The 49,070-nt window shown below is 61.7% G+C and carries 37 protein-coding genes (1 of these 37 only partly in view); 28 read left to right on the top strand and 9 right to left on the bottom strand.

Going from position 1 to position 49,070, the window contains the following annotated elements; translation table 11 throughout:
• Positions 1–4,458: S-layer family protein (locus FGE05_RS18885; protein ID WP_139647306.1), on the top strand; the 4,458-nt coding region annotated here is incomplete at its 5' end.
• A 202-nt stretch (positions 4,459–4,660) separates the two neighbouring features.
• Here the strand turns inward: FGE05_RS18885 and FGE05_RS18880 are convergent.
• Together FGE05_RS18880 and FGE05_RS18875 are read right to left on the bottom strand one after the other, a co-directional pair.
• On the bottom strand, positions 4,661–5,056 hold the full coding sequence (locus FGE05_RS18880) for a YbaN family protein (RefSeq protein ID WP_139647304.1): 396 nt from the start codon (positions 5,054–5,056) through the stop codon (positions 4,661–4,663).
• A 10-nt stretch (positions 5,057–5,066) separates the two neighbouring features.
• Positions 5,067–5,654 carry a YecA family protein gene (locus FGE05_RS18875; protein ID WP_139647302.1) on the bottom strand — a complete coding sequence of 196 codons (588 nt, stop codon included), beginning with the start codon at positions 5,652–5,654 and terminating at the stop codon, positions 5,067–5,069.
• A 287-nt stretch (positions 5,655–5,941) separates the two neighbouring features.
• On the opposite strand from FGE05_RS18875, the gene recQ reads away from it, so the two are divergent.
• From recQ to FGE05_RS18855, 4 genes are all read left to right on the top strand, one after another.
• On the top strand, positions 5,942–8,068 hold the full coding sequence (gene recQ / locus FGE05_RS18870) for a DNA helicase RecQ (protein ID WP_139647300.1): 2,127 nt from the start codon (positions 5,942–5,944) through the stop codon (positions 8,066–8,068).
• 118 nt (positions 8,069–8,186) lie between these two features.
• A complete protein-coding gene (locus FGE05_RS18865; RefSeq protein WP_041023344.1) occupies positions 8,187–8,621 on the top strand; it encodes a MarR family transcriptional regulator in 435 nt (144 codons plus the stop codon).
• A gap of 101 nt (positions 8,622–8,722) precedes the next feature.
• Positions 8,723–10,720 carry a FimV/HubP family polar landmark protein gene (locus FGE05_RS18860; protein ID WP_139647299.1) on the top strand — a complete coding sequence of 666 codons (1,998 nt, stop codon included), beginning with the start codon at positions 8,723–8,725 and terminating at the stop codon, positions 10,718–10,720.
• A gap of 189 nt (positions 10,721–10,909) precedes the next feature.
• The gene (locus FGE05_RS18855) at positions 10,910–11,197 is read left to right on the top strand and encodes a SelT/SelW/SelH family protein (protein ID WP_024778616.1); all 288 of its coding nucleotides are present in this window, start codon (positions 10,910–10,912) and stop codon (positions 11,195–11,197) included.
• Here the strand turns inward: FGE05_RS18855 and FGE05_RS18850 are convergent.
• Complete coding sequence (locus FGE05_RS18850; protein ID WP_024778617.1) at positions 11,191–12,081, bottom strand: DMT family transporter; 891 nt, start codon at positions 12,079–12,081, stop codon at positions 11,191–11,193. The two genes, FGE05_RS18855 and FGE05_RS18850, sit on opposite strands and share 7 nt — an antisense overlap.
• A gap of 189 nt (positions 12,082–12,270) precedes the next feature.
• Positions 12,271–13,020 (bottom strand): AraC family transcriptional regulator, encoded by a 750-nt coding sequence (locus FGE05_RS18845; protein ID WP_139647297.1) that lies wholly within the window; start codon positions 13,018–13,020, stop codon positions 12,271–12,273.
• Between the two features lie 134 nt (positions 13,021–13,154).
• On the opposite strand from FGE05_RS18845, the gene FGE05_RS18840 reads away from it, so the two are divergent.
• Positions 13,155–13,970: a UDP-2,3-diacylglucosamine diphosphatase gene (locus FGE05_RS18840; protein WP_139647295.1), complete on the top strand. Its 816-nt coding sequence runs from the start codon at positions 13,155–13,157 to the stop codon at positions 13,968–13,970.
• Positions 13,971–14,019: 49 nt separating this feature from the next.
• Here FGE05_RS18840 and FGE05_RS18835 read toward each other — a convergent pair whose 3' ends face one another.
• Complete coding sequence (locus FGE05_RS18835; RefSeq protein ID WP_139647293.1) at positions 14,020–14,331, bottom strand: DUF962 domain-containing protein; 312 nt, start codon at positions 14,329–14,331, stop codon at positions 14,020–14,022.
• A 137-nt stretch (positions 14,332–14,468) separates the two neighbouring features.
• Between FGE05_RS18835 and FGE05_RS18830 the strand changes: the two genes are divergently transcribed.
• Positions 14,469–15,524 carry an AraC family transcriptional regulator gene (locus tag FGE05_RS18830; protein ID WP_139647291.1) on the top strand — a complete coding sequence of 352 codons (1,056 nt, stop codon included), beginning with the start codon at positions 14,469–14,471 and terminating at the stop codon, positions 15,522–15,524.
• On the opposite strand, the gene FGE05_RS18825 is transcribed toward FGE05_RS18830, so the two are convergent.
• Positions 15,481–16,935 carry a TrkH family potassium uptake protein gene (locus FGE05_RS18825; protein ID WP_139647289.1) on the bottom strand — a complete coding sequence of 485 codons (1,455 nt, stop codon included), beginning with the start codon at positions 16,933–16,935 and terminating at the stop codon, positions 15,481–15,483. The two genes, FGE05_RS18830 and FGE05_RS18825, sit on opposite strands and share 44 nt — an antisense overlap.
• Positions 16,936–17,100: 165 nt before the next feature.
• Here FGE05_RS18825 and FGE05_RS18820 point away from each other — a divergent pair, with 165 nt between their 5' ends.
• On the top strand, positions 17,101–17,667 hold the full coding sequence (locus tag FGE05_RS18820) for an NAD(P)H nitroreductase (RefSeq protein WP_139647287.1): 567 nt from the start codon (positions 17,101–17,103) through the stop codon (positions 17,665–17,667).
• A gap of 190 nt (positions 17,668–17,857) precedes the next feature.
• Here the strand turns inward: FGE05_RS18820 and FGE05_RS18815 are convergent, their stop codons facing one another.
• The 3 genes from FGE05_RS18815 to phhA all read right to left on the bottom strand — a co-directional run bounded on the left by FGE05_RS18815 (position 17,858) and on the right by phhA (position 20,291).
• Positions 17,858–19,051, bottom strand: coding sequence for an amino acid aminotransferase (locus FGE05_RS18815; protein WP_139647285.1), 1,194 nt, complete (start codon positions 19,049–19,051; stop codon positions 17,858–17,860).
• Positions 19,051–19,407 carry a 4a-hydroxytetrahydrobiopterin dehydratase gene (locus FGE05_RS18810; protein WP_003184087.1) on the bottom strand — a complete coding sequence of 119 codons (357 nt, stop codon included), beginning with the start codon at positions 19,405–19,407 and terminating at the stop codon, positions 19,051–19,053. Before FGE05_RS18810 ends, FGE05_RS18815 begins: the two co-directional genes overlap by 1 nt.
• 98 nt (positions 19,408–19,505) lie before the next feature.
• A complete protein-coding gene (gene phhA, locus FGE05_RS18805) occupies positions 19,506–20,291 on the bottom strand; it encodes a phenylalanine 4-monooxygenase (RefSeq protein WP_139647283.1) in 786 nt (261 codons plus the stop codon).
• A gap of 279 nt (positions 20,292–20,570) precedes the next feature.
• Between phhA and FGE05_RS18800 the strand changes: the two genes are divergently transcribed.
• From FGE05_RS18800 to FGE05_RS18705, 20 genes are all read left to right on the top strand, one after another.
• A complete protein-coding gene (locus FGE05_RS18800; RefSeq protein WP_139647281.1) occupies positions 20,571–22,133 on the top strand; it encodes a sigma-54-dependent transcriptional regulator in 1,563 nt (520 codons plus the stop codon).
• 362 nt (positions 22,134–22,495) lie between these two features.
• Positions 22,496–23,233, top strand: a complete 738-nt coding sequence (locus FGE05_RS18795) for a flagellar basal body rod protein FlgF (protein WP_041023356.1) — start codon at positions 22,496–22,498, stop codon at positions 23,231–23,233.
• 49 nt (positions 23,234–23,282) lie between these two features.
• Positions 23,283–24,068, top strand: a complete 786-nt coding sequence (flgG, locus tag FGE05_RS18790) for a flagellar basal-body rod protein FlgG (RefSeq protein ID WP_041023357.1) — start codon at positions 23,283–23,285, stop codon at positions 24,066–24,068.
• Between the two features lie 52 nt (positions 24,069–24,120).
• Positions 24,121–24,816 (top strand): flagellar basal body L-ring protein FlgH, encoded by a 696-nt coding sequence (flgH, locus tag FGE05_RS18785; protein WP_139647279.1) that lies wholly within the window; start codon positions 24,121–24,123, stop codon positions 24,814–24,816.
• Between the two features lie 45 nt (positions 24,817–24,861).
• Positions 24,862–25,947, top strand: coding sequence for a flagellar basal body P-ring protein FlgI (locus tag FGE05_RS18780; protein WP_175362517.1), 1,086 nt, complete (start codon positions 24,862–24,864; stop codon positions 25,945–25,947).
• A 10-nt stretch (positions 25,948–25,957) separates the two neighbouring features.
• Positions 25,958–27,265, top strand: a complete 1,308-nt coding sequence (gene flgJ / locus FGE05_RS18775) for a flagellar assembly peptidoglycan hydrolase FlgJ (RefSeq protein ID WP_139647277.1) — start codon at positions 25,958–25,960, stop codon at positions 27,263–27,265.
• Positions 27,266–27,275: 10 nt separating this feature from the next.
• Positions 27,276–29,342, top strand: a complete 2,067-nt coding sequence (flgK, locus tag FGE05_RS18770) for a flagellar hook-associated protein FlgK (protein WP_139647275.1) — start codon at positions 27,276–27,278, stop codon at positions 29,340–29,342.
• A 13-nt stretch (positions 29,343–29,355) separates the two neighbouring features.
• Positions 29,356–30,921, top strand: coding sequence for a flagellar hook-associated protein 3 (locus FGE05_RS18765; RefSeq protein WP_139647273.1), 1,566 nt, complete (start codon positions 29,356–29,358; stop codon positions 30,919–30,921).
• A 182-nt stretch (positions 30,922–31,103) separates the two neighbouring features.
• The gene (locus FGE05_RS18760) at positions 31,104–34,682 is read left to right on the top strand and encodes a glycosyltransferase (RefSeq protein WP_139647271.1); all 3,579 of its coding nucleotides are present in this window, start codon (positions 31,104–31,106) and stop codon (positions 34,680–34,682) included.
• Positions 34,683–34,756: 74 nt separating this feature from the next.
• Positions 34,757–37,678: a TIGR00180 family glycosyltransferase gene (locus FGE05_RS18755; RefSeq protein WP_139647269.1), complete on the top strand. Its 2,922-nt coding sequence runs from the start codon at positions 34,757–34,759 to the stop codon at positions 37,676–37,678.
• Positions 37,679–37,972: 294 nt separating this feature from the next.
• A complete protein-coding gene (gene rfbF / locus FGE05_RS18750; protein WP_139647267.1) occupies positions 37,973–38,743 on the top strand; it encodes a glucose-1-phosphate cytidylyltransferase in 771 nt (256 codons plus the stop codon).
• Positions 38,725–39,798, top strand: coding sequence for a CDP-glucose 4,6-dehydratase (rfbG, locus tag FGE05_RS18745; RefSeq protein ID WP_139647265.1), 1,074 nt, complete (start codon positions 38,725–38,727; stop codon positions 39,796–39,798). Before rfbF ends, rfbG begins: the two co-directional genes overlap by 19 nt.
• Positions 39,791–41,110 (top strand): lipopolysaccharide biosynthesis protein RfbH, encoded by a 1,320-nt coding sequence (gene rfbH / locus FGE05_RS18740; RefSeq protein WP_041023366.1) that lies wholly within the window; start codon positions 39,791–39,793, stop codon positions 41,108–41,110. Before rfbG ends, rfbH begins: the two co-directional genes overlap by 8 nt.
• Positions 41,110–41,805, top strand: a complete 696-nt coding sequence (locus FGE05_RS18735; protein ID WP_139647264.1) for a sugar phosphate nucleotidyltransferase — start codon at positions 41,110–41,112, stop codon at positions 41,803–41,805. The genes rfbH and FGE05_RS18735 overlap by 1 nt, the downstream gene beginning before the upstream one ends.
• Positions 41,802–43,169, top strand: a complete 1,368-nt coding sequence (locus FGE05_RS18730; protein WP_139647261.1) for a CBS domain-containing protein — start codon at positions 41,802–41,804, stop codon at positions 43,167–43,169. Before FGE05_RS18735 ends, FGE05_RS18730 begins: the two co-directional genes overlap by 4 nt.
• Positions 43,166–45,067 (top strand): N-acetylneuraminate synthase family protein, encoded by a 1,902-nt coding sequence (locus tag FGE05_RS18725; protein ID WP_139647259.1) that lies wholly within the window; start codon positions 43,166–43,168, stop codon positions 45,065–45,067. The genes FGE05_RS18730 and FGE05_RS18725 overlap by 4 nt, the downstream gene beginning before the upstream one ends.
• 44 nt (positions 45,068–45,111) lie before the next feature.
• Positions 45,112–46,899, top strand: a complete 1,788-nt coding sequence (locus tag FGE05_RS18720) for a thiamine pyrophosphate-binding protein (protein ID WP_139647257.1) — start codon at positions 45,112–45,114, stop codon at positions 46,897–46,899.
• Between the two features lies 1 nt (position 46,900).
• A complete protein-coding gene (locus FGE05_RS18715; protein WP_139647255.1) occupies positions 46,901–47,662 on the top strand; it encodes a TylF/MycF/NovP-related O-methyltransferase in 762 nt (253 codons plus the stop codon).
• Positions 47,655–48,719 carry an FkbM family methyltransferase gene (locus FGE05_RS18710; RefSeq protein ID WP_139647253.1) on the top strand — a complete coding sequence of 355 codons (1,065 nt, stop codon included), beginning with the start codon at positions 47,655–47,657 and terminating at the stop codon, positions 48,717–48,719. The genes FGE05_RS18715 and FGE05_RS18710 overlap by 8 nt, the downstream gene beginning before the upstream one ends.
• Positions 48,716–49,070 carry the 5' portion of a class I SAM-dependent methyltransferase gene (locus tag FGE05_RS18705; protein WP_139647251.1) on the top strand. Its footprint extends 278 nt past the window's final position, so only the first 355 of its 633 coding nucleotides appear in the window; the start codon lies at positions 48,716–48,718; the stop codon falls past the right edge of the window. Before FGE05_RS18710 ends, FGE05_RS18705 begins: the two co-directional genes overlap by 4 nt.

The raw sequence follows: 49,070 nt of genomic DNA, 5'->3' as shown, positions 1-49,070 counted from the left end.
GCCGACACGGATTTCAAAGGTCTGCACGGTGGCGGCAACGGCACTGAAACCTTCACCTACACCCTGACCGATGCGGATGGCGATACCAGCACTGCGAACCTGGTGCTGCAAGTGCACAACAACGACGATCCGGTGATCATCAGCGGCCTGGACACCGACGGCGGCGAGTTGACGGTGCAGGAGAAAAACCTCAGCGATGGCAGCAGTCCAGATGCGCCGGCCCTGACCCAAAGCGGCACCTTCACCGTGACTGCGCTGGATGGCGTGCAGACCTTGAGCGTCGGCGGCATCACTGTCGTCAGCGGCGGGGTGGCGGCAGGTTTTCCACAGTCCATCACCACGGCGCTGGGCAACACCCTGACCATCACCGGCTTCAACGCGGCCACCGGGGTGGTCAGCTACAGCTACACCTTGCTGGACAACGAAGCCCACCCGAACGCCAACGGCGCCAACAGCCTCAGCGAGCAATTCAACGTCGTGGTCACCGATGACAACGGCACTACGGCAACCGGCAACCTCGATGTGAACATCGTCGACGACCTGCCCACCGCCCACGCCGATTCCGCCTCGGTGAATGAAGGCGGGACGGTCAGCGGCAATGTCCTGGACAACGACGTGGGCGGTGCCGATGGGCCTGCTGCCAGTGGCGCGGTGATCGGCGTACGCGCCGGTGATGACACCTCGACCCCGGCGATTGGCGGCCTCAACACTCAGATCAACGGTACCTACGGTTACCTGACCCTGGATGCCAATGGCAATGCGGTCTACCACAGCAATCCGGACACCGTCAGCGCACCCGGCGCCACGGATGTGTTCACCTACACCGTGCGCGATTCCGACGGTGACGAAAGCACCACCACCATCACCATCGACGTACACGACGTCTGCCTTGTCGCCACGCCTGATCAGGACATCAGCGTCCATGAAAAAGCTCTCGACCTGAATCAGGATGGCCAGGACCTGGCCCCTGGCACGGTCACCGGCAGCGACCCGAGCGCCACCGGCGAAACCGCCACTGGCAGTCTCGTGGGGGCGGTGACCGGTGCCGTAGGCGCAGTGACCTTCACCCTGGTGAGCGACGCCACCGGCACCCACGGGCAGTTGTTGCTAAACCCGGACGGTTCCTACACCTACACGCTGACTTCGCCCGCCACGACAGCGCCCAATGCCAACGACGGTCCGAACGTGACGAGTGAAAGTTTCACCTATCAGGCCACGGACTCCCTGGGCAACACTGTCACCAGCACCATCGTCATCAACATCGTCGACGATGTGCCCAAGGCTTATTGCGACACCGCCGCAGTAGTGGAGGGCGGGACGGTCAGCGGCAACGTGCTGGACAATGACGTGCTCGGCGCCGACGGCGGTACTGTCATCGGTGTACGGGGTGGCAGCGACACATCCACGCCGGCGGTTGGCGGTCTCAACACCCAGATCAACGGCACCTACGGCTACCTGACTCTGGATGCCAATGGCAACGCGGTCTACCACAGCAACCCGGACAGCGTCGGCGCAGCGGGCGCCACGGACGTGTTCACCTACACCGTGCGCGATGGTGATGGTGATGAAAGCACCACCACCATCACCATCGATGTGCACAACAGCTGCCTTGTCGCCGAAACCGACCACGACGTGACCGTCTACGAAAAAGCCCTCGACCTGAACCAGGATGGCCAGGACCTGGCCCCCGGCGCTGTCACCGGCAGCGACCCGAGCGGCACCGGCGAAACGGCCAGCGGCAGCCTTGTCGGTTCGGTGTCGGGTGCCACTGGCGCGGTGACCTTCACCTTGGTGGGCAACGCCACGGGGGCTTATGGTCAACTGCTGCTCCATCCTGACGGCTCCTACACCTACACGCTGACCTCGCCCGCCACGACGACACCCCACGCCAATGACGGCCCGAACGTCTTTAGCGAAAGCTTCACCTATCAGGCCACGGACTCCTTGGGCAACCACGTTACCGGCAGCCTGGTGGTGAGCATCGTCGACGATGTGCCCACCGCTGTCGCATCCGAACGTTCAGTGACGGCGGTGGAGATCGATTCGAACCTGCTGATCGTGCTCGATGTGTCCGGCAGCATGGCCGATGACTCCGGCGTACCGGGGCTGTCGCGGCTGGACCTGGCGAAGCAGGCCATCAGCGCCTTGCTCGATAAATACGATGACCTGGGAGACGTGAAGGTCCAGCTGGTGACCTTCAGTAGCAATGCCACCGACCAGACTTCAGTGTGGGTCGATGTGGCCACCGCCAAGACACTGCTCACCAGCCTGACGGCTGGCGGAGGGACCAACTACGATGCGGCAGTGGCGGCGGCCAAGACCGCGTTCGTCACCTCCGGACAACTGACCGGGGCGCAGAACATCGGTTATTTCTTTTCCGACGGCAAGCCGACGTCGGGGCAGGAAACCGGTGCGGCCGATGAAGCCGCCTGGAAGGCCTTCCTCGACGCCAACGGCATCAAGAACTACGCCATCGGTCTGGGCAGCGGCGTCAGCAATGCCAACCTCGACCCGCTGGCCTACGACGGCAGCACCCATACCAACACCGACGCCGTGGTGGTGACCGATCTCAACCAGCTCAATTCGGTCCTTTCCGGCACTGTGCAAGGTGTGCCGGTCACCGGCAGCCTGTTGGGCGAGGGCGGTACATTCGGTGCCGACGGCGGGTATGTCAAAAGCCTGGTGGTCGACGGCACCACGTACAGCTATGACCCGGCCGCCAACGGTGGCCAGGGTGCATTGACGGCCAGTGGCGGGGCCGACCATGGCACGTTCAACAGCCTGAACAACACCGTGAGCATCGCCACTGCCCACAACGGTACGCTGGTGATCAACCTCGACAGCGGCGAGTACAGCTACACCTCCCAGACCACCACCAGCACGGTGATCAGCGAAAACATCGTCTACACCGTCAGCGACAATGATGGTGACCTGGCAAGCTCCAGCCTGGTGATCAACGTCATGCCCAACAGTCCACCCGTGGCGATGGACGACAACGTCATCACCAACGTGCTGTCGGGCAATATCGTGGTACCGGGGGAACTGTTGCTGGGCAATGACAGCGACGCCAATGGCGATCCGCTGACCGCGTCACCCACCAGCTTCAACACCGGTTGGGTCGGCAAAGGCGCGGACTTTACCGGCAGCACCGGCACGGTCAGCTTCACTGGCAACAACGTGCAGTCGATCAACCTCGACCGCAGTACCTTTGTCGCCAACGCTGCCGCCATGACCGCGGTGCTGGTGGTCAGCGGTGCACTGGGGATGGTTTCCAACAACAATACCAACGATGAGGACCGCCTCAACATCAGTCTCAAACAGGGCGAAACCCTGACGCTGGACCATAATCTGTCGGCCGGCCATATCGCCATGGAATACTCCCTCAATGGCGGACCGTTCATTGCGATCAACGATGGGGCTTCGTTCACCGCAGCGGCGGACGGCAACTACCAGATCCACGTCACCAACATCCCCAACCCTGGTGGCGGCAACGCCAACGCCGCGGAAAACTACCAATTGACCCTGACAGTCAACTATGCCGGCGCCCAGGACAGCACGCCGGATTACCACGGCAGCTACACCGCCAGCGATAACCACGGTGGCAGCGACAGCGCGGCGGTGAGCATCAGCTACCAGTCCGGCCATACCCTGACCGGCACTACGGGAGACGACGTGTTGTTGGCCGGCAATGGCGACAACCTCCTCAACGGCGGAGACGGCAACGACATCCTCAGTGCCGGCTCGGGTAACAACACCTTGCACGGCGGAGCGGGCAATGACTTGCTCTACAGCGGCGCCGGCAATGACCTGCTCGATGGCGGCACCGGCAACGACACCGCCAGCTACGCCCATGCCACTGCCGGTGTCACGGTGAACCTGGGCCTGCTCGCCGCGCAAAACACGCTAGGCGCCGGTACCGACACCCTGGGCGGTATCGAAAACCTCGTCGGTTCGAACTTCAACGACACCCTCACCGGCGACGGGGCCAACAACCGCATCGACGGCGGACTGGGTCATGACGTGCTCAATGGCGGTGGCGGCGATGACATCCTGATCGGCGGCTTGGGCAACAACACCCTCACTGGCGGCAGCGGCGCCGATACCTTCCAGTGGATGGCAGGTAATAGCGGCCATGACGTGATCACCGACTTCACCCCCGGCCTCGACAAACTTGATCTGTCACAGCTGCTGCTGGGAGAGAACGGCACCAGCGCCTCCCTGGACGACTACCTGCACTTCACCGTCACCGGCAGCGGCGCATCGGTCATCACCAGCATCGACGTCAGCGCCACCGCCGGGGCGACGCCGAACCAGACCATCGACCTGGCCGGCGTCGATCTCGCCAACCACTACGGCGTGACACCGGGCGCAGGGGGGATGATTGCGGGAGGGGCGGACACGGCGACCATCATCAACGGGATGTTGAATGATCATTCGTTGAAGGTGGATACGGTGTGAGCTGAGTTGAAACGGCAAACCCCGTCGTTTCCGGGTTTCGATCGTTCCCACGCTCCGCGTGGGAATGCAGCCTGGGACGCTCTGCGTCTCCAAGAGCCGAACGCAGAGCGTCCGTTGAGGCATTCCCACGCAGAGCGTGGGAACGATCAAGGGCGGAGTGGCTAGCGATGTTCGACGTTGTCCAGTGCCCGACCCGCTGCCTTCAGGGCTTGCGCAGTGTTTTCTGCCTGAGGATATAAACCGTCACCAACACCGCACTCGTCAACATGAACCCCCGTGCCCACGGCAAGGGCACCAGGTAGCACGACAGCAGAATGCTCGCCCACATCAACCCGATGGCGTAGACCTTGCCCTTGAGCGGGATGCCGTTGCCGCTGAGGTAATCCTTGATCCACGGCCCGAGTCGCGGGTGCTCCACCAGCCATTGGTAGAAACGCGGCGAGCTGCGGGCGAAGCAGGCCGCCGCCAGCAGCAGGAAGGGGGTGGTGGGCAGTACCGGCAGGAAAATTCCGATCACCCCCAATGCAACGCTCAGCCAGCCGATGGCCAGCAGCACGTAGCGCAACATCAGGGGGCGGTTGCCTATGGGGTTGTCCATAGGCCGCGTCTTAGTGGTGACGAGGCTTGAGGATCGCCGGCTTCTCGTCCGGAGCGTTGCACAGCAGGTACAACGCGGTGAGGGCTTCCGGGATCTGTACGATCATGTCGTCCATCAGGTTGGCATCGGCGGCGATGTCGGAGAACTCCGGTTGTTCGTCGAACAGGCCGGAACCGACCATGATCGGCAGCAGCATTTCGCTGACTTCCTCTTCGGCGGTTTCGAACCAGGCCGCTTCGCGCAGGAACACCCCTTCCATGAAACCGATGCACCAGCCGCGCAGTTCCGAGTCGTCCGGGTCATCGCCCAGGTCCAGCTCGCAGGGCAGCTCGAATTCTTCGTCGGAGGCCAGCTGACGGGCAATGTGCGCCTTGAGGCCGACCAGCGTGGCTTCGATTTCGATGCGTTGGGCTTCGTCGGTGTAATGCGGCTCTTCGGCGAAGAGGGCGTCGATCCACTCGCGGTCCGGCACCTGCTCGGAGCAGATCGACAGGGCGGTCAGGTAGCCGTGAGCGGCCACGTAGTCCAGTGCTTCGTCGTGCAGCTCATCGGCGTCGAGGAAGACTTGCAGGCGGGTCAGTTGCTCAGCGAAGGACATTACGGGCTACCTTGGGGGAATAAACAATGCGGGAATTCTAGGCCTTCTTGAGCGCCCAGGCCAGCCGCTTGGCTGATTTGCCACAGAGTGCAATGTCAGGCCTTACAGATCTTGAACACCTCCTGTCAGCAACACCCTCTGCACAGAAGGCCTCGGGTATACTGCGGCGCTTTGTGATGCCCTGCGGTGTCCCACCGGTTCGAAACGCGCACTTACGATTTGCCGGTGCAGCATGTTCGGTTCTGAACCAGCCTTGCAGGGATGTTTCGATGATTTTTGGAGTTTCTATGCTCGAACAGGCTCAACGCGTCCTCAAGGACATCTTCGGCTACGACAGTTTTCGTGGCCGTCAGGGTGCCATTATTGAGCGCGTGGCCAGCGGTGGCGATGCCCTGGTATTGATGCCCACCGGCGGCGGCAAGTCCTTGTGCTTCCAGGTCCCGGCGTTGTTGCGTAACGGTCTGGCGGTGGTGGTTTCGCCGCTGATCGCCTTGATGGACGATCAGGTCGCGACGCTCGAGGAACTGGGCGTCGCCGCGGCTTCGCTGAACTCCACCCTGAGTGCCGAGCAGCAGCGGGACTTGGCGGCGCGGATCCGGCGCGGTGAGCTGAAAATGCTCTACCTCGCCCCGGAGCGCCTGGTACAGCCGCGCATGCTGGCTTTCCTGCAGAGCCTGGAAATCGCCCTGTTTGCCATTGACGAAGCTCACTGTGTGTCCCAGTGGGGTCACGATTTCCGTCGCGAATACCTGCAACTGGGGCAACTGGCGGAGCTGTTCCCCGATGTACCGCGCATCGCCCTGACCGCCACCGCCGACAAACGGACCCGGGAAGAAATCGTCGAGCGCCTGCATTTGCAAGACGCCGAGCGGTTCCTTTCCAGCTTTGACCGCCCCAACATCTTCTACCGCATCGTGCCCAAGGAGCAGCCACGCAAGCAGTTGCTGGCGTTCCTCGCCGAACGGCGCAGCGATGCGGGCATCGTCTATTGCCTGTCACGGAAAAAAGTCGACGAAGTCTCGGCGTTTCTCTGTGAACAGGGGTTTCCGGCGTTGCCCTATCACGCAGGGCTGCCCAACGAACTGCGGGCCTATCACCAGAAGCGCTTTCTCAACGAGGAAGGCTTGATCATGGTGGCCACCGTGGCGTTCGGCATGGGCATCGACAAGCCCAACGTGCGTTTCGTGGCGCACCTGGACCTGCCTAAGTCCCTTGAGGCCTATTACCAGGAAACCGGTCGTGCCGGCCGGGATGGCTTGCCGGCCGACGCCTGGATGGCCTACGGCCTGCAAGACGTGGTGATGCTCAAGCAGATGTTGCAGAACTCCGAAGGTGACGAACGCCACAAGCGCCTGGAGCAGCACAAGCTCGATGCCATGCTCTCACTGTGCGAAGAAACCCGCTGCCGCCGGCAGACCTTGCTGGCCTATTTCGACGAAGACATGCCCCAGCCGTGCGGGCACTGCGACAACTGTGTCGACGGCGTCGAGACTTGGGACGCCACCGAACCGGCGCGCCAGGCGTTGTCGACCATTTTTCGAACCGGCCAGCGCTATGGCGTGGGGCATCTGGTGGATGTCTTGCTGGGCAAGGACAACGAGAAGGTCCGCAGTTTCGGCCATCAGCACCTATCGGTTTACGGTGTCGGCAAGGCCCGCTCCGAAAGTGAATGGCGTTCCCTGTTCCGGCAGCTCGTGGCCCGTGGCCTGGTGGACATCGACCTGGAGGGCTACGGCGGCCTGCGGCTGAGCGAAACCTGCCGGCCGTTGCTCAAAGGCGAGGTGAGTCTCGAACTGCGCCGTGATCTCAAGCCGGCGACTGCGGTCAAGAGCAGCAAGAGCCAGGCCAGCCAACTGGTCCGTGGCGAAGAGCGCGATCAGTGGGAAGCCTTGCGTGCCTTGCGGCGCAAGCTGGCCGAGGAACATGCCGTACCGCCGTACGTTATCTTTCCCGACTCGACGCTACTGGAAATGCTGCGCAGCCAACCCACCTCCCTGGCGGAGATGGCCCGGGTCAGCGGCGTCGGCGCGCGTAAGCTGGAGCGCTATGGCGAGGCCTTCCTCCAGGTGCTGGGTGGCGAGGCCGAGGCGCCGAAGGCGGTGGCCGATGTACGCCATGAGCTCATCACCCTGGCCCGGGCCGGCATGACACCGTTGCAGATCGCCGCACAGCTCCAGTGCTCGGAAAAAAACGTCTACACGATGCTTGCCGAAGCCATTGGCCAGCAGCAATTGTCGCTGGAACAGGCCTTGGATCTGCCCGAGGACCTGATGGGCGAGGTCCAGGATGCGTTTCTGGATGGCGAAGGCGAGTTGCCAGCGGTGGCGGAAGTGGCAGCGCTGTTCGCCGGTCGGGTGCCGGAAGGTGTCTTGTATTGCGTCAGGGCTGCGTTGCAGTCGGAATTTGAAGTCTGATCAGTAAGTTGCATGCCTTTAACGATTCAGTACGGGGCGGACCTTGCTTGAATCCAAAGTGCATGCTTAGCTGACTAATAATTAGTATTTCTCCTATTTCAGATCTGATGAGTTTTTTATGTCGTTAACCGATCAACACCGTTTTGGCATGCAACTGGCGCAGATGTCCCGGGGCTGGCGTGCCGAACTGGACCGGCGCCTGGCCGGGCTGGGCCTGTCCCAGGCGCGCTGGCTGGTGCTGTTGCACCTGGCCCGCTTCGAACACGCACCGACCCAGCGTGAACTGGCCCAGAGCGTTGCCGTCGAAGGGCCGACCCTGGCCCGTTTACTCGACAGCCTGGAAACCCAGGGGCTGGTGCAGCGCCAAGCCGTGGCCGAGGACCGCAGGGCCAAGAAAATCGTGCTTTGCGCACCGGCCCGGCCGTTGATCGAACAAATTGAAACCATTGCCACGCAGCTGCGCCGGGAGCTGTTCGAAGGCATCGACGAAGAGGACATGCGGGTGTGCATGCGGGTCCACGGCAGGATCCTGGCCAATCTGGAAAAATCCTGAGGTATATGGGCGATACCCCGACTTTTGAGATTCGGCGATTAGCGAACTATAACCAGTACTAGGTGATCGTATTGGAAGCGCTCGAATCGAAAGGGATACCCATGCTTGAAAGTTTGCAGTCCACGTTGCGCAGTTGGGTCAACGTGTCAGTTGTCTTGGGTGCATTGGGGTATCCGGTTTTGGCGTCTGCGCTGGGACTGGGAGAGATCACGCTTCATTCCGCCCTGAACCAGCCGTTGCGCGCCGATATCGCCCTAGTCGATGCGGCCGGGCTCAGCGAGGGTGACCTGTCGGCCAGCCTGGCAAGCCCGGACGACTTCAATCGTGCCGGCGTGGAGCGGGTGTTCTTCCTCACTAACCTGCGCTTTACCCCGGTGATGCGCGGCGAGCGCAGTTTCATTCGGGTCACGTCCAGCAAACCGGTGGAAGAACCCTTTCTCAATTTCTTGGTGCAACTCAATCAGCCCAACGGGCGTCTCTTGCACGAATACACCGTGCTGATCGATCCGCCGGGTACACCGGGTGTCGTGCCCGCTTCCGACGAGCCTGCCGCCGTTTCCCGGCCTTCGATGGCGCCCCCCTCTGCGCCGGCCATCAAGCCACCCCCGGCGACCCAGGGCAAGCGCTACACCGTTGTGCAGGGAGACAACCCCTGGGTTATCGCCAAACGCCTGCACGATGCCGGCAGTGGCGCGTCGATCCATGAGCTCATGCAAGGGATCCAGGCGCTGAACCCAGGCAGTGACCGACTCTCTATCGGCCAGCGCCTGCTGCTGCCCGATTCGGCCGTGTTGCCATCCCCGGCGGAAACCGCCGCCACACCAGCCGCCGTTGCCGGCGACGAGCAACTGGCCGCCAGCGTGCTGCAAAACCAGCAGCAACAGAAAACCATCGACGAGTTGCAGGCCCGGCTTCAGGCCCAGGACGAAGAAATCGCCGGTCAGCGTAAGCAGATCAGTGAATTGCAGGCGCAACTGGCTGAGGTCGCGCCAGCCCCGGTTACGTCGGCGGTGCCGCCATCGCCGCCACCGATGGCTGAGCCACAGCCAGTGACGCCGCCACAACCGGCGGCAGATCAGCCGGAGCCCGAAGGCATCAATTGGCTGTGGGTGGCGGGGCTGGTGGGGCTGTTGGGATTGCTTGCGTTGCTGCTGTTGATCCGTCGTCGGCAGGAGCAGGCCGGCGCACAGCCGATTCCGGAACGCCCTGAACCGATGCCCGAAGACAGCGCTGAAACGTATGTATCGACCACCAATACGGAGCAGCCCGAGGTCGCTTCGTCGTTCAATAACGGTGATGCGCCGTTGGGAGACGTGCTGGAAGGGGTTGGGATCTACCTGACCTATGGCCGCTTCACCGAAGCGGCGGGGTTGTTGCGCGCGGCGTTGCTGGCGGAGCCGGAGCGCACCGACCTGGGCCTCAAGTTGCTGGAGGTGCTGGGCAAGCAGGGCGACACCATCGGTTTTCAGGCCCAGGAACATCATTTAGCGGCGCAGGGTATCGACGCCGGGACGCTGGAGGACATCCGCGGGCGCTATCCGAAGGTCGCGATGGTGACCGCGCCCGCAGTGGCGCCGCCAGAGCCTCAAGCCCTCGAGGTGCCTGTTCCGGTGCCTGCGCCTGTACAGGTGCCCGGCGACGAATTCGAGCTGGATCTGGATGCCCTGTCCATGGAGAGCAACTGGGACCTGGCCGATGTACAGGACAGTGCCGAGGGGAAAGCCGCCGTTGCGACGCCTGTCGTTGAAGTCTCCGAGGCGTTATCTCTCTCGGGCTTCGACGAGCCGGAGTTGCAGTGGAGCGCGCCACAGGAAACCGAATCGTTGGACGATGCCTTTCTTGACGGTTTCGCCGATGAAGAGCAGTCGCTGGAACTGGAGGCGCTGCCGCCCCTCGAGCCTGAATCTGGTTCACTGTCCCTGGACGCCATATCCTTTGAGCCCGAAACACCGGAGCACGCCGAAAAACTGGAACAGGCGCAGAACTGCATCGATGATGGCGACTTGAAGACGGCGATCACCCTGCTTGAAGAATTGCTCCAGGAAGGCGACGAACCCCTCAAACAGACCGCCCGAGTGCTGCTGGCCGGGATTCGCTGAAGGCACGGCTTCCCGTGTGGGAGCGAGCCTGCTCGCGATAGCGGTGGGTCTGCTGGCATTGGTGTCGAATGTGCTGCCGCCATCGCGAGCAGGCTCGCTCCCACAGGTATTGAGCATCGTCTATCTCGGGGGCGAAGGGTCAAAGGCGAGTATCATGGCGGCGCCTTCGAAGCCACGAGTCGACCTGCTATGACCGAGCAAAAACCGGAAGTCATTATTACCTATTGCACCCAGTGCCAATGGTTGCTGCGTGCTGCCTGGCTGGCCCAGGAACTGCTCAGTACCTTTGGTGACGATTTGGGCAAGGTGTCCCTGGTGCCGGGCACCGGCGGGGTGTTCCACATCAGTTGCGACGGTGAGCAGATCTGGGAGCGCAAGGCTGACGGCGGTTTCCCCGAGGCCAAGGTGCTCAAGCAACGGGTCCGCGACCGGATCGACCCGGAGCGGGACCTGGGCCACAACGACCGGGTTCAGTGAGAGGGGGCTTCGCTGCCTGTCACCGGTTTCTTCGCGCCGCTTAGCTGGCTCGACACGACGATGGCGGCGATGATCAGCACGCCTCCCAGCAGCATGCGCAGGGTCGGGGTCTCGCCGAACAGCAGCCAGGCCACGCTGATGCCGTAGACCGGCTCCATGGCGAACACCACCGCCGCTGTGCGGGCCTTGATCACGCTCAGGCTGGCGACGAACAGGCTATGGGCCAGGCCGGTGCAGAACACCCCGAGCAGGCCGATCCACAGCCAGTCGAGCGGGCGTACCGCGCTCAGTTGTGGCGCGGCGATCGGCAACAGGCATGCCCCGACGACCAGGTTCTGACACAGCGCCGCCTGCACGGGGGGTACAGCGCCTGCGCCGGCGCGGTTGGTCAGCGACAGCAGGGAAAACAGCAACCCCGACGCCACAGCCCACAGCAGGCCGGTGGTGGCGCCGCTGGCCAGGTCGAAGTCAGGGGTGACCAGCACCAGGCCAATGCTTACCAACACCACCAGCAGGATTTCATTGGCCCGAATCCGTTCGCGAAACACCAGCCCTTCGAGTAGCACCGTGAAGGCCGGAAAACTGGCAAACCCCAGTGTGGCGATCGCCACTCCGGCGATTTTTACCGCGATGAAAAAGCTCACCCAGTGGCCAGCCAGTAGCAGCCCGCTGAGCAGCAGTCGCCAGCCGTCCCGTATCTGGAGTTTCTGCCATGGGGTGCTGCTGGCGAAGCGGGCGAAGGCCGCCAGGGCCAGCACGGCAAACAGGGCGCGGCCAAATACGATGATCGCCGGCGAGGCGGCGGCGAGTTTGCCGAACACACCGGTCAGGCCAAACATCAGTGCGCCAATGTGCAGGGCGCCCAGGGCGGTACGGGGAGTCATTGCAGTCCTTAGATCAGCCATCACTATTCCCTGTGGGAGCGAGCCTGCTCGCGAAAGCGGCCGATCAGTCAGCATTTCTATCAACTGACACACCGCATTCGCCAGCAGGCTCGCTCCCACAGGGATCAATATTTAAACCCTTTGGATGAGTGGGTGTCTGTCGCGATCCTGGCGTTTTTTAGCGTTAGGCTAGCGCTGGCGTCGCAGTTTGCCTGGCGACGTGCCGAATTCGCGCAGTATCGCCGCGGCGAAGGCGCTCTGGGAGCTGTAGCCGACCCGGTGGGCGATTTCACCGATGGGCAGGTCCGAGTCGCGCAGCAGCGCTACGGCCTTGTGCAAGCGGCGGCTGCGGATGTAATCCATCGGGGTTTGCCCGCATTCGGCGACGAAACGTGCATGCAGGCGAGCACCGGAAAGTCCCGCGATCCGAGCCAGGTCCGCCACTTGCAGCGGGTAGGCGGCGTATTGGTCGATGTGTGCGTCAAGGGCGGCGTAAGGCAAGCGCCGGCGGCCGGTGGTTTCCTGGCGGGCGCCGTTGAGGCTGGCCAGGAGCAGTACCGCACCTTGCTGGGCGATCAGCGGGTCATTCACCGGACTGCCTGCGAGCCAGTTGACCAATTGGCTTTGTCCCGCATCCAGGGGCAGGCGGGCGGTGTTGTCCAGCAAGCGACGGCTGGCGTCGGCGTGATCCCCGAGGCATTGGCCGACCCACTCATCGCCCGGGACGTCCAGCACCAGGCAATGGCTGCCGAGAGGGCTGCCGCAAGCATGATGGGCACCGGCCGGCACCACCACGAAACTCTGTTGCACCACCTGACTGCCACGTCCCTCCACCTCGAAGTCCAGCGTGCCGGACAGCCCGAAGACCAACTGGGCGTGGTTATGGCTGTGGACGATCAGGTCGTGGCTGTAGTGGCGCAGCGTGAGGATCGGTCTCATCGCGGTCTCCCGGGGCAGGCCATCAGCATACACCGAAGGCGTGTCGCGTTGCCTTGTCACGTAATGGACATATGTCTGTCATGGGCCATTAACCGCCGGTGTGCACAGTGGTGAAAACGATCAGAGGGTTGCTTATGACCAGCGCCGAGCTCGCCAGACCCAGCCGCAAGCAGCGTGTCCGCACCCTGTGGATATCCGACGTGCACCTCGGTACCCGGGATTGCCAGGCCGAGCATTTGTCGCAGTTCCTCAAGGGCTATCACGCCGACAAGATTTATCTGGTCGGCGACATCATCGATGGCTGGAAACTGCGCGGTGGCATGTATTGGCCCCAAGCCCACACCAACGTCATCCGCCGTTTGCTGACCATGAGCAAGCGCGGCACCGAGGTGATCTACGTCACCGGCAATCACGACGAATTCCTGCGCCGCTATTCGAAGCTGATCCTGGGCAATATCCAACTGGTGGACGAGGCGGTGCACGTCACCGCAGACGGCCGGCACCTGCTGGTGATTCACGGCGACCAGTTCGATGTCATCACCCGTTACCACCGTTGGCTGGCGTTTCTCGGGGATTCAGCCTACGAGTTCACCCTCACGCTGAACCGCTGGCTCAACCATTGGCGGGCCCGCTATGGCTACGGCTACTGGTCGTTGTCGGCGTACCTCAAGCACAAGGTCAAGACCGCCGTCAGCTTCATCAGCGACTTCGAAGAAGCCATCGCCCATGAATGCGTGAAGCGCGAATTGCATGGTGTGGTGTGTGGCCACATCCACCACGCCGAGATGCGCAAGGTGGGTGAGGTCGAATACCTCAATTGCGGCGACTGGGTCGAATCCTGTACGGCGCTGATCGAACACTGGGACGGCTCGATCGAGTTGTACCGGTTGGCGGATGCCCAGGCGCGCGAAGCCCAGTTGAAGGCCCTCAAACTCGCCGAACCGGCCTGAGCCTGTGGCGAGGGGATTTATCCCTTCGCCACAGGGTGACGTTTTTTTCCTAGAACGGAACCTTGCCCCGCAGCATGTCGCGGTACATGACGAAATCGCCAAGCAGGCTGTAGAGCGGGTGTTTGAAGGTGGCCGGTCGGTTCTTTTCGAAGAAGAAGTGCCCGACCCAGGCAAAGCCGTAGCCGGCCACCGGCAAGGCAATCAACCACCACCAGGCGGTTGCGACAAGCGCCAGGGTGAGAATCAGAATGACCAGCGAGGTGCCGATGAAGTGCAGTCGTCGGCAGGTGCTATTGCTGTGTTCTCCCAGGTAGTACGGGTAGAAGTCAGCAAAGCTCTTGAATTGTCGGGTGTTTTCCAAGACTGCAGGCTCTTTGGTGATTGTCCTGTCTTCAAGTCTAGAGCGATCATCCGCAACGGCCAGTGACAATGAGCGCCACTTTAGTATCCTTCGCAAATCCGGCCGTACTCTGCGGCTTGTCATGCAAGTGATACCTCATGGGTGAACGAACGACTTCTTCAAGCTGGGCGTTGGGGATTGTCAAGGCGCTGGAAATGGACGGCCTGGATTGTCGTGCGCTGTTCCAGCAATTGGGATTGGATTTTTCGGCACTGGACGATCCGGACGCCCGCTTCCCCCAGGATTCGATGACGCGCCTTTGGCAACTGGCGGTGGAGCTGTCCGGGAACCCGGCCATTGGTCTGAACATGGGCAAGGTGGTGCGCCCGGCGTCGTTCCATGTAGTCGGCTACGCCCTGATGTCCAGCCGGACGTTGATCGAAGGTTTCCAGCGGCTGGTGCGTTACCAGCGGATCATTGCCGAAAGTGCCGATGTGAGCATCCGCCAGCTGGAAGGCAACTACGCCCTGGTTCTGACGGTGCATGGCGATCATCTCCCAACCACCCGGCAAAGTACCGAGGCGTCCCTGGCCTGTGCGCTGAGCCTGTGCAACTGGCTGACCGGACGCACCCTGCATCCGGTCAAAGTGCTATTCCAGGGGGCCGAACCGGTGGATCGTGGACCTTACCAACAGGCATTCTGCGCGCCGCTGGTGTTCGGTGCACCCTATGACGCGCTGGTCTTCAAGCGGGCCGACATGGAGGCTCCGCTGCCCACGGCCAACGAGGCCATGGCACAGCTCCACGACCGGTTTGCCGGTGAGTACCTGGCGCGTTTTTCGGAAAGCCGGGTGACCCACAAGGCGCGCCAGGTGCTGTGTCGGTTGTTGCCCCAGGGCGAACCCAAGCGTGATGTGGTGGCGCAGGCGCTGCATCTGTCCCAGCGCACCTTGCAACGGCGCCTTCAGGAAGAGGGCACCAGTTTCCAGGCCTTGCTCGACGATACCCGTCGCGAGCTGGCCGAGCAGTACCTGGCGCAGCCGGCCACGACCTTGCTGCAGATCGCCTATCTGCTGGGGTTTGCCGACCCGAGCAATTTTTTTCGCGCCTTTCGCCGCTGGTTCGATGTCACGCCCGGCGAATACCGGGCAGCGAGGCTGGCCAAACCGGTCAGTGACGCCAGAACGCCGGGATGCACAACACGAACACCGTGATGATCTCCAATCGGCCCAACAGCATGCCGCCGGACAGAATCCACTTGGCTGCATCCGGCAGCGGCGCGAAGTTGCCGGCCGGGCCAATGGTCTCCCCCAGCCCCGGGCCGACGCCGGACACCGTGCTGGCCGCGCCGGTCAGCGCCGTCATCCATTCCACTCCCAGCAGCGACAGCAACAGGGCGATCACGCAGATGGTGATGGCGAAAAAGAACGAGAACGTCAGGATCGAACGCACGATTTCTTCATCGAGGCGGTGACCGTTGTATTTCTGCTTGATCACCGCCCGCGGGTGAATCAGTTGCATGAGGTTGGCCCGGAGCAGGATGTAGGCGACCTGGAAGCGAAAGATCTTGATCCCACCGGCCGTCGACCCCGAGCAGCCGCCGACGAACCCCAGGTAGAAGAACAGCATCAGCGAGAAGTTGCCCCACAGGCTGTAATCCCCCAAGGCAAAACCGGTGGTGGTGACGATCGAGGTCACGTTCAGGGCCACGTGCCGCAGCGCGTCCAGCCAATGCAGGTCGGTGGTCGCCCAGTACCAGGTACCGAGCACCAGCCAGGTCACCAGCAGCACGCCGATCAGGCCCTGGACCTGCTGGTCCTTGATCAGCGCCCGGCGATTGCCGCGCAGCATCGAGACGTACAAGGCGAACGGCAGGCTGCCGAGAATCATGATGACGATGGCGACCCAGTGCACCGCCGGCTCGGTCCATTTGGCCAGGGACAGGTCCGAGGTGGAGAAGCCGCCGGTGGAGATCGCCGACATCGAATGGTTGACGGCATCGAACGGGCTCATCCCGGCCCACCAGAGCGCCAGGGTGCCGAGAATGGTGATGCCGACGTAGGACGCTACGATCAGTCGCGCAACCATGTGGGAGCGGGGCATGACCTTTTCCGAGCGGTCCGAGGATTCGGTCTGGAACAGGCGCATGCCACCAATGCGCAATAACGGCAGGATCGCCACCGCCATGCCGATGAAGCCAATCCCGCCGAGCCAGTGCAGCAGCGAGCGCCACATCAGGATACCCGGGGACATGGTGTCGAGGCCGCTCAGGACCGTGGCGCCGGTGGCCGTGATTCCCGACATGCTTTCAAAGAACGAGTCGGTGTAGCTGATGTGCTGGGTCAGCAGGAACGGCAACGCGGCAAAGACGCACACCACCAGCCAACTGCTGACCGTCAGCAGGTACATGTCTCGCGGGCGCAGGTGTACGTGCTCGGGGCGCCCGGGAAGCACCAGGGCCAGGCCGGCGACGAAGGTGATCATGCTCGACCAGAGGAACGAAGGCATGTCCCCGGTGCGCTCGAAGATCAGCAGGGTGGCCATGGGCACGACCATGAAGATCGCCAGGGTGATCAGGAAGATGCCGATGATGAAGCCAATGATCCGCAGGGTCGGCAACGCCATGAAGTCCGCTCGGGCTGGAAGGGAAGGGCGCCATTCTACCGACGGCTCGCGGCATGTAAACCGCGCCCGGTGCGACTGGCGTGTGCATCGGCGGCCAATTTGCGCTAACTAACTCGCCGTACAGGACACTAGAATAGCCAGACATTTTTTCAGGGAGGTGGCCCGATGCAGGCTCTCGATGCTTTGCTCAACCGTGTTTCCGTTCCACGCCTGGTGGAACCGGCGCCCACGCCTGAACAACGGGAGGTCATGTTCGCCGCGGCGATGCGCGCTCCTGACCACGGCCAATTGCGGCCATGGCGTTTTCTGACGGTCGAAGGGCAGGCGCGTTATCGCATGGGCGAACTGCTGGCGGACGCGGCGCGATTCAATGATCCACTGGTGTCCGAGGCGGTTGTGGAAAAGGCCCTCAATGGCCCGCTGCGTGCGCCATTGGTCGTGGTGGTGATCGCTCGTTTACAGGACCATTTCAAAGTCCCGAAAGCCGAGCAATTGCTGGCCGCCGGCTGCGCCGCCCACGGGATCCTGCTCGCGGCGTATGCCCAGGGCGTTGGTGGCGTGTGGCGCACGGGTGAACTGGCGTACTCGCCGCACGTGGCCAAGGGGCTGGGTCTTGACGTGGGGGAGGAGGTGATCGGGTTCCTGTACCTGGGCACACCGCAGAAAGAAGCGCGGACGGCACCGAAGGAAGACATTGCTGAATTCGTTCGCGAGTGGACTGGGTTGCAGTGATGGAATGACGAGCTTTTGTGGCGAGGGGATTTATCCCCGCTGGGCTGCACAGCAGCCCCCAAACTGCCTACATCAGAAGTAATCTGATACACCGCAGTGACTGATTTTGAGGCTGCTTCGCAGCCCAACGGGGATAAATCCCCTCGCCACAGATAAAGCCTTTCCCCACAGGGTTATGCAGGTACAGCAGTTATTTGCAAACGTCCGCAATCGCCTCGGCCAGCCGGTCCAGGCGTGTCGCATCGATGCCGGCCACGTTGGCCCGCCCCGTGCCGACCATGTACACGCTGTGCCGCTCACGCAATTGCTTGACCTGCTCGGGCGCCAGGCCGGTGTAGGAGAACATGCCGCGTTGCACCCCGATATGGGCGAAGCGCTCCCGCAGGCCGTGGGGTTCGAGGGCGTCCAGCAGGCCACTGCGTAGCTGGGCGATGCGCAGGCGCATGGCTTCCACTTCGTCGGCCCACAGACGCTTGAGTTCCGGAGTGCCCAGGATCGTCGCCACCACCGCTGCGCCATGATCCGGCGGTGTCGACCACAGGTTGCGGGCGATGTTGGCCAGTTGGCTGCGGATGTCCACCAGCTTGTCGGCGTCGCGGGCGCAGACGATCAACGCACCGGTGCGATCGCAGTACAAGCCGAAGTTCTTCGAGCAGGAACTGGTGATCAACACCTCGGGCAATGCCTGGGCGAACAACCGGACTGCCCAGGCATCCTGTTCCAGGCCGTCGCCGAAGCCCTGGTAGGCGAAGTCGATCAGCGGCAACAGCTCACGACTGCGCACCACCTCCAGTACCTGGCGCCATTGATCCTGGGACAGATCGAAACCGGTAGGGTTGTGACAGCACGCGTGCAGCAGGACCACATCACCCTTCGGTGCCTGGTTGAGGGTTGCCAGCATCGCCTCGAAATCCAGGCGATTGTCGCTGCCCACGTAGGGGTAGTGGCTGGCCTTGACGCCCGCGGTGGCGAAAATGGTTTCGTGGATCGGCCAGGTCGGGTTGCTCAGCCATACGCCACGGCCTGGCAGACACTGTGCAATGAAGTCGGCACTCAGGCGCAGGGCGCCGGTGCCGCCCGGGGTCTGGGTGGCACCGGCGCGTTGTTCGGCGATCTGCCGGGCGTCGGCACCCAAGACGAGCGCAGTGATCAACCGCCCGAAAGCGGCGTCGCCATGACCGCCGATGTAGGTCTTGGTGGTCTGATGATCCACCAGCCGTCGCTCGGCCTGTTTCACCGATTCGAGAATCGGCGTCAGGCCCTGGGCGTCTTTATAGACGCCCACGCCCAGGTCGAACTTGTTCGGATTGCTGTCCGCGCCGTAGGCCTCCATCAGACCGAGGATCGGGTCGCCGGGCACCCGGCCGATGGCGTCGAAATGCATTACTTGCGGCCCTCGGCGGTCTTGGCCACGTCATCGGTGCGGGCGGCCATGATGAAGTCGTTGCGGTGCAGGCCCTTGATGGAGTGGCTCCACCAGGTCACGGTGACTTTGCCCCACTCAGTGAGCAGGCCTGGGTGATGGCCTTCGGCCTCGGAGATTTCACCGACGGCGTTGGTGAATGCCAGGGCGTGCTTGAAATTCTTGAACAGGAAAACCTTTTCCAGCTGCATCACGCCGTCGCGCACTTCGATGTTCCAGTCCGGGATCTGCTTGATCAATACCGGCAGTTCTTCGTCGCTGACCTGTGGGGCGTCGGCACGGCAGGCTTCGCAATGGGCTTGGTTCAGAGTGTTCATGGTGTGTTCCTGGATCGAATTGGGTAGAACGTCGATGCACTCACGCTAAAGCAAAGTCGCGCGGTGCAACAGACTCACTTGGGATCAAAAAACGCCATTCAGGCGGCTTTTGGCGGAAATTTCGGTGCGTGCAGCCCCAGTTCCCGACCGCGCTTGACCATGCCCATGATGTCCTCATGGGCCAGGTCGAACAGACGCTTGAGCTCTGGCAGGACGAAATACACCGGTTGCAGGATGTCGATGCGATAAGGCGTGCGCATGGCTTCCAGCGGATCGAAGGCCTGGTGCTCCGGCTCGTCCGACAGGCAGTACACGGTTTCCTTGGGCGAAGACAGGATGCCGCCACCGTAGATGCGTCGACCCTGCGGTGTTTCCACCAGTCCGAACTCGATGGTCATCCAGTACAGGCGCGCCAGGTAGACACGCTCTTCCTTGGACGCCTGCAGGCCGAGCTTGCCATAGGTGTGGGTGAATTCAGCGAACCAGGGGTTGGTCAGCAGCGGGCAGTGGCCGAAGATCTCGTGGAAAATGTCCGGCTCTTGCAAATAGTCCAGTTCTTCCCGGGTGCGAATGAAGGTCGCCACCGGAAACTGTTTGCTGGCGAGCAATTCGAAGAAGGTCTGGAAGGGGATCAGCGCCGGTACCCGGGCCACTTGCCAGCCCGTGGTCGCGCCCAGCACTTTGTTGATTTCGCCCAACTGCGGGATGCGGTCGTGGGGCAGGCCAAGCTTGTCGATACCGTCCAGGTATTCCTGGCACGCACGGCCTTCAATGACTTTCAGCTGGCGGGTGATCAGCGTGTTCCACACCGCATGTTCTTCGGCGGGGTAGTGGATAAAACCTTGCGCATCGGGCTCGCGAGCCACGTACTGCGTCTGCTTCATGCTGCTCTCCTGCTGATTCCCTCGAGGGGAAGACTGTTTGTTGTTATGTCCAGCGATGCGTTAGAGATAGCGCGAAGCAGGCGAATGTGCAGCGGGGCAGCGGCGAGATGTTCGAGTTGCATGGGCAGAATTCGTAAAGTTTTCGTTACGTATGGAGCGGCGATCCGGCGCTGGTTGGATTCTAAGCTAGGAAATGGCCTACAACTGTCACATAATCTTGACGGTTATTTGCACTCAGCCTCAGAAAAAACTCCTTACAACGAGCTCCCAGGCCTCCATATGCGCATCAAAGTCCATTGCCAGAATCGCATCGGCATCCTGCGGGACATTCTCAACCTGCTGGTGGAGTACGGTATCAACGTCGCCCGGGGCGAAGTCGGCGGTGAGCATGGCAATGCGATCTACCTGCACTGCCCGAACCTGATCAACATTCAATTCCAGGCGTTGCGTCCGAAATTCGAAGGCATTGCCGGTGTGTTCGGCGTCAAGCGGGTAGGGCTGATGCCCAGCGAGCGTCGACACATGGAGCTCAATGCGTTGCTCGGCGCCCTGGAGTTTCCGGTGTTGTCCATCGACATGGGCGGCTCCATCGTCGCGGCGAACCGGGCGGCGGCGCAGTTGCTCGGGGTGCGGGTGGACGAGGTGCCGGGGATTCCGCTATCTCGCTACGCCGAGGATTTCGACCTGCCGGAGCTGGTGCGTGCCAACCAGTCGCGCATCAATGGGCTGCGGGTCAAGGTCAAGGGCGATGTGTTCCTGGCGGATATTGCCCCGCTGCAATCGGAGCATGACGACAGCGAGGCCATGGCCGGTGCGGTATTGACGCTGCATCGGGCCGACCGGGTTGGTGAGCGTATCTATAACGTGCGCAAGCAGGAACTGCGTGGCTTCGACAGCATCTTCCAGAGCTCGAAAGTGATGGCCGCGGTGGTCCGCGAAGCCCGGCGCATGGCCCCGCTGGACGCGCCGCTATTGATCGAAGGCGAAACCGGCACGGGCAAGGAGTTGCTGGCCCGGGCCTGTCACCTGGCGAGCCCGCGCGGGCAGTCGCCGCTGATGGCGCTCAACTGTGCCGGGCTGCCGGAGTCCATGGCCGAGACGGAACTGTTCGGCTACGGTCCTGGCGCCTTCGAAGGCGCCCGTGCCGAAGGCAAGCTGGGTCTGCTGGAGTTGACGGCTGGCGGCACCTTGTTTCTCGACGGGGTGGGGGAAATGAGCCCGCGCCTGCAGGTGAAACTGCTGCGTTTTTTGCAGGACGGTTGCTTCCGTCGGGTGGGCAGCGATGAAGAGGTGTACCTGGATGTCCGGGTGATCTGCGCGACCCAGGTGGATTTGTCTGAGCTCTGTGCTCGAGGGGAATTTCGCCAGGACCTGTATCACCGCTTGAATGTCCTGTCCCTGCACATCCCGCCGTTGCGTGAATGCCTCGATGGCCTGGCGCCGCTGGTGGAGCACTTTCTCGACCAGGCCAGTCGCCAGATCGGCTGTGCGCTGCCGAAGCTGGCCCCGGCGGCGATGGATCGCCTCAGTCATTACCATTGGCCCGGCAATGTCCGGCAACTGGAAAATGTGCTGTTCCAGGCCGTCTCCCTGTGCGATGGGGGGACGGTGAAGGCCGAGCATATTCGCCTGCCGGACTACGGCGTGCGCCAGCCCCTGGGCGACTTCTCCCTGGATGGCGGGTTGGACGAGATTGTCGGGCGATTCGAGAAGGCGGTACTGGAACGGCTCTACTCCGAACATCCCAGCAGCCGGCAACTGGGCAAACGACTGGGGGTTTCCCATACCACCATTGCCAATAAGTTGCGCGAGTATGAGGTGGGTAAAGAGCCTGGAATGTAATCCGTTACTTGTGGCGAGGGGATTTATCCCCGCTGGGCTGCGCAGCAGCCCTAAATCAGGCGACTCGGTTTACTAGTCTTATCGAGTCGACAGGTCTGGTCTGGGGGCGCTTCGCACCCCAGCGGGGATAAATCCCCTCGCCACAAGGGTTAGTGAGTCTGTCCATCCGGTAATCCTTTGCCTTTCAGCGGCATGATACCGCCGGTTTTTCGTCTCCGGGACATTCCCTCTTTCCCCACAAACCCCCGCAAGTCCTTTGTTTGCCGGGCCGCGAGCCGCCAGAAAAAAGTTGGTCTGCAAATTGCTTATGGCTGAGCAGTACAGCAGTGGGCGGCAAACGTCCGGCACGCAGAGGAACGAGAGTGGACAAGTACCTTTATGTGGCAATGACCGGCGCCAGCCAGAACGCGCTGGCCCAACGGGCCCATGCCAACAACCTGGCGAACATCTCCACCAATGGTTTTCAGAAAGACCTGGAGCAGGCGCGTTCGATGCCGGTATTCGGCGACAGCTTTCCGGCGCGGGCATTTGCCATGTCCGAGCGGCCAGCCACTGACTTCACCCCGGGTGCGTTGGTTGAAACCGGCCGCGACCTCGATGTGGCGGTGAGCGGGCCGGGCTGGATGGCCGTGCAGAACCCCGATGGCGGTGAAAGCTACGTGCGCACCGGCAGCCTCAACGTCGACGCCCTGGGCGTGCTGCGGGCCGGCAACGGCATGCCGGTGATGGGCAACGGCGGTCCTATCGCCGTGCCACCGGAGCAGAAAATCGAAATCGGCCAGGACGGCACCATCAGTATCCGCGCCATGGGCGAAGGCCCGCGCGTGATGGCGGAAGTGGACCGCATCAAGCTGGTCAACCCGGACCTCAAGAACATGACCAAGGGCCTGGACGGGTCCATCCGTACCAAGGACGGCCAGCCGGCACCGGTCGACGCCAACGTGCAACTGGTGTCGGGGTTCCAGGAAGCGAGCAACGTCAATGCTGTGGACGAGATGACTTCGGTGCTGGCCCTGGCCAAGCAATTCGAGCTTCACGTGAAGATGATGAACACCGCCAAAGAAGGCGACGAGGCCATGGCTCGGGTCTTGCAGATCTAACCATTAATTAAAGCGTCGCGCCGAAAATCAGGCGTACGAGGAGAATCGAATGCTTCCGGCTCTATGGGTTGCCAAAACAGGTCTGTCCGCCCAGGACACCAACCTGACCACCATTTCCAACAACCTGGCGAACGTCTCGACCACGGGCTTCAAACGTGACCGTGCCGAATTCCAGGACCTGCTGTACCAGGTCAAGCGTCAGCCAGGTGCCCAGTCGACCCAGGACAGCGAACTGCCGTCGGGTCTGCAAGTCGGTACCGGTGTGCGCATTGTCGGCACGCAGAAAAACTTCACCGCCGGCAGCCTGCAAACCACCGAGCAGCCGCTGGACATGGCCATCGACGGTCGCGGTTTCTTTCAGATTCTGCAGCCGGACGGCACCACGTCCTACACCCGCGACGGTACGTTCCACCTCGACTCCAATGGCCAGATCGTCAATGCCAGCGGTTTTGCCCTGGAGCCCGCCATTGTCGTGCCGAACAATGCCCAGACCTTCACCGTGGGTCGCGACGGCACCGTGTCCATCACCGTGGCGGGCAACCCGGCCGCGCAAGTGATCGGCAACCTGCAGACCGCCGACTTCATCAACCCGGCCGGCCTGCAAGCGGTAGGCAACAACCTGTTCCTGGAAACCGCTGCCAGTGGTGCGCCGCAAATCGGCACCCCGGGTTTGAATGGTTTCGGTACCACGCTGCAGAACACCCTGGAAACGTCCAACGTGAGCACCGTTGAGGAGATGGTCAACATGATCACCACCCAGCGTGCCTACGAAATGAACTCCAAGGTGATCTCCACCGCCGACCAGATGCTTTCGTTCGTCACGCAGAATCTGTAATCACTTCTATAGGGCGGCCTCAAGGTCGCCTGTAACACCGAGAGGTAGGGTCATGAAACGCTTTGTATCTGTACTGGCACTGAGTGGGATCACCGCGCTCGCGGGGTGTGTCGCGCCAACGCCCAGGCCCAATGACCCGTACTACGCTCCGGTGTTGCCGCGCACGCCGTTGCCGGCCGCTGCCAACAATGGCTCGATCTACCAGGCCGGTTTCGAACAGAACCTGTACAGCGACCGCAAGGCATTCCGGGTGGGTGACATCATCACCATCACCCTGAACGAGCGGACCCAGGCGAGCAAGAATGCCAACTCCCAGGTGGACAAGACCAGCAACACCAGTGTCGGCCTCACTTCGTTGTTCGGCTCCAGCCTGACCACCAACAACCCGATCGGCGGTAACGACCTGAGCCTCAACGCCGGTTACGGCTCCGACCGGGCCACCAAGGGCGACAGCAAGTCCGGCCAGAGCAACAGCCTCACCGGTTCCATCACCGTGACCGTCGCCGATGTGTTGCCCAACGGCATCATCGTCGTGCGCGGCGAGAAGTGGCTGACGCTCAACACGGGTGACGAACTGGTGCGCATCGCCGGCATGGTTCGCGCCGACGACATCGCCACCGATAACACCGTTTCCTCCACCCGTGTGGCGGATGCGCGCATCACGTATTCGGGTACCGGTGCCTTTGCCGATGCGAGTCAGCCGGGCTGGTTCGACCGTTTCTTCCTCAGCCCGAAGTTCCCTTTCTAGGTGGCCCAGTTGAATCTTAAGCGGTTGAACCTCAAACAGCTGTTGATGGGTGCGTTGGTGATGTCGGCAGCTTTCACTGCTCATGCCGAGCGCCTGAAGGACATCGCCAGCATTTCCGGCGTGCGTTCGAACCAGTTGATCGGTTACGGCCTGGTTGTAGGTCTCAATGGTACCGGTGACCAGACCACCCAGACCCCGTTCACCCTGCAGACCTTCAACAACATGTTGTCTCAGTTCGGCATCAAGGTGCCGCCAGGCTCGGGCAACGTCCAGTTGAAAAACGTCGCGGCGGTATCGATCAGTGCCGATCTTCCGGCGTTCGCCAAGCCCGGTCAGCAGGTGGATATCACCGTGTCGTCCATCGGTAACTCCAAGAGCCTGCGAGGCGGCACCTTGCTGCTGACGCCGCTCAAGGGTATCGACGGCAACGTCTACGCCGTCGCTCAGGGCAACCTGGTGGTGGGCGGTTTCGACGCCGAAGGGCGCGATGGCTCGAAGATCACCGTCAACGTTCCGTCGGCCGGTCGCATCCCTGGCGGTGCATCGGTGGAGCGTGCGGTGCCGAGCGGTTTCAACCAGGGCAACAGCCTGACGCTGAACCTCAATCGGTCCGACTTCACCACCGCCAAACGCATCGTCGACAAGATCAACGACATGCTCGGCCCAGGCGTGGCCCAGGCCATCGACGGCGGCTCGATCCGTGTCACCGCGCCCCTGGATCCGAGCCAGCGGGTCGACTATCTGTCGATCCTGGAAAACCTCGAGGTCGATCCGGGCCAGGCCGTGGCGAAAGTCATCATCAACTCGCGCACCGGCACCATCGTGATTGGCCAGAACGTCAAGGTTTCGCCGGCGGCCGTGACCCATGGCAGCCTGACCGTGACCATCACCGAAGATCCGATCGTGAGCCAGCCGGGCCCATTGTCCAATGGGCAGACTGCCGTCGTGCCCCGTTCGCGGGTCAATGCCGAACAGGAAGCCAAGCCGATGTTCAAGTTCGGCCCGGGCACTACCCTGGATGAAATCGTCCGGGCGGTGAACCAGGTCGGCGCGGCGCCGGGCGACCTGATGGCGATTCTCGAAGCCTTGAAGCAGGCCGGCGCGTTGCAAGCCGACCTGATCGTGATTTGAGGAACGGGCCATGGATATGCGCAAGGGCGCTTTGATCAGTGGAGATTCGGGTTCCTACTCGGACCTGAATCGCTTGAACCAGCTCAAGGTTGGCGACAAGAACAGCGACGGCAACCTGCGCAAAGTGGCCCAGGAATTCGAGTCGCTGTTCCTTGGCGAAATGCTCAAGTCCATGCGCTCTGCCACCGAGGCATTGGGCAAGGACAACCCCATGAATACGCCTGAGGCCAAGCAGTATCAGGAAATGTACGACCAGCAGTTGGCCGTTTCCATGTCTCGCGAGGGTGGCGGTATCGGCCTGGCCGATGTCCTGCTGCGCCAGATGTCCAAGAACAAACCGCTGGCGCCGGGCGAAGCGGCCGCTGCGTCGGCTGCCAAGCAGCAAGAGGCGCTGGACAAGGTCAAGGCAGTGCCCACCCCGGTGGCTGCCGGAACAGTGCCCACCAATGGACCTTTGTCGCGCCAGAGTGGCCAGCGTCCGCTCTGGGCTTCGCGGGCCGTCAACGCACCGCAGGGGGCGGGCGAGGGTGGTCATCGTAACGACATGGAACTGCTCAACCAGCGTCGCCTGGCCTTGCCGCCGAAACTGGCCGACCGTCTGCTGGCCGGGCTGGTGCCTTCGGCATCGACCAATGCCAATACCGATGCGCCGGCGCAGAATATCCGTTCGGATCGCGCCGTCACCGCCGCCAGGTCCGCCTCCGGCGAAATGGCCAATGGCGACTGGCTGGCCGCGCTCAAGGCCTCCGAGTCGAGCGGGGACATGCAGGTCTATGGTCGCGCCGTGGCACAGCCACCGCTGGCGCCGGCCCGCAAAGCGTTCCGCGATGCCGACGAATTCGTCAACGCCATGCTGCCCATGGCCAAGGAAGCGGCGGCGCGCATCGGTGTCGACCCGCGTTACCTGGTGGCCCAGGCCGCCCTGGAAACCGGCTGGGGCAAATCGGTCATGCGCCAACCCGATGGCAGCAGCAGCCACAACCTGTTCGGTATCAAGGCCAGCCAGAACTGGAAGGGCGATTCGGCGCGGGCAATCACCAGTGAGTTCCGCAATGGCGAGATGGTCAAGGAGACGGCCGAGTTCCGTTCCTACGCCTCGTACCGCGACAGTTTCCATGACCTGGTCAATCTGCTGCAAAGCAACAGTCGCTATCAAGCTGTGCTGAAGTCGGCCGATAACCCGGAACAGTTTGTACGCGAGTTGCAAAAGGCCGGTTACGCCACCGACCCGCACTACGCCAGCAAGATTTCGCATATAGCCCGGCAGATGACCAGTTCCCAGAACTACGCATCCGCAGGCGCCACCACGACTTTATAAGGTCTGAACCATGAGTTTGCTCAATATAGGGATGTCGGGTCTGTCAGCCAGCCAGACCGCGTTGGTGACCACGGGTAACAACATTGCCAACGTCGATACCGCCGGATATTCGCGTCAGCAGACCGTGCAGACCACCAAGGCCTCCAATCAATACGGCAACGTGTTCATCGGCTCCGGCACGACCCTGGCCGATGTTCGTCGGGTCTACAACTCCTACCTTGAAGCACAGCTGAAGACCACCACCTCGCTCAACAGCGATGCGGCGGCTTATCAGGGGCAGATCACGCCTCTGGATTCGCTGCTCTCGGACAGCGGCACCGGCCTCAACGGCGCGCTGACCAAGTTTTTCGCGTCGGTGCAGAACGTCAACGCCAAGCCCGGTGACGATGCGTCCCGCCAGTTGCTGCTCAGCGATGCCCAGGCCCTGAGCAATCGGTTCAACTCTATTTCCAGTCAGTTGACGGAGCAGAGTTCGAACATCAATAACAACTTGTCGAACATGGTCAGCCAGGTCAACGACCTGGCTACCACCATTGCCCAACTGAACAAGAAAATCGCCGAAGTCTCCAACACCGGCGGCGCGCCCAATGATCTGCTGGATTCCCGTGGCGAAGCCATTCGCCAGCTGTCGACGTTCACCGGCACCCAAGTCGTGGAGAACGGCAGCAGCCTGGACATCTACCTGGGTTCCGGCCAGCCGCTGGTGATGGGCACTATCGTCAATACCCTGCAAGCGGTGCCGGACAAGAACGATCCGGGGCGCATGGGTATCCAGCTCAACAGCGGTTCCAGCTCCATGGACCTCACCTCGGTGCTCACCGGTGGTGAGATCGGTGGCCTGATGCGCTACCGCAGCACCGTGCTCGACCCGGCCATGAACGAACTGGGCCGCGTCGCCCTGGTGATCGCCGACCAGATGAACACCGTGCAGGCGTCGGGCATCGACATGAACGGTGCCTTTGGTTCCAACCTGTTCAACGACATCAACAGTGCCGCGCAGATCAGTCAGCGCAGCGTTGCCGCGCTGGGCAACAGTGCAGGTTCCGGCAATTTCAACGTGGCCATCACAGACGCCGGCCAGTTGACCACCAACGACTACAAGGTGACCTTCACCAGCGGGACCAACTACACCGTCCAGCGCCTGCCCGATGGCTCGTCGATGGGCGCGTTCAGCACCGCGACCACGCCACCACCGGTGATCGACGGCTTCTCGATGACCTTCGCCAACGGCACCGCGGCGGCTGGTGACTCGTTCAAGATCACGCCGACCCGCAATGCGGCGGGCAACATCAAGACCGAGATGACCGACTCCAAGCGGCTGGCGATTGCCGCGCCACTGGGCGCAGCCATCGCGGCGGGCGGCAGTGGCACGTTGACCATTCCGGCCAGTGGCCAGCCGACACTGACGACCAGTCTGGACATCTACGACGCGGCCACGACGACCGTCATCCAGAACGGCATCAAGACCTCCATGCCGGTCAAGGTGTTGTTCGGGGCGACCTCCGCCGACGGCACCAGCCAGGCGTACCAACTGCTCGATGCCCAGGGTAACGAACTCAGTAATGGCACGATCACTCCTGGTCAAAGCAACACGTTGAACCTGAGCGTTCCGCTGAAGGACGCCAGTGGCAACCCGATCATGGATTCGTCGGCGCCACCGGTGCAGCGCACTGTCAGCTTCGCCATGTCCATCGCTGGAGCACCGTCCAACGGTGCCGCCATCAACGTCAGCGTCAGCAAGGCGGGTAGCCTGGACAACCGTAACGGCACCATCCTGGCCGGTCTGCAGACCGCCAAGAGCGTCGACACCGGTTCCTCCAGCGGCGGTATTTCCCTGAGTGATGCCTACGGCAAACTGGTGGAAGGCGTGGGCTCCAAGGCGGCCCAGGGCAAGCTCGACAGCGCTGCCACCGGCGCGATCCTGAACAACGCCAAGAACGCCCGTGACTCGCTGTCAGGCGTGGACCTGGACGAAGAAACCGGCAACCTGGTCAAGTTCCAGCAGTACTACACCGCGTCTTCGCAGATCATCAAGGCGGCGCAGCAAATCTTCAGCACATTGATCAACAGTCTTTAAGGAGCCGTAGCCCATGCGTATCTCTACTTCCCAGTTCTACGAAAGCACGGCTGCGAACTACCAGAAGAACTTCGCCAATGTGGTCAAGACCAGCGAAGAAGCCAGTAGTCTGGTACGTATCAACACCGCCGCCGACGATCCGGTCGGTGCGTCGCGTCTGCTGCAACTGGGCAACCAGGCTTCCATGCTGTCCCAGTACGAAACCAACGTCAGCACGATCAAGGCGACCCTGGGCACGACTGAAGCGGTGATGACCAGCATCAATAACGTGCTGCAGCGCGCCAAGGAACTGGCTGTAAGCGCCGGTAACGCCGGTTATACCGACTCAGACCGTAAATCCGTCGCTTCGGAGCTGGGGTCGATCGAAGACCAGTTGCTGAGCCTGATGAACACCAAGGATGAAAACGGCAAGTACATTTTTGCCGGCTCCAAGGGCGATGTCGTGCCGTTCACCCGCAACGGCGATGGTAGCTACAGCTACAACGGCGATCAGATGACCCTGGACCTTCCAGTGGGCGACACCATGTCGATGGCCACCAACAGCACCGGCTGGGAAGTGTTCCAGCAGGCCATCAACACCAGCCGCACCCAGGTCACCATGACCGCTCCGGCGGTGGACGATGGCCGGGTGGTACTGACCAACGGCCAGGTATCTTCCGCCGTTACCTACAACAGCCAGTTCCGCAGCGGTGAGCCGTATACCGTAGAGTTCGCCAGCGGCACCCAGTTGAAAATCACTGATTCAAGCGGTAACGACGTGACCGCCGAAGCCAGCCAGGGCGGCGTCATCACGCCCAATACCCAGGCCGGGCAGAACGTGAGCTTTCGCGGCGTCGATCTGACCCTGAACGTCAACCTGAAATCCGGCGACGTCGCCGGCACCGTATTGCCCGGTCACACATTCACCCTGGCCGCCAAACCCGACACATTCGCCGTGGCGCGTAGCCCGGGCAACTCCACTGCGACGCAGATCACCGGCAGTCAAATCACCGATCCGGTTGCCTACCACGCCAGTTTCCCGACGGGGTCGGCGGTGCTGAAGTTCACCAGTGCCACGGACTTCGAACTGTACGCCGCGCCGCTGACCAGCAGTAGCCAGGTGATTTCCAGCGGAACCCTGGCGGGCAACGTCGCCACCGCTTCAGGGGTGAGTTTTACGCTCAATGGCGCACCGGCCGCCAACGATCAATTCAGCATTGCGGTCAATACCCACGAAACCCAGAACATCCTGGATACCGTGAACCAGCTGAAGGCTGCGTTGAGCACACCGATCGAGGGCGACGCGATTGCCGGTCAGAAAATGCTCGCGGCACTGGCTTCCGGCATCGGCAACCTGGCCAGCGGTACAGATCAGTTGACCAGTGGGTTGAGTTCGGTCGGTGGTCGTGGCCAAGCGCTCGATAACCAGTCCGACACCAATCAGAGCTTTGTCCTGGCCAACTCCCAGACCCAGTCGGCGATCCGCGATTCCGACCCGGCCGAGGTGATGACGCGCCTGACGTTGCAACAGACCATGCTGCAGGCATCGCAACTGGCGTTCAGCAAGATCACGCAACTGGGGTTGTTCAACAAGATCTGATGAGCAGGTAACGCCGCTCGTTTGAAGTATTGGCTGTACCTGTGGCGAGGGGATTCATCCCCGTGGGGCTGCGTAGCAGCTCCACGACACGTGGTGCAGGATTGAGGGCCGCTTTGCAGCCCAACGGGGATGAATCCCCTCGCCACAAGGGTCGGAACACCGCCCGGCCGAGAGTCTTTCGCGTGAAACCAACACCTCTTGTCAGCATCGTCATCCCCGCATTCAACCCTCGCTTTTTTCGCGAGTCACTCAAGAGCGCTCTGGACCAGGACTACGAAAACCTCGAAATCATCGTGTGCGATGATTGCCCCGGTGACGACATCCGCCAGATCGTCGACGCTTTGCAGGACGCTTCCAGCGTCGCGGTGCGTTATCTGCGCAATCCCCAGCGGCTGGGCTTCCAGCAGAATCTGTTGCGGTGCCTGGAAGAGGCGAGCGGGGAGTACATCAAATTTCTCTGCGATGACGATCAGTTGCTCGGAGCCTGCGTGCGTCAACAGGCGCAGGCCCTGGACGAGCATGCCGATGCCCGGTTGGTCATCAGTAAGCGCCACTTCATCGATGCGGACGGCTACGTCTTGCCGATTCGCCTGGAGAACGTCGGCATCGCCCTCTTCGAAGGGTTGTACAAGGGCGACGACCTGTTGGCCTACATCGAGTCCACGCCACGCAATATCTTCGGTGGCTTCTCCGGCGCCATGATGCGCCGGGTCGATATCGAGTCCTTATTGCCAGCATTGGCCCAGGCCGGTCAGGGTTTTGTCGCATTGCTCGACCTGGCGCTGTTCATCTGCCTGCTCCGACGCGGCAACCTGGTGGAGCGGTGCAGTCTCGACAGTCTCGAACGGTTGTATCCGCAACGGCTGTCCCGCCGTCCTGACATGGTTGATGCCGCACCCGTCGAATGGACGTGGCTGGCCCAGATGTTGGCTGAACGCAGTGGTGAGTCCGCGCCAGCGTCGGGCTGGATCCGCTATCAGACCCTCGATCAGGTCAAGCCAGGCCAGCCTCACGACTGGGAAGAGTTGAACCTGAATTCGTTGATGGCCAGTCGACAAGCCGTCGTCGGTTATCAGGTCGGCACCGACACTGAGAGTTACGATGAGCTTTATGCCCAGTGGCTGGACTGTCGGCGGTTTGACGCGGCGCGCCAACGGGTGGTTCTCCATCAGGTTGAACTCTGGCCCCGGCGCCCGGGTATCGTGCCGGTGGTGTTCGATTTCGAGGAAGACGCCGAGGCGGTGGCGCTGACCCTCGAGAGCATCGCCGGGCAACATTATGCCAGCGAGCCGGTGCTGCTGTTTTCCAACGGTCGCGGCGCGATCGAAGGCAATGTGCTGCGCATGGCGCTGCCCACCGACTGGGTGCGTGGCCTCAATGACATGCTGCCGCGACTGGACGGCGCCGACTGGTTCTATCTGCTGCACGCCGGTGACCGACTGCGGGAATCGGCCTTGCTGGTGCTGGCCGAGCGGATCAATGCCATGCCCGGTATCGCTTGTGTCTACAGCGACGAAGGCGCGCTGGAGGACGGCAAGTCTTCGGAGCCGGTCTTCAAGCCGGATTTCAATCTCGACCTGATGCGAGCCTACCCCTATGTGGGCAGGACCTTGGCCTTCGCTCGTGAGCGGGTACAGTTGCTGGGTGGCTTCGATGCGAATCTGGGTGAATTGGCGCCCCATGACCTGATCTGGCGCCTAGTGGAAACCCAGGGGCCGCAGACCATCGAACACCTGGCGGAAATCCAGGTGGAATCGAACCTGGCCTTCGCCCAATGGCTTTCGCAGCCGCAGGTGATCGAGCAGAGCCCCAGGCTGGTGGCGGCGCATCTGCAACGCCTGGGCGTCGAACATCGTTTGCATCCAGGGCCGATGCCGTTGATCCCGAGGATCGAATACCTGCACCCCGAACGCCCGCTGGTGTCGATCATTATCAGCGTCAAGGATCAACTGGCGGCGCTGGAAAATTGCATCAGTAATCTGCTGACCGCTACTGCCTACGAGCATTACGAAGTCATCGTCGTCGACAACGGCAGCGAAACCGCCGAGATGCGCAACTGGCTGACGGCCATGGCCGAGCTGGGCAGCGACAAGTTGCGGATTCTTACCCCGGACGAATTGGGCAACGAAGCGCAGGTGCGCAATTTTGCCGTCGCGCAAGCGCGCGGCGATTACCTGCTGTTGCTCAGTCCGTTCTGTGTGACCCATGACGCGGCCTGGCTGGACGAACTGCTGAACCATGCCCAGCGCCCGGAAGTCGGAATCGTCGGCCCACGGACCCTGAATCTACAGGGGCAGGTTATTGACTCGGGCCTGGTGTTGGGCCTCGATGGCTTGGCCGGCCGGCCGTTTGCGAACGAGCCGGTCACCGCCGGCGGTTACATGCAACGTTTGCAGGTGGTGCAGAACTGGAGTGCCGTGAGCGGTCATTGCCTGTTGGTGCGCAGGGCGGTATTCGATACCGTCGGGGGGCTGTCGCCTGCCATTGAAACGCCAGGCATCAACTTCCTCGAGTTATGCCTGGAGGTCGGCAAGCAAGGTTACCTGGTGGTGACCACGCCTTATGCCAACGTGGTCCTGACACCCTCTGCCGGGAGCGCGCGTGAAGCGTCCTGGAAGCAACGCGTGGAACAAGAGCAGGAGTCGTTCTATCAGCGCTGGTTGCCCTGGATCGCCAACGATCCGGCCTACAACCGTAACCTGAGCCTGGCCGGCAACAGTTTTGGCCTGGCACCGGGCCAACGCACCGGCTGGAATCCTTTATACAGCCGTCCGCTGCCTTCGGTCCTGGGTCTGGCCCTCAACAGTTCCGCCATCGGCCATTACCGCGTGAGCCAGCCGCTGATCGAACTGCGGGCAACCGGACGGATCGTCGGGCGTGTGTCCTATGAAATGCCTTCGATCATCGAGATCGAGCGCCAGTCACCGGATGTAATCGTGCTCCAGGGCCGCTACAACAGTGGCAAGTTCAACGACATCATCCAGGTGAAAACCTATTCCAACGCCATGCGCATCTACGAACTCGATGACTATGTGGCGAACATTCCTGAAAAGAACGATCACACCCGCAACATGCCTGACGACATCGTCAACCTGCTGGAGCGCGGCATTGCCCTGTGTGATCGGGTGGTGGTGTCGACGTTCGCCCTGGCGGATGCACTGTCCGGCCTTCATCACGATATCCGCGTGGTGCCGAACATGCTGGCGCCGCATTTGTGGCATGGGATTTCCAGCCGGCGTCGTACGTCGATCAAGCCCCGGGTGGGTTGGGGCGGCGGTACCAGCCACCGGGGTGACCTGGAGATCATTGCCGAGGTGGTACGCGAGCTGGCCGATGAAGTCGAATGGGTCTTTTTTGGCATGTGTCCGGATTCCCTCAGGCCTTATGTGCATGAATACCATGGCGGGGTCCCGCTGTTGGAGTATCCGGCCAAACTGGCGAGCCTGAACCTGGACCTGGCCCTGGCCCCGCTGGAACAGCACATTTTCAACGACTGCAAGAGCAATCTCAGGCTGCTGGAGTATGGGGTTTGTGGGTACCCGGTCATCTGTACCGACACCGAAGCCTATCGAGGTCATCTACCCTGTACCAGGGTAAAGACCAACAGCACGCAGGAATGGCTGGATGCGATCCGCATGCACCTGTCCGACCCGCAGGCCAGTTATCGGATGGGGGACCAGCTGCGCGAAGTGGTACTGCGTGATTTCATGTTGCGCGGCGACAACCTGCGCTATTGGGCCGATGGCTGGTTGCCGGATTGACGATCCGGCCAGTGCCGCAACGTGTCACGAACATAATGCCGCCGATTGGGCGACTCGCTCGTTAAGGAATTCATATGCAACGCAGTATTGCCAATGATTCATCCGCTCTGTTGAACGAGCGTTTTACCCTGGTCCTGTTATCACACGAGCAACCGCAGGCGTTGCGCCGGGCGTTGCGTTACTACGCTGATTACCCCTGTTCCCAACTCGTCCTCGATTCGTCCGCCGAGCCGGATGCCGACAGCGTCGCGGCATTTTCCGGTGTGCGTTATATGCATCGAGCCGAGGCCGGTCACTTCGCCAACAAGCTGCGCCAAGGGCTCGAACATGTGCAGACGCCCTACCTGGCGATGATTGACGTGGACGCTTTCCTGCTGCCGGAGGCCCTCGACCAGTCACTGGAATTCCTGGCCGGTCATGACGATTATTCGGCGTGCCAGGGTTATGCCCTGACATTCGAAGCCCATGCTTCCCATGTCGACTATTACCGCAGGGATCGCAAGGGCGTCGAGGACTTCGCCGACCCGTCCGCCCAGGAGCGCCTGGCCGCGTATGCCGGGCATTGCCCTTCATTGATCAATGCCGTCACCCGGACCGAGGTGATTCAACGCTGGTATGCCGCATTGCCGGCGGATTTCGATCCGGCCTGGCAGGAACTTGGTCATGGCTGTGCGCTGATGGCAGCGGCCAAGGTCCGTGTTCTGCCGATCCCTTATGGGGTGCACGCCCTGGAAAGTCCTTCGACGCTGGAAGCCAGTCAGTTGGCCGCTGTGCTGAGCTATCGTGATGGGGCCACCGTAGCGTTACGTGAACGCTTGGTGACGGTCCTGGATTCGACGTTCGGGTTGGGTCAGGGGGCGCCGTCGCAAGCGGTGGAAAGCCTGGAGGAAATTGGCAACTACCTGAGTCAGCGTGCAGCTTTTGCCCTGGCCAAGCTCTTCGAGGCGGCTTGGCACTCGCAGTTGCAAGGGCCCATCTGCCGTTTCGAGCCGACGCAGTTCGTCGAGCTGCCGTTCTACAACCAGCCGTTTTTCGAATCCCTGTCCAAGCTTGAATTCCTGATGCACGCGATACCTGCCGGGCGCGTGCAGTTGAAGGAGCTGGAAGCGGTGCTGCTCAAGCAGAAAGGGCTGGCACGGCCGCAGCGCAACACCAGTGCCGAGCCACTCAACGAACGGCTGCTCAAAGCGTTCATGCTCAATGCCTTCAATTGCGATGTCGTGAACCAGTTGGCTGTCCTGCTCGAGGAAGGTGGTGCTCAGGTCGAGGCCGAGCGGTTGAGCGAGTGGGCGCAGCGCCTGGAGAACGTGATGCTGCAGGACCACTTCAGTCTTTTCGAAACCATGCGGTCCGGCCGTTTGTTGCGCTGGCTCGATGGGCGTGAGCCGAGCACCGGACAGGCCCAGCAGATCAGCCAGTACCTGGCGCGCCACAAGGGCGGGCCGACTTTCGGCATCCTGCTCCTGGACCTGGAGGCGGATTTCTCCCGGTTGCAGGCCACCTTCGACAGCGTGATCAACGGTGCCTGCCGGGCATTCAAAATCGTTGTGTTCACCACCGGCGACCTGCCGGCCGAAACCACCGTTCAGAACACCCTGCATTTCGTCAAAGTCACCGGAAGCAACTACGTCGACAAGATCAATCAGGTCGTTGGCCAGATCGATTGCGACTGGGTGGTCCTGGCCGAAGCGGGGGATGAGCTGACGTCGTCCGGTCTGCTGCATGCGAGTCTGGAGCTGCTCGACGCACCACAATGCCGGGCGGTGGCGATGGATGAATGCCAACGCCAACCCGACGAAACCCTGGTCGATGTGTTCCGCCCCGGCTTCAACCTCGATCTGTTGTTGAGCGTGCCGTCATTGATGGCGCGGCATTGGCTGGTTCGCCGTGAAGTGCTGGTGCAGGCCGGTGGCTACTCGCGCGATTTCAAGGAGGCGCTGGAGTTCGAACTGCTCCTGCGCTTGATCGAGCAGGGCGGCATGGGGGGATTGGCGCATCTGGACGAAGCGCTCTTGGTTTGCCAGGCAGTAACGGAGGGCGACAATGCCGACGAGCGCAAGGCCTTGCTGCGCCACCTTGCTGCGCGAGGCTATAAGGCTGATGTCGGTTCCGTGGTGCCGGGTATCTACAAGATCGACTATCGCTTTATCGAGCGCCCGCTGGTATCGATCATTCTCCATGGCGAGGGCGAACTGGTGACGCTGCAACGTTGCATCGTCAATGTTCTTCAACGTACTCGCTACCAACGTTTCGAGTTGCTGGTGGCCGAGCATCCGGTCCATGGCGCGGCGCTGAAAGACTGGCTCCGCAGCCAGGGGCACCAGGCCAGTCGCGTACGCTTCATCGAGGTGGAGCCTGGGCTTGCCACGGCGACGCTGATCAACCAGGTCAGCCAGCAGGCCAAGGGCGATTACCTGCTCACCCTGGCGGTGGACAGCGAAGTCGTGAACGTCAACTGGATCGAGCTGTTGCTCAATCATGCCCAGCGTCCGGAGGTCGGTGTGGTCGGTGCCAGGCTGATCGACCGGCAGGGGCAAATTACGCAGGCAGGCCTGGTCCTGGGCCTCAACGGTGTGGTGGGTTCGGCTTTCGTCGGCGAACCTGCGGATGCCCGGGGCTATATGAACCGCCTGGTGGCGGAACAGAACTGCTCGGCAGTGTCCTTCACCTGCCTGATGATTTCCACGCAGCTGTTCCAGGCACTCGACGGTGTAGACGATACAGTGTTCGCCGAGGGGCTGGGGGATGTGGATCTTTGCCTGCGAGCCGCGCAAGCCGGTTACCTCACGGTGTGGACGCCTTACGTCCAGGTCGTCAACCCGGGCAGCTTGTCGTCCTCGCCCGAGGCTTGCCAGGCACTGCGCGGCAAGTGGCAGGAAGCCTTGGCGCATGACCCCAACTACAACGGCAACCTGGACTTGACCGGTTCCGGCTACACCCTCGGTCCGGTGACCCAGGTGCCGTGGTCGGCGCTCATCGGACAGGCCGGCGCGTAAGGCATCGGTTCTACGGCCGGCTGAATCACCGCCATCGCGAGCAGGCTCGCTCCCACAGGGTTCTACTGTGCCCCTGTGGGAGCGAGCCTGCTCGTGAAAGCAGTCAATCTTCTTTTTTTCTTCCCTCCCTGAATTCCCTTTCTTGCCTCAAGGCCCCGTAATATTGGGCCTCCAGCCAGTGGCACCATAATTGCTTTCTCAGTTATCAGCGCCTGTATTACCGGCAGGGACGCCGAATAATTGGCGTCTCTTGTGAGTAGTGGAGCGTCTTTGACGCTGATGAGAGAGAGACATATGAAGGCAGTAATTCTGGCTGGAGGACTGGGCACTCGCATCAGCGAGGAGTCGCATCTCAAGCCCAAGCCGATGATTGAGATTGGTGGCAAGCCAATCATCTGGCACATCATGAAAATCTACTCTCACTACGGCATCAACGACTTCGTGGTCTGCCTGGGCTACAAGGGTTACGTCATCAAGGAGTATTTCGCCAACTACTTCCTGCACATGTCGGACGTGACGTTCGACATGGCCAAGAACAGCATGCACATCCATCAGGGCAAGGCTGAACCCTGGCGTGTCACCCTGGTGGATACCGGCGAGGTTACGGGTACTGGCGGCCGTCTCAAGCGCGTGCGCGACTATCTGGGCGACGAGACGTTCTGCTTCACCTATGGCGACGGCGTTTCCGACGTCAACATCCGCGAGCTGATCGAGTTCCACCAACAGCACGGCAAACTGGCTACGGTCACCACCGTCCAGCCACCCGGCCGCTTTGGCGCGATGGAGCTCGAAGGTGCATGCGTCAGGGGATTCCAGGAAAAGCCCCAGGGCGATGGTGGTTGGATCAATGGCGGCTTTTTCGTACTGGAGCCTGCTGCGCTCGATGGCATTGAAGACGACACCACCACCTGGGAATACGAGCCGATGCGCAACCTCGCGCGACAGGGGCAGTTGATGAGTCATCTGCACCGTGGTTTCTGGCAGCCGATGGACACGTTGCGCGACCGCGTCTTCCTTGAGGAACGCTGGAACAGCGGCCAGGCCGAATGGAAACTCTGGACTTGAACGCATTCTGGATGGGTAAAAAGGTCTTCCTGACCGGCCATACGGGCTTCAAGGGGGGCTGGCTGGCACTGTGGCTGCGCCAGTTGGGGGCTGAGGTCCGCGGCTATGCGTTGCCCGCTGAAACCACACCTGCCTTATGGTCCGTCGCAGGCGTGGATGCGGTGATCCCCGGTGATCTGGCCGACATCTGCGACGGCGCCGCGCTGTCCTCGGCACTTGGGGCATTCCAGCCGGACGTGGTCATGCATCTCGCTGCGCAACCCCTGGTTCGCGAGGCCTATCGCAATCCCGTCCAGACCTATGCCACCAACGTCATGGGCACAGTCAATCTGCTTGAAGCCGTTCGTCATTGCCCAAGTGTACGGGCGGTGGTCGTGGTCACCACTGATAAATGCTACGAAAACCGCGAGTGGGTCTTGCCCTATCGCGAATACGACGCCTTGGGCGGCTTCGACCCCTACAGCAACAGCAAGGCGTGCGTTGAATTGCTATGTGCCTCTTATCGCAATTCGTTCCTGCAGGATGCCGGCATCGCGCTGGCGACGGCTCGGGCCGGCAATGTCATCGGCGGTGGTGACTGGTCGCCGGAGCGGCTGGTGCCGGATATTTTTCGCGCCTGGCAGAACGATGAGGAAGTGGTGCTGCGTTATCCACAGGCAACTCGTCCCTGGCAACACGCCCTCGAGCCGCTGATGGGTTACCTGATGCTGGCCAGGGCGCTGGTGGAGGACGCTGAGCGTCACGTCGGCGCCTGGAACTTCGGTCCGCAGAGCGACAACGTCGCGACAGTCGAAACCATCGTCGGCCTGCTCGCCGGGCAATGGCCGACGCCGGTGCGCTGGACAGTCGATCCATTGGCACAACCCCACGAGGCCGGCTTGCTGGCACTCGATTCCAGCAAGGCACGCGAAGAGCTCGGCTGGATGCCGCGCTGGTCCCTGGCGACCAGTCTCGAGCGCACGCTGGCCTGGCACTTGGCCTGGCAGAACGGCCAGGACATGCACTCCTTTACCCGCAAGCAGATCGCGGACTATCAAGGCGATACCCATGAGTGAAAGTACTACGCAGTTGCGCCAACAAATTGTCGAGCTGGTGGGGCGCTATGCGCAGTCGGCGCTCGCCCCGCAGGTGTTCGTGGCTGGGCAGAGCAGCGTGCCGCCGGCCGGCAAGGTCATTGGTGCCGCGGAATTGCAGTCGATGACCGAGGCGGTGCTGGACGGTTGGTTGACCACCGGCCGGTTCAACGAGGCCTTCGAAAAACGCCTGGCCCAATACCTGGGACGTCGTTGCGTGCTGACCACCAATTCGGGCTCATCGGCCAATCTGCTGGCCTTTTCCGCCTTGACCTCCCCACGCCTGGGAGACCGCGCGATCAAGCCCGGCGATGAAGTGATTGGTGTTGCTGCCGGCTTTCCGACCACCGTCAACCCGATCCTGCAGTTTGGCGCGGTACCGGTGTTCGTCGATGTCGAACTGGGTACGTACAATATCGACCCGGCCAAGATCGAAGCGGCCATCGGACCGAAGACCAAGGCCATCATGCTGGCCCATACGTTGGGCAACCCCTATGACCTGGGTGTGGTGCGGGCGCTTTGCGACAAATACAAACTGTGGCTGATCGAAGATTGCTGCGATGCCCTGGGTTCGACCTACAAGGGGCGGATGGTCGGTACCTTCGGCGACATCGGTACCTTGAGCTTTTACCCGGCGCACCATATCACCATGGGCGAGGGCGGCGCGGTGTTCACCGACAGCCCGCTGCTCAAGCGCATCATGGAATCGTTTCGCGACTGGGGCCGCGACTGCTATTGCGAGCCCGGCCAGGACAACACCTGCAAGCAGCGTTTCTGCAAGCAGATGGGCGAGCTGCCGGAAGGCTATGATCACAAGTACACCTATTCGCACCTGGGCTATAACCTGAAGATCACCGACATGCAGGCCGCCTGTGCCCTGGCACAGATGGATCGTGTGGAGGATTTCACGGCCGCGCGCAAGCGTAATTTCCGCTGGCTCAGCGAGCGTCTGGCCAATTGCAGCGATTTCCTCATCCTGCCCGAGGCCACCCCGGACAGCGACCCTTCGTGGTTTGGCTTTCCCGTGACCCTGCGCGACGGCTGCGGCATCAAGCGCGTCGAGCTGTTGCGCTATCTGGACAGCCAGAACGTCGGCACGCGGTTGTTGTTCGCCGGCAACCTGGTGCGCCAGCCTTACATGCTGGGCCGTAACTTCCGCATCAGCGGCGAGTTGACGGTGACCGACAAAATCATGAACGACACCTTCTGGATCGGCGTCTGGCCGGGACTGGGCGAAGAGCACCTGGGTCATGCGGCCCGCTGCCTGGAACATTTCTTCGGGCTGGATCGCTGATGCGCGCCTACGTCCTGTGTGGTGGTTTCGGCACTCGCCTGAGTGCCGTGCTCCAGGGCTCGCAGAAAGCCGTGGTGGATATCCACGGCCGGCCGTTCCTGGCGTTGGTGCTGGCGGAGCTGAAGCAGGCCGGCATGACCCAGGCCGTATTGTGTGCGCACTACCGGGCTGATCAATTGGCCGAACTGCTGCCGTCCCTGATGGCCGAAACCGGCCTGGATCTGCAGATAGTGGTTGAGGAACAGCCCATGGGCACAGGCGGGGCCATCCTGCATGCCTTGCGGCAGATGCCTCCCGAAGGGCGCTTCCTGGTGCTCAATGCCGACACCTGGCTCGACCGTGGAGCCTATCGACTGGCCATGACCGCCCCGGGCGATGTGCTGGTGGGGGTGGAGGTTGACGACCGCTCTCGCTACGGCAGCCTGGAATGTGCCGAAGACCTGCAACTGCTGGCGCTCAAGGAAAAGGGCTTATCCGGACCGGGTATGGTCAATGCCGGCGTCTATGCATTCACGGCCGACGCCTTGCAACACTGCGTCGTCCAGCCCTGCTCGATGGAACAGGACATCCTGCCGATGCTGATTCGGCGCCGCTCGCTCAAGGTCTGCGCCTATAGCGGACCCTTCATCGATATCGGAACACCCGACGCCTTGAGTGCCTTCAAGTCGGGGTTCGAGGAGGCCATCCAGCCATGAACCAACTGGCCAGAACACAAACCGTCTACATGAACCAGACCATTCTCGACGCCGTGGAGTGCATCGAGACAGGCGATCTGCAAATCGTCTTCGTGGTCAACGAGCATTGGCACCTGGAAGGCGTGTTGACCAACGGTGACCTGCGTCGTTATCTGCTCCAGGGCGGAGAAACGAGCGTGCCGGTCACCGAGTGCATGAACACCGCATACCGTTCGGTCAAGGTCGGTGCTTCGCGCGAAGAAATGCTCAAGATCTTCGACCTGAGCTACAACGCGATTCCGGTGGTGGACGAGGCCGGTTGCCTGGTGGACGTCGTCACCCCCGCACGGCTGGCCGCCAACCAGGAAGTGCCGGTGCTGGCCCGGGCAAGGGCGCCAGTGCGGATGAGTTTCAGCGGTGGTGGTTCGGACCTGACCTATTATTTCGTGGAAAACCCGGCGGCGGTGCTCAGTTGCACCGTCGGGCTGTACTCCCACGCCACGTTGATTCCGCGGACCGACAGCGTCATTCGGATCTTTTCCGAGGACCTGGGAACCCGCGAATCCTATGATTCCCTGGATGAGTTGCTGGAGCATGCCGACAAGGGCCTGCTGGCAACCATCGTGTCGGTGATCCAACCCAACTATGGGCTGGACCTGTACATGCGTTCCGATTTCCCGGTGGGCTCGGGCCTGGGCGGCTCATCGGCGGTCGCCACGGCGGTGATCGCAGCGTTCAACGAATTGCGTCGTGATCGTTGGACCACCTATGAAGTGGCAGAACTGGCCTTCCAGGCCGAGCGCCTGTGCTTCGGCATCGCCGGTGGCTGGCAGGACCAGTACGCTTCGGCGTTCGGTGGCTTCAACCTGATCGAGTTTCGCGAGGGGCGCAACCTGGTTCACCCGATCCGTCTCGAGGATTCGATCTGCAACGAGCTGGAAGAATGCCTGGTGCTTTGCGATACCCGCATTTCCCACGACTCCGGCAAGCTCCATGTGCAACAGCGCGCGGAAATGAGCAGCAAGGGTGAGCAAAGCCTTTTGCTGACCGAAAGCGTGTCGTTATGCCGACGCATGCACCATCACCTGATTCGTGGCGAGCTGCATGATTTCGGCCGTTGCCTGCATGAGGGCTGGATGCTCAAGAAACAGTTCTCCCAGGCGGTCAGCGACAGTGTGCTTGATCAGATCTACGAGTGCGCCGTGGAAGCGGGCGCCTTGGGGGGCAAGTTGCTGGGCGCCGGTGGCGGCGGTTTCTTCCTGTTCTTCGTCCAACCCCAGCACCGCCAGGCCGTGACCGAGAAGGTCAGAGCGCTTGGCTGCCGAACCACCGATTTCCGTTTCGAATCCAGCGGTGTCACCTCCTGGCGGACCAAAATTCAATGAGCAAGCCGATCTTCAGCATCGATGGCGTGACCATCGGTGAGCAACATACATTTGTCATCGCGGAAGTGGGCAACAACCACAACGGCTCGGTGGAGCTGGCCCGGCAACTGGTGGATGCGTCCATCGAGGCGGGTGCCGACTGCGTGAAGTTCCAGCTGCGCAATCGCGAGGCGCTGTACCGTACCAAGGCCGACGGCTCCCGGGCCGAAGACCTGGGCGTGGAATATATCCAGGACCTGCTGGATAAAGTCGAGCTGAGTGTGGATGAGCATCGGCTGATCCGCGAGTACTGCGCGCAGAAGGGCATCAGCTACATCTGCACGCCCTGGGACGAGCCGAGTGTCGATGTGCTGGCCGGCTTTGACGTTCCGGCGCTGAAAATCGCCTCCGCCGACCTGTGCAACCCGTACCTGATCGCCAAGGCCGCTTCGCTGGGCAAACCGTTGGTCCTGTCCACCGGCATGTCGCTGGAACACGAGATTGTCCGGGCCATCGAACAACTCAAGGGCCTGGGTGTTCCTTTCGCGCTGCTGCACTGCAACAGTACCTACCCGGCTCCGGAAACCGATATTCAGCTCGGTTACCTGGCGCGTTTGCGCCAGTTGCATGACCTGGTGGGATATTCGGGCCATGAGCGTGGCACGGCCATCAGCATCGCCGCCGTGGCATTGGGCGCCAAGCTGATCGAGCGTCACATCACCCTGGATCGTAGTATGGAAGGACCTGACCATCTGGCGAGCCTTGAGCCCGAAGAGTTTCGGCAACTGGTAGAGGGTATCCGCCAAGTCGAGAAAGCCCTGCCGTGGACCGGGCCGGGGCGCCATGCCAGCCAGGGGGAATTGCTCAATCGCGAGAACCTGGGCAAGAGCGTGATTGCGGCCCGGGCTATCGAACCTGGCGAAACGTTCTCCCAAGACATGCTGCGCGTTGCGAGTCCCGGCCAGGGCCTGCCGCCGTATCGGTTGGCTGACTTGTTGGGTAAGCCGGCCGGACGCGCCATTGCCCAGGGCGATTTCCTGTTCGACAGCGACCTGGTCGCACAGCAGGAGGTTCGCCGTGAATACGCCATGCCGATTCTCTGGGGCGTGCCGGTGCGTTACCACGACTTTCTGCAATACGACCAGTGGATCAAGCCCGACCTGTTCGAATTCCATCTGTCCTACCGCGACCTGAGCGTGGCGCCGCAGGCCTACCTGCGTACCGTCGAATGCTCGCGTCTGGTAGTCCACGCGCCCGAACTGTTCGAGAACAGTGAATTGCTGGACCTGGCGGCGGACGACCTGGACTACCGCCAGCGCTCCATCGTCAACCTGCAGCGGGTGGTGGATGCGACGTTGCAGATCGCCGAGTTCTTCCCCAAGGCCGATTCGTTGCTGATCGTGGCAAACGTCGGCGGCTTCTCGGCCGACGAACCTTTCCCCCTCAGCCACCGGGCCGAACTGTATCGGCGTTTCCGTGAGTCCTGCGCCCAGATCGACTTCGGTCGCACCGAGTTGATCCCGCAGAACATGGCACCGTTCCCTTGGCATTTCGGCGGGCAGCGTCACCAGAACATTTTCATGATGCCCCAGGAGCTGGCCGAACAGGCCAAGGCGATGAACATGCGCCTGTGCCTGGATCTCTCGCACCTGCAAATGGCCTGCTTCCATTTCGGCCTCGACTTCCAGGCTGCCCTGGCCCTGCTGCTGCCGCATTCGGCACACCTGCACGTGGCCGATGCCAAGGGCAGCAACGGCGAAGGCGTGCTGATGGGGACCGGGGACGTGGACTGGCCGGCGACCTGGGCGCAGCTCAAGCAGTATCCGCAGGTGAGTTTTATTCCCGAAGTGTGGCAGGGCCACAAGGATCATGGTGCCGGGTTCTGGTCGGCGCTTGAGTTTCTGAACGAATTGAATTGAGCCGAGCGCTCGGCGAACTGGGGTTTTGAGAGATGAGTACCAAAATGCGTGTAGCTGACTACATCATGAACCGACTGGCGGAACTGGGCATCAAGCAGGTGTACTTCCTGCCAGGTGGCGGCGCCATGCATTTGAACGACGCCTTGGGACGTCATCCCGACCTCGAGCCGATCCTGTGTCTGCATGAACAAGCGGCCGGCATTGCTGCCGAAGCGGCCGGTAAGCTCACCGGCGGACCAAGCGCCTGCATGACCACCTGCGGGCCGGGGGCTACCAACGCCGTGACGGCGACCTTGGGCGCCTGGCTTGATTCCACTCCGGTGTTCTTTATTTCCGGGCAGGTGAAAACGGCTGACCTCAAGGCCGGCACCGGCTTGCGGATGCTCGGCGTGCAAGAGGCCGACATCGTCTCCATCGTGTCGTCGATCACCAAGAAAGCGGTGACCCTGACCGATCCGCTGGCGGTCGCCGAGGTATTCGATGAGTTGGAACATGCCGCTCTGACCGGGCGTCGTGGCCCGGTGTGGCTGGATGTACCGCTGGATGTCCAAGCGGTACAGATCGATCCAACGCAGCTGCGCCGTGCCCAGTTGCCGCCGGTGGCCGCAGCCGTCGATGTCAGCGAGTCGGTAAACCGCACCCTGGAATTGCTCAAGGCCGCCAAGCGTCCGGGCATTATTGCCGGTAGCGGTATTCGCATGGCCGGTGCTGTCGAAGCTTTCAATGCACTGATGGAATCGGCGGGCGTCCCCGTCATGCCGACGTGGCTGTCCATGGACCTGATTGAAGACGAGCATCCGCTGTTTGGCGGTCGCCCAGGTTCGATCGCGCCGCGTTGGGCCAACTTCACCCTGCAGAATTGCGACCTGCTGATTGTGTTGGGCTCACGCCTGGACATGGCGCTCACGGCCTACAACCATGCGCATTTCGCACCGTATGCCAAGAAAGTCGTGGTCGACATCGATCCGGCGGAAATCGCCAAGCTGCAGATGCCGGTCGAGGTCAAGGTGGTGGCTGACGTCAAGCCGTTCATCGAAGGCCTCGCTACGGCGGTCAAGGCCGCCGGGCTGCCTGATTACTCCGCCTGGCGGGCGCAGATCGCTGCCTGGCGCGAGCGTTATCCACTGCTGCAACCCGAGCACGCCGATGACAGCGAAGGCGTGAGCATGTATCACTTTACCGATCGCCTGTCGGACCTGTTGAGCGAAGGCGATGTGATTGCCCCCGGCAGCTCCGGGTTCGCGTCCGAATTGTTCCTGCTCAACCTGCGCCTGAAGAAGGATCAGCGCTGCTTCCACAACCGCGGCACTGGCTCGATGGGCTTCGGCGTGCCGTCGGCCATCGGTGCCTGCCTGGCATCCGGACGTAAGCAGACGATCTGTGTCGAAGGTGACGGCGGTGTGCAACTGAACATCCAGGAGCTGGCCACCCTGGCCGCGCAGAACCTGCCGATCAAGTGCTTTGTGATCAACAACCAGGGCTACGCCTCGATCCGCACCTCGCAGAACATGCACTTCAAATTGCTGGTGGGGGCTGACGATACCAGCGGCCTGAAACTGCCTGATTTGCAGCAGTTGTCCGCAGCCTATGGTGTCGGCTATGCCCGCATCGAGTCCCACGAGGGACTGGATGCGGCGCTGACCGATGTACTCGAGCGCAGCGGCCCGGTGATCTGCGAAGTGCTGGTGCAAATCGAAGAAGCGCGGGTGCCGCGGGTCATGACCCGTATCAATGAACAGGGCAAACCGGAAACCGGCGCGTTGGAAGATCTCTATCCGTTCCTGCCGCGTGACGAATTCCACGCACAGATGGCAATCTCGGAGCGCAACTGACATGGCCTGGTTGAAGAGAAAACTGACCGGCCTGAGCTATCGCTATTTGCGCGGTACGGTTTCCTGGGCACATGCCAAGTCGCCGGAAATCCGCCATGAGCGGCTGTTGCCATATTCGAGCTATGCGCCGTGGTGCCAGGACCACGCGTTCGAGCAGGCTCTGGGTTTGGTCGAGCGCAACACCCTGGTGGACAAGTACCGATTGTTCGAACTCTGGTCCCTGGCCCGCCAACTCGATGACCTGGAAGGCGACTTCCTGGAAGTGGGGGTCTGGCGAGGCGGTTCGGGTTGTTTGTTGGCGTTGGCAAGCCAGCGGCCGGGTCGAAAGGTGTTTCTGGCCGATACGTTCACCGGTGTGGTGAAGGCCAGTCACCTGGATACCGGCTACAGCGGGGGTGAACACAGTGACACTGATATCCAGCGTGTCCAGGCACTGGCGGCACGCTGCGGTGTGACCGAGCGTGTGCAGATCCTCGAAGGCATGTTCCCGGAGCACAATGCCGAGCATGTCAGCCAGCGGCTGGCCTTCCTGCACATCGACGTGGATGTCTATGAGTCGGCTCGCAGTGTCTTGGAATGGGCATTGCCGCGCCTGGCTCCCGGTGCTGTGGTGGTGTTCGACGATTACGGTTTCTATGGCTGCGAAGGTGTGACCCGGCTGGTCAACGAGTTCATGCAGGGTAATCGCGACTTCCGCTTTATCCACAACCTCAACGGTCATGCCGTGCTTATCCGGGTGGCGTCGGGAGAGCACCATGTTTGAAAGCCAACGCTTCGAACATGTGCTGGTCTACGGTGCCCGTCTGGCTGGACAGCGGGTCCAGGCTTATCTGGCAGAGCAGGGCATCGGAATCAGCGCGTTTCTGGATCGTGATGCGTCCCTGGAACAAGTCGATGGCATCCCTGTTGCCAATGCCCGGGATTGGGCTCTCGGGCACGACCCAGCCAGTGCCTGTGTGATTATCGGTCTGTTCAATAATTACGTGGATGTCGGCGAAGTGGTCAGCCAGCTGCAAGCGCTGGGCTACGGCCGGGTGGTCAGTCTTGTGGAGTTCGTGCGGCACTTCCCTGAAAGACAGCCGTTTCGTTACTGGTTGGTAGACCCGCGTTATTACGAAGCTCACGCTGAACGGATCGCCAATCTGCGCGAGCATCTGGCTGACGAGACCAGCCGGCAATTGCTGGACCGAATCGTCGAGTTCCGCATCTCGGGTGACTATTCGCGGTTACCTTCGCCCTCGCCCCGGCAGTATTTTCCCGAGGATCTTCCGAACTGGCCACAGCCGCTGCGTTTTGTCGATTGCGGGGCTTATACCGGCGACACCGTTCAGGAAATGCGCAGTGCGGGGCTGGTCTTTGAAGCTGTTGCCAGTTTCGAGCCGAACCTTGAGAACTATGCAGTGCTGGTGCCGAACCTGAGTGACCTGCACGCGGTGAATTTTCCTTGTGGCGTTTCTGACGGCAACCGGCGTATCGGCTTCGACGGCGCCCTGGGAGCAGGTGGGCATCTGGTTGAGTCGGGTGGGGAAACGGTGACATGTGTGCGCCTGGACGATGCGTTGCCAGGCTTTGCTCCGAACCTGATCAAAATGGACATCGAAGGCGAAGAGCCCGCGGCGTTGGAAGGCGCCAGGAACATGCTGAACCAATACCGGCCGAACCTGGCCATCAGCATTTATCACCGGGCGGAGCATCTGTGGAGCATCTTCGAGCAATTGCAGGGCTATGGCTTGCCATACCGTTATTATCTGCGTTGCCATGCCCACAGCAGCTTTGACACCGTGTTGTACGCCGTAAACAGTCTTGAGGTTGCGCAATGAGCCAAGTAGAAAAATCGAGCTATTGGGATTCGTTCTACAGTAGTCGCAAAAGAGGTGCGCCGGCTTACCCGTCGCAATTCGCGGCGTTCGCCGTCAATGAATTGACCGATGTCGACGGTGTGATCGAGTTCGGTTGCGGCAATGGCCGCGACAGCGAGTTTTTCGCCGCCTGTGGCTTCGATCTGCTTGGGCTCGATGCGTCTGTGGAGGCCATTGAGCTATGTCGTTCGCGCAGCGCTCACGAACATACACGTTACGTGCAGTGCCTGGCCGGCGCCGCCAGGGACGAGATCAAAGGATTTCTGGAGAACAAGCGCAAGGTGGCGGTGTACGCGCGGTTTTTCCTTCATG

Source organism: Pseudomonas sp. ICMP22404, assembly GCF_006227205.1.
GTDB lineage: Bacteria > Pseudomonadota > Gammaproteobacteria > Pseudomonadales > Pseudomonadaceae > Aquipseudomonas.
Note: the sequence above shows the minus strand (reverse complement) of the source record. Positions and strands in the feature narration are given on the sequence as shown.

Bases quoted from the DNA above. Each gene is read 5' to 3' on its own strand.
- FGE05_RS18725 (WP_139647259.1), top strand. From the start codon at position 43,166: ATGAGCAAGCCGATCTTCAGCATCGATGGCGTGACCATCGGTGAGCAA.
- flgK (WP_139647275.1), top strand. From the start codon at position 27,276: ATGAGTTTGCTCAATATAGGGATGTCGGGTCTGTCAGCCAGCCAGACC.
- flgJ (WP_139647277.1), top strand. From the start codon at position 25,958: ATGGATATGCGCAAGGGCGCTTTGATCAGTGGAGATTCGGGTTCCTAC.
- rfbH (WP_041023366.1), top strand. From the start codon at position 39,791: ATGAGTGAAAGTACTACGCAGTTGCGCCAACAAATTGTCGAGCTGGTG.
- FGE05_RS18735 (WP_139647264.1), top strand. From the start codon at position 41,110: ATGCGCGCCTACGTCCTGTGTGGTGGTTTCGGCACTCGCCTGAGTGCC.
- phhA (WP_139647283.1), bottom strand. From the start codon at position 20,291: ATGAAGCAGACGCAGTACGTGGCTCGCGAGCCCGATGCGCAAGGTTTT.
- FGE05_RS18755 (WP_139647269.1), top strand. From the start codon at position 34,757: ATGCAACGCAGTATTGCCAATGATTCATCCGCTCTGTTGAACGAGCGT.
- FGE05_RS18815 (WP_139647285.1), bottom strand. From the start codon at position 19,051: ATGCATTTCGACGCCATCGGCCGGGTGCCCGGCGACCCGATCCTCGGT.
- FGE05_RS18860 (WP_139647299.1), top strand. From the start codon at position 8,723: ATGCTTGAAAGTTTGCAGTCCACGTTGCGCAGTTGGGTCAACGTGTCA.
- FGE05_RS18800 (WP_139647281.1), top strand. From the start codon at position 20,571: ATGCGCATCAAAGTCCATTGCCAGAATCGCATCGGCATCCTGCGGGAC.
- FGE05_RS18820 (WP_139647287.1), top strand. From the start codon at position 17,101: ATGCAGGCTCTCGATGCTTTGCTCAACCGTGTTTCCGTTCCACGCCTG.
- recQ (WP_139647300.1), top strand. From the start codon at position 5,942: ATGCTCGAACAGGCTCAACGCGTCCTCAAGGACATCTTCGGCTACGAC.
- FGE05_RS18710 (WP_139647253.1), top strand. From the start codon at position 47,655: ATGTTTGAAAGCCAACGCTTCGAACATGTGCTGGTCTACGGTGCCCGT.
- FGE05_RS18730 (WP_139647261.1), top strand. From the start codon at position 41,802: ATGAACCAACTGGCCAGAACACAAACCGTCTACATGAACCAGACCATT.
- FGE05_RS18715 (WP_139647255.1), top strand. From the start codon at position 46,901: ATGGCCTGGTTGAAGAGAAAACTGACCGGCCTGAGCTATCGCTATTTG.
- flgG (WP_041023357.1), top strand. From the start codon at position 23,283: ATGCTTCCGGCTCTATGGGTTGCCAAAACAGGTCTGTCCGCCCAGGAC.
- FGE05_RS18850 (WP_024778617.1), bottom strand. From the start codon at position 12,081: ATGACTCCCCGTACCGCCCTGGGCGCCCTGCACATTGGCGCACTGATG.
- FGE05_RS18765 (WP_139647273.1), top strand. From the start codon at position 29,356: ATGCGTATCTCTACTTCCCAGTTCTACGAAAGCACGGCTGCGAACTAC.
- FGE05_RS18880 (WP_139647304.1), bottom strand. From the start codon at position 5,056: ATGGACAACCCCATAGGCAACCGCCCCCTGATGTTGCGCTACGTGCTG.
- rfbF (WP_139647267.1), top strand. From the start codon at position 37,973: ATGAAGGCAGTAATTCTGGCTGGAGGACTGGGCACTCGCATCAGCGAG.
- FGE05_RS18845 (WP_139647297.1), bottom strand. From the start codon at position 13,020: ATGAGACCGATCCTCACGCTGCGCCACTACAGCCACGACCTGATCGTC.
- FGE05_RS18720 (WP_139647257.1), top strand. From the start codon at position 45,112: ATGCGTGTAGCTGACTACATCATGAACCGACTGGCGGAACTGGGCATC.
- FGE05_RS18825 (WP_139647289.1), bottom strand. From the start codon at position 16,935: ATGGCGTTGCCGACCCTGCGGATCATTGGCTTCATCATCGGCATCTTC.
- FGE05_RS18865 (WP_041023344.1), top strand. From the start codon at position 8,187: ATGTCGTTAACCGATCAACACCGTTTTGGCATGCAACTGGCGCAGATG.
- FGE05_RS18780 (WP_175362517.1), top strand. From the start codon at position 24,862: ATGGGTGCGTTGGTGATGTCGGCAGCTTTCACTGCTCATGCCGAGCGC.
- FGE05_RS18875 (WP_139647302.1), bottom strand. From the start codon at position 5,654: ATGTCCTTCGCTGAGCAACTGACCCGCCTGCAAGTCTTCCTCGACGCC.
- FGE05_RS18810 (WP_003184087.1), bottom strand. From the start codon at position 19,407: ATGAACACTCTGAACCAAGCCCATTGCGAAGCCTGCCGTGCCGACGCC.
- FGE05_RS18830 (WP_139647291.1), top strand. From the start codon at position 14,469: ATGGGTGAACGAACGACTTCTTCAAGCTGGGCGTTGGGGATTGTCAAG.
- FGE05_RS18840 (WP_139647295.1), top strand. From the start codon at position 13,155: ATGACCAGCGCCGAGCTCGCCAGACCCAGCCGCAAGCAGCGTGTCCGC.
- FGE05_RS18855 (WP_024778616.1), top strand. From the start codon at position 10,910: ATGACCGAGCAAAAACCGGAAGTCATTATTACCTATTGCACCCAGTGC.
- flgH (WP_139647279.1), top strand. From the start codon at position 24,121: ATGAAACGCTTTGTATCTGTACTGGCACTGAGTGGGATCACCGCGCTC.
- rfbG (WP_139647265.1), top strand. From the start codon at position 38,725: ATGGAAACTCTGGACTTGAACGCATTCTGGATGGGTAAAAAGGTCTTC.